This is a genomic window from Planctomycetaceae bacterium (assembly GCA_041398825.1).
In the GTDB taxonomy this organism is placed as follows: Bacteria; Planctomycetota; Planctomycetia; order Planctomycetales; family Planctomycetaceae; genus F1-80-MAGs062.
This window is the reverse complement of the sequence record JAWKTX010000001.1, coordinates 346,028-403,698: the sequence shown is the minus strand read 5'-3', so window position 1 is coordinate 403,698 and position 57,671 is coordinate 346,028. Positions and strand designations below refer to the sequence as shown.

At 54.2% G+C, this 57,671-nt stretch carries 45 protein-coding genes (1 of these 45 cut by a window edge); 29 read left to right on the top strand and 16 right to left on the bottom strand.

Going from position 1 to position 57,671, the window contains the following annotated elements:
- From R3C20_01440 to mscL, 12 genes are all read left to right on the top strand, one after another.
- Window positions 1–286, top strand: partial view of a right-handed parallel beta-helix repeat-containing protein gene (locus R3C20_01440; GenBank protein MEZ6039139.1) — the 3' portion only. Its footprint begins 1,118 nt before the window's first position; the window shows 286 of its 1,404 coding nt (coding positions 1,119–1,404); its start codon lies beyond the left edge, outside the window; its stop codon occupies window positions 284–286.
- 256 nt (window positions 287–542) lie between these two features.
- Window positions 543–1,796 (top strand): PQQ-binding-like beta-propeller repeat protein, encoded by a 1,254-nt coding sequence (locus tag R3C20_01435; GenBank protein MEZ6039138.1) that lies wholly within the window; start codon window positions 543–545, stop codon window positions 1,794–1,796.
- Between the two features lie 153 nt (window positions 1,797–1,949).
- Window positions 1,950–3,083, top strand: coding sequence for an efflux RND transporter periplasmic adaptor subunit (locus tag R3C20_01430; GenBank protein ID MEZ6039137.1), 1,134 nt, complete (start codon window positions 1,950–1,952; stop codon window positions 3,081–3,083).
- Complete coding sequence (locus tag R3C20_01425) at window positions 3,080–5,452, top strand: ABC transporter permease (GenBank protein MEZ6039136.1); 2,373 nt, start codon at window positions 3,080–3,082, stop codon at window positions 5,450–5,452. The genes R3C20_01430 and R3C20_01425 overlap by 4 nt, the downstream gene beginning before the upstream one ends.
- A gap of 90 nt (window positions 5,453–5,542) precedes the next feature.
- The gene (locus R3C20_01420) at window positions 5,543–6,265 is read left to right on the top strand and encodes a hypothetical protein (protein MEZ6039135.1); all 723 of its coding nucleotides are present in this window, start codon (window positions 5,543–5,545) and stop codon (window positions 6,263–6,265) included.
- A 244-nt stretch (window positions 6,266–6,509) separates the two neighbouring features.
- Window positions 6,510–7,598 carry an aminotransferase class I/II-fold pyridoxal phosphate-dependent enzyme gene (locus tag R3C20_01415; GenBank protein ID MEZ6039134.1) on the top strand — a complete coding sequence of 363 codons (1,089 nt, stop codon included), beginning with the start codon at window positions 6,510–6,512 and terminating at the stop codon, window positions 7,596–7,598.
- 240 nt (window positions 7,599–7,838) lie between these two features.
- Window positions 7,839–8,954 carry a DUF1559 domain-containing protein gene (locus R3C20_01410; GenBank protein MEZ6039133.1) on the top strand — a complete coding sequence of 372 codons (1,116 nt, stop codon included), beginning with the start codon at window positions 7,839–7,841 and terminating at the stop codon, window positions 8,952–8,954.
- 126 nt (window positions 8,955–9,080) lie between these two features.
- Window positions 9,081–10,223: a hypothetical protein gene (locus R3C20_01405; GenBank protein MEZ6039132.1), complete on the top strand. Its 1,143-nt coding sequence runs from the start codon at window positions 9,081–9,083 to the stop codon at window positions 10,221–10,223.
- A gap of 17 nt (window positions 10,224–10,240) precedes the next feature.
- The gene (gene hisH / locus R3C20_01400) at window positions 10,241–10,882 is read left to right on the top strand and encodes an imidazole glycerol phosphate synthase subunit HisH (GenBank protein MEZ6039131.1); all 642 of its coding nucleotides are present in this window, start codon (window positions 10,241–10,243) and stop codon (window positions 10,880–10,882) included.
- Between the two features lie 156 nt (window positions 10,883–11,038).
- Entirely contained in the window at window positions 11,039–11,782 is a 744-nt protein-coding gene (gene hisA, locus R3C20_01395) for a 1-(5-phosphoribosyl)-5-[(5-phosphoribosylamino)methylideneamino]imidazole-4-carboxamide isomerase (protein MEZ6039130.1), read from the top strand.
- Between the two features lie 18 nt (window positions 11,783–11,800).
- On the top strand, window positions 11,801–12,865 hold the full coding sequence (gene queG / locus R3C20_01390) for a tRNA epoxyqueuosine(34) reductase QueG (GenBank protein ID MEZ6039129.1): 1,065 nt from the start codon (window positions 11,801–11,803) through the stop codon (window positions 12,863–12,865).
- 355 nt (window positions 12,866–13,220) lie between these two features.
- Entirely contained in the window at window positions 13,221–13,658 is a 438-nt protein-coding gene (mscL, locus tag R3C20_01385) for a large conductance mechanosensitive channel protein MscL (GenBank protein ID MEZ6039128.1), read from the top strand.
- Window positions 13,659–13,732: 74 nt separating this feature from the next.
- Here mscL and R3C20_01380 read toward each other — a convergent pair whose 3' ends face one another.
- The 4 genes from R3C20_01380 to R3C20_01365 form a co-directional block, all read right to left on the bottom strand.
- Window positions 13,733–14,668: a GDSL-type esterase/lipase family protein gene (locus R3C20_01380; protein MEZ6039127.1), complete on the bottom strand. Its 936-nt coding sequence runs from the start codon at window positions 14,666–14,668 to the stop codon at window positions 13,733–13,735.
- Between the two features lie 107 nt (window positions 14,669–14,775).
- Entirely contained in the window at window positions 14,776–15,816 is a 1,041-nt protein-coding gene (locus R3C20_01375) for a hypothetical protein (protein MEZ6039126.1), read from the bottom strand.
- A 144-nt stretch (window positions 15,817–15,960) separates the two neighbouring features.
- Window positions 15,961–16,359, bottom strand: a complete 399-nt coding sequence (locus R3C20_01370) for a PEGA domain-containing protein (GenBank protein ID MEZ6039125.1) — start codon at window positions 16,357–16,359, stop codon at window positions 15,961–15,963.
- 403 nt (window positions 16,360–16,762) lie between these two features.
- The gene (locus tag R3C20_01365; protein MEZ6039124.1) at window positions 16,763–18,232 is read right to left on the bottom strand and encodes a DUF1501 domain-containing protein; all 1,470 of its coding nucleotides are present in this window, start codon (window positions 18,230–18,232) and stop codon (window positions 16,763–16,765) included.
- Window positions 18,233–18,554: 322 nt separating this feature from the next.
- Between R3C20_01365 and R3C20_01360 the strand changes: the two genes are divergently transcribed.
- From R3C20_01360 to R3C20_01345, 4 genes are all read left to right on the top strand, one after another.
- On the top strand, window positions 18,555–19,784 hold the full coding sequence (locus tag R3C20_01360; GenBank protein ID MEZ6039123.1) for a hypothetical protein: 1,230 nt from the start codon (window positions 18,555–18,557) through the stop codon (window positions 19,782–19,784).
- A 356-nt stretch (window positions 19,785–20,140) separates the two neighbouring features.
- Window positions 20,141–21,214 (top strand): sugar kinase, encoded by a 1,074-nt coding sequence (locus R3C20_01355; GenBank protein ID MEZ6039122.1) that lies wholly within the window; start codon window positions 20,141–20,143, stop codon window positions 21,212–21,214.
- Window positions 21,215–21,375: 161 nt separating this feature from the next.
- Complete coding sequence (gnd, locus tag R3C20_01350; protein ID MEZ6039121.1) at window positions 21,376–22,845, top strand: decarboxylating NADP(+)-dependent phosphogluconate dehydrogenase; 1,470 nt, start codon at window positions 21,376–21,378, stop codon at window positions 22,843–22,845.
- Window positions 22,846–22,963: 118 nt separating this feature from the next.
- Window positions 22,964–23,833 (top strand): ADP-ribosylglycohydrolase family protein, encoded by an 870-nt coding sequence (locus R3C20_01345; protein ID MEZ6039120.1) that lies wholly within the window; start codon window positions 22,964–22,966, stop codon window positions 23,831–23,833.
- A gap of 183 nt (window positions 23,834–24,016) precedes the next feature.
- Here the strand turns inward: R3C20_01345 and R3C20_01340 are convergent, their stop codons facing one another.
- The 4 genes from R3C20_01340 to R3C20_01325 form a co-directional block, all read right to left on the bottom strand.
- Window positions 24,017–25,333, bottom strand: coding sequence for a DUF3239 domain-containing protein (locus tag R3C20_01340; protein MEZ6039119.1), 1,317 nt, complete (start codon window positions 25,331–25,333; stop codon window positions 24,017–24,019).
- A gap of 11 nt (window positions 25,334–25,344) precedes the next feature.
- On the bottom strand, window positions 25,345–26,016 hold the full coding sequence (gene pyrE / locus R3C20_01335; protein MEZ6039118.1) for an orotate phosphoribosyltransferase: 672 nt from the start codon (window positions 26,014–26,016) through the stop codon (window positions 25,345–25,347).
- 381 nt (window positions 26,017–26,397) lie between these two features.
- Window positions 26,398–27,432: a non-reducing end alpha-L-arabinofuranosidase family hydrolase gene (locus R3C20_01330; protein MEZ6039117.1), complete on the bottom strand. Its 1,035-nt coding sequence runs from the start codon at window positions 27,430–27,432 to the stop codon at window positions 26,398–26,400.
- A gap of 66 nt (window positions 27,433–27,498) precedes the next feature.
- The gene (locus R3C20_01325) at window positions 27,499–28,416 is read right to left on the bottom strand and encodes a hypothetical protein (protein ID MEZ6039116.1); all 918 of its coding nucleotides are present in this window, start codon (window positions 28,414–28,416) and stop codon (window positions 27,499–27,501) included.
- 275 nt (window positions 28,417–28,691) lie between these two features.
- Here R3C20_01325 and ispF point away from each other — a divergent pair, with 275 nt between their 5' ends.
- The 3 genes from ispF (at window position 28,692) to ruvA (ending at window position 30,796) form a co-directional block, all read left to right on the top strand.
- Window positions 28,692–29,198: a 2-C-methyl-D-erythritol 2,4-cyclodiphosphate synthase gene (gene ispF / locus R3C20_01320; GenBank protein ID MEZ6039115.1), complete on the top strand. Its 507-nt coding sequence runs from the start codon at window positions 28,692–28,694 to the stop codon at window positions 29,196–29,198.
- 122 nt (window positions 29,199–29,320) lie between these two features.
- Complete coding sequence (gene ruvC / locus R3C20_01315; protein ID MEZ6039114.1) at window positions 29,321–29,848, top strand: crossover junction endodeoxyribonuclease RuvC; 528 nt, start codon at window positions 29,321–29,323, stop codon at window positions 29,846–29,848.
- A gap of 324 nt (window positions 29,849–30,172) precedes the next feature.
- Window positions 30,173–30,796, top strand: coding sequence for a Holliday junction branch migration protein RuvA (ruvA, locus tag R3C20_01310; GenBank protein MEZ6039113.1), 624 nt, complete (start codon window positions 30,173–30,175; stop codon window positions 30,794–30,796).
- Window positions 30,797–31,415: 619 nt separating this feature from the next.
- On the opposite strand, the gene R3C20_01305 is transcribed toward ruvA, so the two are convergent.
- Both R3C20_01305 and R3C20_01300 read right to left on the bottom strand, forming a co-directional pair.
- On the bottom strand, window positions 31,416–31,985 hold the full coding sequence (locus R3C20_01305) for a hypothetical protein (GenBank protein ID MEZ6039112.1): 570 nt from the start codon (window positions 31,983–31,985) through the stop codon (window positions 31,416–31,418).
- A gap of 1,283 nt (window positions 31,986–33,268) precedes the next feature.
- Complete coding sequence (locus R3C20_01300; GenBank protein MEZ6039111.1) at window positions 33,269–33,508, bottom strand: hypothetical protein; 240 nt, start codon at window positions 33,506–33,508, stop codon at window positions 33,269–33,271.
- A 2,403-nt stretch (window positions 33,509–35,911) separates the two neighbouring features.
- Between R3C20_01300 and R3C20_01295 the strand changes: the two genes are divergently transcribed.
- From R3C20_01295 to R3C20_01275, 5 genes are all read left to right on the top strand, one after another.
- Window positions 35,912–37,327: a sulfatase gene (locus R3C20_01295; protein MEZ6039110.1), complete on the top strand. Its 1,416-nt coding sequence runs from the start codon at window positions 35,912–35,914 to the stop codon at window positions 37,325–37,327.
- 192 nt (window positions 37,328–37,519) lie between these two features.
- On the top strand, window positions 37,520–39,187 hold the full coding sequence (locus R3C20_01290) for an FAD-dependent oxidoreductase (protein ID MEZ6039109.1): 1,668 nt from the start codon (window positions 37,520–37,522) through the stop codon (window positions 39,185–39,187).
- A gap of 245 nt (window positions 39,188–39,432) precedes the next feature.
- Window positions 39,433–40,263: a LamG domain-containing protein gene (locus tag R3C20_01285; GenBank protein MEZ6039108.1), complete on the top strand. Its 831-nt coding sequence runs from the start codon at window positions 39,433–39,435 to the stop codon at window positions 40,261–40,263.
- A gap of 116 nt (window positions 40,264–40,379) precedes the next feature.
- Window positions 40,380–40,610 carry a winged helix-turn-helix domain-containing protein gene (locus R3C20_01280; protein ID MEZ6039107.1) on the top strand — a complete coding sequence of 77 codons (231 nt, stop codon included), beginning with the start codon at window positions 40,380–40,382 and terminating at the stop codon, window positions 40,608–40,610.
- Window positions 40,611–40,625: 15 nt separating this feature from the next.
- Window positions 40,626–41,678 (top strand): Gfo/Idh/MocA family oxidoreductase, encoded by a 1,053-nt coding sequence (locus R3C20_01275; GenBank protein ID MEZ6039106.1) that lies wholly within the window; start codon window positions 40,626–40,628, stop codon window positions 41,676–41,678.
- Between the two features lie 184 nt (window positions 41,679–41,862).
- On the opposite strand, the gene R3C20_01270 is transcribed toward R3C20_01275, so the two are convergent.
- From R3C20_01270 to R3C20_01255, 4 genes are all read right to left on the bottom strand, one after another.
- Complete coding sequence (locus R3C20_01270) at window positions 41,863–43,200, bottom strand: formylglycine-generating enzyme family protein (GenBank protein MEZ6039105.1); 1,338 nt, start codon at window positions 43,198–43,200, stop codon at window positions 41,863–41,865.
- A gap of 115 nt (window positions 43,201–43,315) precedes the next feature.
- Complete coding sequence (locus R3C20_01265; protein MEZ6039104.1) at window positions 43,316–45,976, bottom strand: VWA domain-containing protein; 2,661 nt, start codon at window positions 45,974–45,976, stop codon at window positions 43,316–43,318.
- 68 nt (window positions 45,977–46,044) lie between these two features.
- Window positions 46,045–48,204, bottom strand: coding sequence for a VWA domain-containing protein (locus R3C20_01260; GenBank protein ID MEZ6039103.1), 2,160 nt, complete (start codon window positions 48,202–48,204; stop codon window positions 46,045–46,047).
- A gap of 68 nt (window positions 48,205–48,272) precedes the next feature.
- Window positions 48,273–49,631, bottom strand: a complete 1,359-nt coding sequence (locus R3C20_01255; GenBank protein MEZ6039102.1) for a hypothetical protein — start codon at window positions 49,629–49,631, stop codon at window positions 48,273–48,275.
- A 526-nt stretch (window positions 49,632–50,157) separates the two neighbouring features.
- Here R3C20_01255 and R3C20_01250 point away from each other — a divergent pair.
- The 3 genes from R3C20_01250 to R3C20_01240 are packed head-to-tail and all read left to right on the top strand — an operon-like array spanning window position 50,158 to window position 54,152.
- Window positions 50,158–51,924, top strand: coding sequence for a DUF1549 domain-containing protein (locus R3C20_01250; GenBank protein ID MEZ6039101.1), 1,767 nt, complete (start codon window positions 50,158–50,160; stop codon window positions 51,922–51,924).
- A complete protein-coding gene (locus R3C20_01245; GenBank protein MEZ6039100.1) occupies window positions 51,912–53,228 on the top strand; it encodes a DUF1501 domain-containing protein in 1,317 nt (438 codons plus the stop codon). Before R3C20_01250 ends, R3C20_01245 begins: the two co-directional genes overlap by 13 nt.
- A 54-nt stretch (window positions 53,229–53,282) precedes the next feature.
- A complete protein-coding gene (locus R3C20_01240; protein ID MEZ6039099.1) occupies window positions 53,283–54,152 on the top strand; it encodes a prephenate dehydrogenase/arogenate dehydrogenase family protein in 870 nt (289 codons plus the stop codon).
- 3 nt (window positions 54,153–54,155) lie between these two features.
- Here R3C20_01240 and R3C20_01235 read toward each other — a convergent pair whose 3' ends face one another.
- Entirely contained in the window at window positions 54,156–54,503 is a 348-nt protein-coding gene (locus R3C20_01235) for a hypothetical protein (GenBank protein MEZ6039098.1), read from the bottom strand.
- Window positions 54,504–54,764: 261 nt separating this feature from the next.
- Between R3C20_01235 and R3C20_01230 the strand changes: the two genes are divergently transcribed.
- On the top strand, window positions 54,765–55,073 hold the full coding sequence (locus tag R3C20_01230; protein ID MEZ6039097.1) for a hypothetical protein: 309 nt from the start codon (window positions 54,765–54,767) through the stop codon (window positions 55,071–55,073).
- Window positions 55,074–55,295: 222 nt separating this feature from the next.
- Window positions 55,296–56,135, top strand: a complete 840-nt coding sequence (locus R3C20_01225; protein ID MEZ6039096.1) for a purine-nucleoside phosphorylase — start codon at window positions 55,296–55,298, stop codon at window positions 56,133–56,135.
- 196 nt (window positions 56,136–56,331) lie between these two features.
- Here R3C20_01225 and R3C20_01220 read toward each other — a convergent pair whose 3' ends face one another.
- Window positions 56,332–57,555: a hypothetical protein gene (locus tag R3C20_01220; protein MEZ6039095.1), complete on the bottom strand. Its 1,224-nt coding sequence runs from the start codon at window positions 57,553–57,555 to the stop codon at window positions 56,332–56,334.
- Between the last annotated feature and the right edge of the window lie 116 nt (window positions 57,556–57,671).

Here is a 57,671-nt window from a genome sequence, read left to right as displayed (position 1 = left end):
GCGCGAAGCGCTTCTGGAAATCATGGGGTGCCGAAACTTTATCATTAGCAACACCCAGGTACTGGATTCCGCACCTTATGGCATCCGGCTCGATAATAGTCAGGACGTCACACTGTCGGCGGTCACAGTCATCGACCGTCGCGCCACAAGGTTGCAAAAGGCGGCCATCCATTGGACCGGCCCTGTGGGCGACAGCATCCTGACCGCCTGCCGCCTTGGCCCCTCGAATGAAACGGCATTCATGACGGAAGAACAGCCAATGCTGAACGCCTGCATTGTGAAGTAACGCTCAACCGAATCAGAACCACGGGTTCGACCGGCGTGAATTCGGATGGCAAAGAGTCAAAGCCGATTCGCCAACATCTCAGACGGATTATCCATCGCCAGACACACCCTCAGCACTGACTTCAATGATACTGCACGCTGGCGTATGCTGAGACGTCACCGGTTCCTGACGGGACTTCACCCGGCGTGAACAGGGCAACTTACTGAAGATTTGAACTTTGCCAGTGTATCTTCAACAACTCAGGGAATGGACCGACATGACAACATCGACCGCGCAATGGATCCTCGCAATTGGCATGATTGCCTCAGGCTGCAACCTGTGCCTTGCTGACGACTGGCCACAGTTTCTGGGAGCCAGCCGGAACGGAACATCTGCTGAGAAGGGATTGATCAGCGTCTGGCCGACAGCCGGTCCTGAGATTTTGTGGAAGACTCCGCTGGGTGTCGGGATGTCAGGCATCTCTGTCGTTGGCGATCATGCTTTCACTATGTATCAGGACGACGAAAACCAGTTTGTTGCCGCGATGAAGGTGTCCGATGGCAGCATCGCGTGGCAGACTCCGGTGGCTCCGGCGTACAGCAACGCAATGGGCCATGGTCCGCGCGCGACGCCCACCATTTCAGGGGATTCTGTGGTCACCTATTCAGGCGAGGGTGTGCTGGCGAGTCTGAACAAGGACAGTGGCAAATTGAACTGGAAGGTTGATGTTCCAAAGGAGCTGGGTGGCAAACCATCAGAATATGGCATGTCCTGCTCTCCGCTGGTCGTTGGCGAATGGATCGTCGTGCATTCAGGAACGCGTCAGGCCGCCGTGGCTGCGTTTCGTTTATCAGACGGAAAACGTGCATGGAAAGCAGGGCAGGGCACCGCCGGTTATTCTTCCCCCGTGCTCATGACGCTGAACAACGCTCCCACCGTAGTTGCGTTTGTTGGCGCCAGCGTTCTGGGGATTGATCCGGCAACCGGAAATACACTCTGGTCTTACGAGTACGTGACCGACTACGACTGCAACACCGCCAGTCCTGTGCAACTGTCGAGCGATACGGTTTTGATTTCTGCCGGCGAAAACCATGGATCCACCGTCCTGAAGATATCAGGAAGTCCAGCATCCGGCCAAAAGGCAGCACCTGTCTGGAAGTCCCCTGGAAAAGACAGTCAGTTGCGAGCCGAATGGCAGACCCCTGTGATTCACAATGGACATCTCTATGCGCTGGATAACATCGGCAGTGCCGGCCCCATTACAAATCTGGTATGCATTCGTCTGTCTGACATGAAGACCACGTGGCAGAAAAATCGATTCGGCAAGAGCAATCTGACACTGGCGGATGGCAAGCTGTTCATGACCGATATGGATGGCGAATTAATGATCGTCGAAGCGACGCCCTCTGCTTTCACTCTGCTCAGCAAGTCAGAGCCGGTTATTGAGACAACTCGACAAGCCCCTGCCATCAGCGATGGTCGATTGTATGTTCGAGATGACAAGACTGTTGTATGCGTGAAGGTCAAATGATCGCACCCCTGCGTGGCTGGCAGGCTATCAACAAACCTGCGCGGGAACTGCAGACTGGCGGCACGATAGACTGAGAGAAACGACACAAAACGCCCGAACGTCACCTGCGACTCTCGGAGTATCGCCGACGAATTGGTTCAGAAGGCCCCAAACATGTCTCGAATTCTTCCCGTTGTGCTGATCTGTGCAGCACTGCTGACGGCATTGGTATTCAGTCAGAGAACGCCGGAAGAATTTCATGTTTCGGGTTTTGTTGAAGCCGATGAAATTCGGGTAGGTTCTCGGATTGGTGGTCGAGTGCAGAGGGTTATGGTTGACGAGGGTGATACCGTCTCAAAGGGCGAAGTCCTGGTTGAGCTTGAACCGTTTGACCTGATGGAAAAAAGAGCGGAGGCGAATCAGCGACTGGCTCAACATGCCGCCGTGCTGAGAAAACTGAAAGCAGGCCTTCGCGCGGAAGAAGTGGCTCAGTCCGCAGCACGACGTGAACAGGCGAAAGCAATCCTGGAAAAGGCAAAAAACGGTCCTCGACCTCTGGACATTGATTCGGCCGCAGCGCGACTTGAACAGGCCGAAGCGGAACTGGAAATGGCACAGATCGCGTACAAACGAGCCGAGACTTCACTCGGTCAGAAGGCCATCAACCAGAGTGACTTCGACGAAGTTGAGAAGCAGCTTCGTGTTGCTCGCGCAAATCGAACTGTCCGAGCGGCAGAGCTGGAGCTCCTGAGAGAGGGAACGCGGAAAGAAGACATCTCCGCTGTTCAGGCTGCATTTGATGAAGCCGATGCCGCGTGGAAGCTGGCGTCGCTCGGCTACCGCGAGGAAGAGATTGCTGAAGCTTCCGCCACAGTCGAAGCGGCCGCCGCGTCACTGGCAGCGATTGATCAGCAACTGAAGGAGCTGCAGATTACGGCTCCGGGTGATGGAACTGTGGAAGCCATTGATCTGCAGCCCGGAGACTTGATCTCACCGGGAGGACCCGCTCTCTCGCTGCTGAATCATCGTCAGCTCTGGATTCGTACCTATGTCCCGGAGAACCGATTGAACATCTCCATCAATCAGAAAGTCGGGATTACGGTGGATAGTCTTCCCGGGCAAAAATTCGAAGGACGGATTTCGTTTATTGCGAGACAGGCAGAATTCACTCCAGGCAACATCCAGACACCGGAGGAACGTTCGAAGCAGGTGTTTCGCATGAAAGTGCTGTTGTCTGATCATAGTGAGGTCCTTCGGCCCGGCATGGCCGCCGATGTCTGGTTCCACACCGGAGATTTATCTCCATGACCAGCGATCCGCTCCGACCTGAGGATCCGCTCATCAACAGCAACGATGACGCAGGTGAGACCTGGCAGCCTGTGCGACAAACTCCTGCAGCAATTCAGTTGCAGAACCTGTGTCGTTCGTTCGGTTCTTTTGTAGCGGTCGACAATGTTTCGTTCGATGTTCCCAGGGGCGCTATTTTTGGTCTGCTTGGCCCGAATGGAAGCGGAAAGTCGACCATTATTCGAATGTTGTGCGGCGTTCTTCCCCCGAGTGGAGGCAGTGCCCGTGTGCTGGGCTACGACGTAACCACCGAATCTGAAATCATCAAACAACGCATCGGCTACATGTCTCAGAAGTTCAGCCTGTATGCCGACCTGAGCGTTGAGGAGAACCTCAGGTTTTATGGCAGCATTTACGGACTGTCTGCGATCCGAACTCAGCAGCGCATGCAGGATGTTCTGCAGCTGACATCATTATCAGACCGATTGCCGCAACTGGCAGGCACACTGTCGGGCGGATGGAAACAGCGACTTGCACTGGCCTGTGCTTTGATTCATGAACCGGACGTTTTGTTTCTGGATGAGCCGACCGCAGGCATTGACCCGGTCGCACGGCGCGATTTGTGGGATCTGCTGTTCGACCTGAGTGCTCGTGGTGTCACGCAGTTCGTCACAACGCACTACATGGACGAGGCCGAACGGTGTTCACACGTTGGATATATCCAGGCGTCTCGTCTGGTGGTCGTTGGACAGCCCGCAGAGCTCAAGCAGCTGCCAGCTGTCACCCCCGCCGGCACACAGCGTTGGGAGATAGAAGTCGATGAGCCAGCCACGCAACTTCAACCGCTGCGAACGATGCCGGGGTGCCGGGATGCGACGCTCTTTGGACAAATGATTCACGCTCTGGTTGACCACAACATTTCTCCTCACGACATCGCAGTAAGACTATCGCGTTCGGACGAAACCGTTCAGTGTCGACAAGTGGCGCCGACTCTCGAGGACGTGTTTGTCGCACTCACTCGTGCGGGTTCAACCGGATCTGATTCCCGGATCCTGTCAACAACTGTGACGACGACGGGGACGGATGCAACGGTAGCGGCAAGGGTCGACAGTGAACCACGTCGTTCAGATGAAATCTCTGACGCAGGCTCGTCGGGTGCCGATCGAGAAGCTGAAAACAGTGCCATACCCGCCGTCACTGGTCAAATCACAGAAGGATTTAAAGACAGACAGCAACCAACCGCACTCTCCGGCGTCGGCGCGATACTCACTAAAGAGTTCACTCAGATCCGGCGTCAGCCTTCAACGTTGTTCTTCATGCTGGTCGTTCCAGTCCTGCAGACATTCATCTTTGGCTACGCAATCCAAACGGAAATCGAAAACATCCCCACAGTTGTCCTGGACATGGACGGACGCAGTCACGCCCGCGAGCTGCGAGATTCATTCTTTAACACTCGCACATTTCAGGATGCTGGTCGAATGACCAGCTGGAACGAGTTTCAGCATGCGCTGACTTCTGGTCGAGCTCAGGTCGGCATCGTGATTCCCGCGGCATATTCGGAGCAATTGCTGCATGGTCGACAGGCAGAGGTACAGGTGCTGATCGATGGAAGCGACTCTCAGGTCGCAACCACAGCGCTTCAAACAGCCAATCTGCTTGCGGTCAGTCATTCCATTCGCATAGGACGTTCCGTTGCCGATCAGAATCGTGTCGTTCCGGCGCGCGACCCGACGGGACACGCTGCCATGCCGATCGATCTGCGTCCACGTCTCCTGTTCAATCCTGCGCTGGAAAGTTCCAACTTCTTTGTCCCCGGACTGGTCGGCATTATTCTGCAGCTGGTCACGCTGTTCCTCACGTCATTCGCGGTGGTGGGAGAGCGTGAACTGGGGACGCTTGAGCAGCTTTTCGTCACGCCTGTTGGCCGTGCCGGACTGCTGCTGGGGAAGTTGATTCCCTATGCCGTGGTTGGCGCATTCGAAACCCTGATCGTGCTCACGGTCATGGTCTTTGTCTTTGGCGTCCCCATCAACGGAAGTTTATGGCTGCTGCTTGGCCTGTCGCTGCTGTTTCTCGTCTGTGCGCTGGGATTGGGGATTCTGGTATCGACACTTGCAAAAACTCAGCTCCAGGCGATGCAGTTTGCATTCATCATCATGCTTCCCAGCGTGCTGTTATCGGGTTTCATGTTCCCTCGCGAACAGATGCCGCTGCCAATCTTTGCCGCCACCCACATCATTCCCGTAACGTATTACATCGAAATTCTGCGTGGCGTTGTCCTTCGGGGGGCGGATGCCGTGGATCTGATTCCCCAGATCGCAGGATTAACCGTTTGCACAGTTGTCATCTTCGGGGCCAGTGTCTTTCGATTCCGAAAGCAATTGAGCTGATGAATTGCGGTTTCTGCAACGTCATCGGAGCACTAGACTGCGGGCCTTGCGGAATACATCGGATCAATCGCGTCACGGAAGATGGCGAACATGGCAACATCACTCCATCAGCAACTCAAATCTCACTACACACAGGACGTCCGGCAGCACGAAGTTAGTCTGGATGACTTTCGGATTGATGCCATAGACGAATCAGGCCGCCTGATCGAAATCCAGTGCGCATCACTCGGAGCGATTCGGACCAAGATACGCAGGCTGCTGAAGGATCACGATGTTGTTGTCGTGAAACCACTGGCCAGCCGCAAGCAGATAGTGCGACGGGAGTCACCAGACGGCGATGCGATCAGCTGCCGTTACAGCCCGACTCGCCAGACTCTGGCGAATATCTTCCTGGACCTCGTTCACTTCTCGAGGGTCTTTCCTCACCCCAGATTACGGCTCGATATTCTGTTGACCCAACAGCGTGAAATCCGGTTACCACCCACAGAGAAAAGCTCCTGGCGTCGTAAGTACAGTGTTCACGATCGAGAACTGATTACTGTCGACCAACATTTTCAGTTCTCCACACCGCGTGATATCTGGGACGCGCTGAACCCAGAGCTTCCGGATGCGTTTACAACGGCGGATCTCGCAGAAGCCATTGCGACACCACGCTGGCTGGCACAGAAAGCGGCCTATTGTTTTCGCGAGATGGGCTTACTGCAGTTGCATTCCAAAGATGGAAACTCGCTGGTTTACCGCCTGGCAACGCCAGCAGTGGTCGCTGCCAGAAAGCGAAAGAGTTCTGTCTCCAAAAGCCGACGTCCTGCTTGACGCCATTCGGGCCGGAATTAGAGCCCGGAAATGAACTCATTGCCATGATCCTGCCTTCGGCATCTCATTACCGGGAGGATGAGTCTCACTGAGAATCCTTCCCGGAGGCTTTGCCGTGTTGGAGGGACTCGGCTAAAAACACACACGATTCAGGAAGACCAACAGGAAGAGTTCCGGACGTGTCAGAAGCGTCAGAAAAGAAAAACAGGGGGCGGCTGTGAGCAAATCGTGGATTGCAGACCGGATGCACAAGATTGATGCGTCGGGTATCCGTAAAGTTTTCGACCTTGCAGCTTCGATGGAGCGTCCGGTTAATCTGAGTATCGGGCAGCCTCACTTCGATACGCCTCAGCCCATCAAGGACGCGCTTTGCAAAGCAGTCCAGGATGGAAAGAACGCCTACAGCCAGACACAGGGCATCGCACCGCTGCTTCGGTTGCTGCAGGAGGATGTCGATCAGCGATTAGGACACTCCGATCGCAAGGTGTTTGTGACTTCCGGAACCAGCGGCGGCCTGATGCTTGCGCTGTGCACACTGATCAACCCGGGTGACGAGGTCATCGTTTTTGACCCCTGGTTCGTGATGTACAAACATTTGACAACATTGGCAGGCGGGACAGTTGTTCAGGTTTCGACCTATCCGGATTTCAGAATCCGGGAAGCGGCATTGCGTGAGGCGATCACAGATCAGACGAAAGTCATTCTGTTCAACAGCCCGGCAAACCCAACGGGTGCGGTTGCTTCACTGGAAGAAGTCAAAATGCTGGCCCGTGTCGCCGAGGAGCACAACATCGCCCTGATCAGTGACGAAATCTATCGGGCATTTTGTTACGACGAACCGTTTCATAGTCCGGCAGAGTTCAATGATCGCACGATTGTGATTGACGGATTCAGTAAATCACATTCCATGACAGGGCTTCGCCTTGGATTCATGCATGGACCGGAGTATTTGATTCAGCAAATGATGAAACTCCAGCAGTTCACTTTTGTCTGCGCGCCGCATCCGGTTCAGTGGGCAGGAGTTACGGCCTGGGAACAGGACTTGTCAGGTTATTCAGACGACTACCGGCACAAACGCGACCTGATGGTTGATTTGTTGAAGGACGATTTCAAAATTGCCGGCGGTCAAGGCGCATTCTATTTGTTTCTGGAAACTCCCTGGGGAACTGGTACGGAATTCGTAACCGAAGCGATTCGCAACAATCTGCTGATCATTCCCGGCAACGTGTTCAGTCCGTCAGACACGCATTTTCGGCTTTCATTTGCGGCAAATGACGATGTCCTCCGCGAGGGAGCCGCCATTCTGTGCCGATTGGCTCGCAATAAGAGTTGAATTCAAAATCCGGCGTTCACCCTATAATTTTGTTGAATGATCTGGGATTCGGCCTGGAAAAGATGAACAATAGTGGCGACTTCAGGGATTATGTCAGAATGTGAACCTCGGCCGAGGTTTACGAAATACGCGCGACCGTAGTGCTGCGGCTCGTCTGAACGTCGTTTTTTCGTGGGCAGCTGGCGTCAACTGGTGTTTGGCTGAGCTCCATTAGTTTTAAAGTCCTGTAAGGGGAAAGTCATGCGGAGTGTTAGAAAACGTTCGGAGGGCTTTACGCTGATCGAACTCCTTGTGGTGATCGCGATCATCGCAATCCTTGTCGCCCTCCTGCTGCCCGCCATCCAACGGGCCCGCGAATCAGCGCGACGATCACAATGCCAGAACAACCTCAAGCAGATTGCACTGGCGTTGCACAACTATCACGACTCACACCTTGTCTTTCCTCCGGGTCAGATCGTCACACGCTGGGCAGGAAACCTGAATGCCACCACGCTTCCTCCGCGAGTTGTCGATCCGGTTGAAGCGTACGACCCACGACTTGCGCTGGGGCTGCATGGAACAAGCTGGATGTATCACATTCTGCCTTTCATTGAGCAGAAGGCCGTCTACGAAATCTGGCGGAATGACTACAACGTCTTCAACAATGCGGAAATCGCACGAGAGGCCAATGTGAATGGTCAGGGTCCATGGCACCTGAATGGAGGAGCTCCCGCACTGACAGACATCCCCGCATTTTATTGTCCTTCACGACGGACAAAGATTGATCGCCAGAAATACAGTTCCAACTACGTTCTGGATTCGGCGGCAACGACGAAGCTCTCGACCGGCGTGACCGGGGGCGGCAATGACTACGTCGGATGTGCAGGATCCGGCATTTTGTTCGACAAGACTCCAGCAGTTCGATCGTTGTTCGACCCGACGCCCGCCCAACTACAGTACCTCACAGAACAAGTGCCGACTGCAGCCAACAACCTGAACTCGCTGAACGGCAACATCGGCATGTTCTACGCGAACAGCTCTGTGCGAATTGATGACGTTCAGGACGGTACTTCACACACAATCCTGATCGGTGAAGCCGAACGATTTGACACGTTGAAGATTGCGGCAGCGCTGAAGACTGACGAACAGCGTGCGAGCGATGGCTGGGCCTGGGGCGGACCTGCAACATTGTTTTCCACTTTGGAAGGCCCCAACAAGCGAAAGAGTTACGAATACGCCGGTAGCAGCCACGACACAATCGTTCAGGTTGCCCTCTGTGATGGCTCAGCTCGATCCATTAGTGAAAACATCGGCATCCAGGTTTGGCAGCGTCTCGGGAACCGAGGTCAGGGCGTCGCGCCCGGAGCCGGTTTCTGATCCGGTCAGTCATCCTGACAGGAAATCTGCTTCTGATCCTGTAAACTATCGCAAGCCAGGTCAGCGACATCATGCTGATCTGGCTTCGACTTCTTTCGGGTCTTCATTTTTCGTTGAGCAACAGACATGACCATCAAGTACACCTGTACCGGCTGTGGTTCAGTCATGAAAATCAAGGATGAAAAGGCTGGAACCAACGCCAAGTGTCCCAAATGCCAGGCTCGCTTTGTGGTTCCTCTCATTTTTGAATCGGCCTCGGAATCTGAAGAAGAGGAACTCGAAACGGTCAGACCCAAATCGAAGAAGCCCGCCCGGAAGCCAATGCCGGTCAAGCTCCCTGCACCTCCGGACGACGATGACGACGACAGTCCCTCCGCAGGGATCCCTGAAGACGATGATGATGATGACATGGAGGCAATGCTGACGTCTACGGTCACGAAAACTTCAGCACGTCCGAACCCGGCGCAACTTCCCGCCGGTATGGACGATGACGATGACGATCTGGACCTTCCACTGGATGTCACTCCCGACCTCCCCAAGACAACTTCGAAGCGATTCGATCCCCTCGATGCCTTGTCGGATGGAAAGCCCGCGGCCTCTCGGCCTTCCGGTGGGGGAGCGCGCAAGGCGTCTGTTGCTGATATGATGCGAGGCTTTGATGCAGGACCATCCGCAGGGGCGTCGGCTGCAACTCAACCACCGGTTCGAGAATCATCAACGGTTTCAGAAACCACGGGAACGGCGGCCGAAGCCCTGGCTCGAGCTTATCAGCAAAAGCGAGACAATGCTTCGACCCCCAAACCGAAGAAAGCCGAACTGTCAGAAGAACAGCAGCTATTCATCGCCTGGCTGAAATCGAACACTCCCATGGTGGCCGGTGTCCTTCTTGCAATTGTTGCTTTGTTCTGGTGGATGGGCACAAAATCCTACAGCGGTCCCCCATTGGCCACAGTAACAGGCACGCTGACAATGGGAGGTGTGCCCGTACAGGGTTACACCGTTCGATTTGTTCCGAAATTGTCGGAGGCGGAACTCACATCCTCAGGGGGCTCCGATGCCCCCATTCCTCGTTCCACATCCGACGGCGTGTCGGACGACAAGGGTAAATTTGATTTGATGTTCACGGCAGAGTACCGTGGCTCGTGTCTTGGGGAACATACACTGGAAATTCTGGATCCATCAGGATTGCCGATCAATGTTCCGGAGAGTTATCTGCTTCAGGATGTCCCTGAAGATGGCCTGTACGACTTAGTATTCGATATCAATTAGTAAACACAGAATTCGTCATGTCCTCCACAATTATCGTTGACTACGGAATGGGCAACCTTCGCAGCGTGCAAAAAGCCTTCGAAAAGGCTGGCGAAGCGGCCGTGATCTCGTCAAACCCTTCGGAAATCTCAGCCGCCCAGCGTGTTGTTCTTCCTGGCGTGGGAGCTTTTCGTGATGCGGCAGCGGCTCTTCGCAATCATGATCTGGTGAATGTCATCAAAGACCATATCGCAGCAGATCGCCCATTTCTGGGTATTTGCCTGGGGCTTCAATTGCTGCTTGATGTTTCGTACGAAGATGGTGAATACGAAGGTCTGGGCATTATTCCGGGGTCGGTCACCCGATTTGTACTGCCCGATGAGTTCAAGATACCGCACATGGGCTGGAACCAACTGATGCCCGGCGCGCAGGTGAAATCATGTCCGTTGTTTGAGCACCTGCCTTCTACGTCGTGGTTCTATTTTGTACACAGTTACCACGTTGTTCCGAATGACGAGAGCTGGGTTGCTGCGAGAACAGATTACGGTGCACCGTTTGTTTCTGCTGTGTGCAAAGGCAGAGTGATGGCCACACAGTTTCACCCCGAAAAAAGCCAGTCGGCTGGTCTGCAGCTGCTGAAGAATTTCCTTTTGGTGCCTGTTGCAGCAACAGTTTCCTGATCTCCGTTTTCACAGGCGTGACCAGCCTTAAGAGAGCGGCATGCCTACCGTCGGCAGCACAGTCCTGTATGTTTCCGAATCTTCGCGCGATCGGCCTCTGATCTTCAGGCGCCCTGACTTTCACATTATTCTGTCCTAGCAGGAATTCAACGTTTCATGATTCAGCTGCTGCCTGCCATCGATTTACTCGAAGGACGCTGCGTGCGTCTTCGTCAGGGCAACTACGACGACAAGACCATTTTTGCCGACGACCCTGTCGAGATGGCGATGCGATGGAAGGATGCAGGAGCCGAGCGTTTGCATCTTGTAGATCTGGATGGAGCAAAGGTCGGTCGGTCGGTGAACGCCCCTGTGGTTCAGCGAATTACTCAAGCCACCGGATTACCCTGTCAGCTGGGCGGAGGCATTCGAAATGAGGAGACCATTCGTCAGGTCGTTGAAGACGCGGGCGTTGATCGTGTCATCATAGGCACACGTGCACTCAGGGAACCGGATTGGTTTCGATCGATGTGCGAACTCATGCCTGATCGCCTTGCTCTCGGCCTGGATGCAAAAGATTCCATGGTTGCGACCGACGGCTGGCTCGAGGTTTCTCAGGTTTCTGCCATTGAACTGGCAGGTTCACTGGTCGGTGTGCCTCTGGCTGCTGTCATCTACACCAACATTGCCAACGATGGCATGATGCAGGGCATCGACCAGGCCACGCTCGATGACTTTCGTACACTGGCTTCTATGGGACTGCCTGTCATAGCATCCGGTGGCGTCACGACGATGGACGATCTGGCGGCATTGAAAAAGATTGCACAGGAAGAACCAGGACTGATTGGTGCAATCACTGGTCGCGCCATCTACGAAGGAACAATCGATGTTGCTCATGCGATTGCGTTCCTGAAGAGCTAATCCAGTCCGGACACCGCTGTGGAATCGCCAGCCAGCCAACTTTCCAGACAAATTCGATCGGCGTTAACGGATGCGGGGTTCTCGAAGATCGGCATCGCGCCTGCGGTCTCTCCGACAGGTTTTCATAAGCTCGTTGAATGGCTGGCGGCGGGATATGCCGCGGACATGAACTGGATGGAACACCGTCTGGAGGCTTATCGGCACCCTGATGGTGTGATGCAGGGCGTGGGAAGCGTGATTATGGCCGCGATGAATTATCATCGTCCCGAAAACTCGGAAGAAGCATCGGCCGACACATCGCCTCGTATTGCTTCCTATACTTTCGGAGCCACGGACTATCACGATTTCCTGAAGAAGCGCATGCGACCGACGGCGAATCTGATTCGGTCTGTGAATCCTCACGAGAAATCCCGCATTGTTGTCGACACAGCGCCTTTGCTGGAACGCGACTTTGCGCGACTTGCCGGCATTGGCTGGTTCGGCAAGAACACCATGTTAATCAATCGCCAGGTGGGCAGTTGGTTCCTGCTGGGAGCGATTCTGACGACCGCCGTACTCGAATACGACGCCCCCTTCGAAAGCGATCATTGCGGAACCTGTACGAGATGCCTGGACGCCTGCCCGACCGACGCTTTTCCTTCTGCCGGGGTGCTTGATGCAGGAAAATGCATCAGCTACCAAACCATCGAAAACCGTACTTCTGACATTCCGGAGCACTTGCGAACATCGTTAGGGCCATGGCTGTTCGGGTGCGATATTTGTCAGGACGTCTGTCCCTGGAATCGATTTGCCCCCGAATGCGACGACCCCGAACTCTACACGAACCGGCACCTGCAGGAGCTGTCCTGCCTGGATGTCCTGATGCTGGACGAGGATGGATTTCGCACGGCATTCCTTGGCACAGCTATGTTTCGAACCGGTCGACCTGCCGTCGTCAGAAATGCCGCCATTGTGGCTGCGAATCTCAACCTGATGCACTGTGTCGATCAACTGAAAGCTCTACTGGCAGATCCCGAACTAATGGTTCGGGAGGCAGCCTCGTGGGCACTCAACAAACTTCAGCCGTCGGCAAAATCCAGCTGACTGCAATTCTGAAGCAGATTTCACCTGCGAGTTGGCGCAGAACCGCACGCGCCGGATGTTGCAACTCAATACAGGCCTTTTCACATCCGGAGGCGGCTGACATACTCCCCCCGAGAATTGCGGCACTCAGCATTTGCCGAATCGATCTTCGGACGACGTCCCGGGCCAGCGCCGATCCGACGGTTTCGCATTCAGAATAATGCCAGACGTGACGGGTCATTTACTGATCATCCAAATCGGTGCGAAATTGTGCCGGAATTGGCACGGGGTTCGCTTCTTGACAGGGCTGCAGATTCTGTCACCTGAATCTGCGGACAATGCATTTCCATGACTCATACAGGAAGGTAGAAAACGAATGGGCCTCATCAAGGAATTCAAAGACTTTGCCATGAAGGGCAATGTCGTTGATATGGCCGTGGGAATTATTATTGGGGGCGGCTTTGGCAAAATCGTCAACTCGATGGTCAGCGATATCATCATGCCTGTCGTTGGAGCTCTTGCCGGCAAAGGAAGCTTTGGCAGCCAGTTCCTTTGGCTTGGAGACGGGGAAAAGCCGGGCAGCATTGCCGACGCTGTGAAAACAGGCGAGCCCTATATCGCCTGGGGCCCCTTCGTTCAGACAACCATTGATTTTATCATCCTGGCCTTTGCCATCTTCATGATGATCAAACTGATGAACAAGGCCCGCGAATTGACTGAAAAGAAGGCTGAAGAAGCGGCCGCTGCTCCTTCCGCCCCACCGGAAGACATCGTGCTGCTGCGAGAAATCCGCGATGCACTCAAAACCAGATAATTGATTTTCGGGATCGAATGCCCGGCATCTCCAGTGCCGGGCATTTGCATGCAATCTTCCAGCACCGATGGCGATTACCTGAGTTGAAGCAGCTTTGCCATGATGGTCGCCATTCTGTTGTGGCCATCCTGAGTTAAATGAATGCTGTCGAACGTGCCTGCATCTGCTGTAAAGACACTTAGCAGTTTCCTCTTGGGAATCAGCACCACACCATGGCGAAGAGCGAGTGATCGCTGAACGTCGCCCCAGGCGTTGTGAAACGGTGGCAAAGGCAGCTCGAACATAAGAATGGCACGCTCCGGATCATCACGTCGAATCGCGTGGAGCAGGTCATCCAGATCCTTTCGGAATTGCGATACCGTCGTTGAACCAAGGAGATCGTTTCCTCCGAGTTCAATAATGAACGCCGCATCTTTCGGAACAGAGTGTTTTCGGAATCGATCGGCGGCCGTGATGACAGTCTCGCCAACATGAGACAGATCTATAATTTCACTCGGCCACTGTTCCTGCAGCAGGACGGGCCACGTTGTGGCCTCTCCTTCACCAAGGCCGGCTGTGACGGAATCAGCAAGAACAACAAGAGCACGCCCTCGGATCGCTTCGATGTCGACACTCGGCTCCCATTGCCAGTAAAGCTCATGGACGATCGCAGTCGTCCAGCACAGGAACGTGATAAGAACCAGATTCCTGCGTTGACCAGCGTCTCTGGTTCGCCAGGCAAATGAAGTTGATAAGGCAAGCGGGATCAGTATCCAAATGGGGAACGGCGTTGATGATGCTGCCACAAACAGCAACCCTGCGATCAGCAGAAGCCAGCGATAGCGAAAACAGACCTGAGCCAGGACCTGCCCAAACCCTGCCGTGGGTTCCCGGGGTGTTGCATCGTTTCCGGATTCTTCAGAAGGCTTCTGCCGCCGCGAAAATCCGAGTCCCGTTAACGCGAACATCACCAGCAGCGCGCCTGTGAAGAATGCCTGTCCGTTTGCGAAATGTGAAACAAGAGGATTCATTAGTGGCTTGGTGCTTAAACAAAAAAGGGCCCGGCATCAAACAGATGCCGGGCCAGTACTCACGGACTCTCAACGGTTTTCATGAGCTCGTTAAGACGAGCTTCCTGTTACTTCTGCAGTTCTTCCGCCTTCGTCTTCAGGTCCGCGGCTTTCTTCACAGCCTCGTCTGACTTCTTTTTCATATCTTCCAGAGTCTTGGCGGCTTCATCCGACTTTTTCTTTGCTTCATCGGCCGCTTTTTTCGTGTCTTCAACTGGCTTCTTTGCGCTCTCTGCTTTGGCCTTTGCTTTTTCGACATCCGCATTGGACTCTGCGACCGCCTTTTCAGCAGCGTCAATCGATTCCTTGCTTGCGCCTGGAGTGGCTTTCGTGTCAGCCAGAACCTTGTTCAGCGTTTCAAGATTCGCAGTTTGCGCGGCAAGCAATTTAGCCGCTGCATCTGCCGCGGTGTTGGCCAGCTCATGCTGTTTGGCTGCTGCTTCTGCGGCAACGCGTGCTTCGTCTGCGGCCTTCGTCGCATCTGTAATCTTCGCTGCAAGCTCTTCGACTTCTTTTGCAGCATCCTCAGCCGCGCGCATCGCTTCTACTTTCGCTCGCTCGCGTTCCTTGCGAAAGTCCGGAACGATTTCAATGTCAGCGATCACGCCTTTCAGTTTTTCTTCGCCCGCTTCTGTAACACCTGTCTGCCAAACGAACAGCTTTTTCAGGTTCTTCAATCCACTAAGCTGCTCCAGGCCGGCGTCGGTAATCTTCGTTTCGTAAAGATTCAGGTACTGAAGATTTTCAAGGGATGCAAGATGAGCCAGACCGGCATCGGTGATCGCGGTGCGTTCCAGGTGAAGGCGTTCCAGTCCTTTCAGTCCAGCCAGATGGGCTAATCCCGCGTCCGTAACTTTTGTGCCTCGCAAATTGACGGACTGAACAGTTGGCTTGTCTTTCAGCACCGCCAGAACGTCGTCCCCAATTTCCTTGTCGGACAGGTGGAAAGCCACCTGAATGCGAGAATCATTCTTCGCCAGCGGCATCGCCTGACCACCGGCGGCTCGAACGGCATCAATCAACTGCTGGTCAACTTCAGAGCCTTCCTGTTGGGCGACCACAGATTTGCACAACATCAACGCGCAGAGAAGTGTTCCAACTAACTTCATCACACTTACCTCGATGAATAAACGTCGAACGAGACACCACCGCTTTCGCAGTGCGTTGCAGCACCGTGGCTGCATTTCCAGTCTGCAGAGTAGGCAGAAGTCTGGCGACGTGCAAGGGGTGGGGCAGATGGCAGTCGATGGAAGCTAAGGACCGTGCAACGCTTCGCTTCGCAACGATTCGGCTCGTGTGCGTACGTCGTTCATGTTATCCATACGCTTCGGCTGCAGGTCGAATTGAAATTGCCGATGATCTGTGATGTGCCTTCCGGCGAAATTATCACTCAGAAAATCCAGCGGAAACTTCTGGTACCACGGGGATGGGATGCTGACCATCTGCGTCTGCGTTTCGTAACCATCTTTCAGCAACTGAATTTCACGGGTTCCGTACCACGTGAAATCCACAGATGCAGGAGTGTAACCAACGTCTTTTCCGTCCACGCGCACCAATGCTCCCGGCGGATTGGAGTACACCGTGAATCGACGATGCACACAACCCGTCTGCAGCAGGATGATGACAATCAGGATGGAATACCAAGAACGCATGGGGTGGTGGCTGACCGGGGTTCAAAGGACTTGATAATCGGCATTCGACGTTTCGCCCAACCAGCTGCGTAGTCTACTTTCAGAGCCAAAAACAGGCCAAGACCAAATCGAACCCACGTTTTTCGGGCCTTTCACGGAAAACACGTGTTGCCAATCTCGCACTGTGACAGGAGTTTCCGGAACCAGCCCGGCGTGCAATGAGGCGAGCAAGGCCGGATTCTCTCCGAATTTCCTCGCGGGTGCTCTGACCAGGCAACGATCGGGCTCAGCAGAAGCCATGCCATTTCAAGACCATTGCCGACAGCGTCCGTTAGTAAGAAACGAAACAATTCCTCCACATTGCTGACATCTCGCAACTTCTATTGCCTGTTCCTGACGGAACTGGCCTGGAGGTACTAACGATTCAGACAATCGTTTCGATGACGGATCCTCGCGTTAGCGGAAATGGTCGACCAGTCTGATCCTGCAGCATCGTGTCGGGCGAATGCCCCAGACAGTGAAACATGGTCGCGGTGACGTCGGCTGGCGTCACAATGTCCGCGACTGGATAAGCGGCATGTGGATCGGATTGTCCGTGGGTCATACCCCCCTGGATGCCGCCGCCTGCCATCGCGATTGAGAAGCAATTTCCCCAGTGATCGCGGCCGGCGTTGCCATTGATCCTGGGAGTATGCCCAAATTCACTGATCCACACCACAAGTGTCTCTTCCAGCATGCCTTGCTGATGGAGGTCTTCGATGAGCGCGGAATAGGTCTGATCCATCATGGGCATCAGAAACGATTTCAGGCTCGCGCAATGATCTCGATGGGTATCCCAGGTTCCGTTGTTAGCTTTGCCATCAACTCGCGTCCAGTTTACCTGAACCAGCGAGACACCCGCCTGAACCAGACGCCGGGCAAGCAGGCACGATTGTCCAAACCGATAGCGACCGTAGCGATCGCGAACGGGATCACTTTCTTCATGAAGGCGAAAAGCCTTTCTGGCCGAGTTACCCGCCAGCAATTCGAAAGCCTGCTGCGACTTCTTTTCGAATTCGTTCTCCGGGTTGATTTGAGCCACCAGGTTGGCTGCCAGGCCATTCCCGTGAGCTCCTGAAACGGCAATCGCCTGCTGACGATATCGATTCAGTTGCTCCAGTAATTGACGTCGGGAATCAAAGCGTCCCGCAGCAATGTCCTGAGGAAAGGACAAATCGGGAACGCTGAAGTCCGACTCCGAAGGATCACAATACAACTGCCAGGGATCGTATTGCCTGCCAAGAATTCCGGCCTTTTGCCCCGGCCAGATAATCTCACCATCATTGGCAATGTGATACGGCAACGCGATGGACGATGGAAGACCATCGGAATCCGGCCGCAGCACCCGCATCATGGCCGCGTGGGAGGGCGAGAGATTCGGAGCCTTTGATGTCACATTCTCCTGACTCAACGGAATATGAGGAACTCCCGTGAGCATCTGATACCCGCTGGAAGAATGGGCCTGATCCTTTGTGACAACTGCCCGCAGTATCGCGAGCTTATCAACATGGCTGGCTGTGCGCGGCATCAGTTCGCCGATGTTGATGCCAGGAACCACTGTTGGAATCGATCCGAATTCGCCACGTATTTGTGAGGGAGCCTGTGGCTTTGGATCCCAGGATTCGTGTTGAGGCGCTCCTCCCAGTAACCAGAACAGAATCACAGACTTGGCTTTGCCAAATCCCGGAGATGCTGCCGAATGGTTCGGCGATGATTCCTGAGGATTTGCGTTCGCTTTCAGGCTCAACAGATGGGGCAGCGTCAGACCAACCGCGGACAATCCACCAATTCGAATAGCCTCACGGCGGGGAATACCATCACACATTTTCAGCGAATGATCATTCAGACTCAGCATCACGCAGGATCTCCGGCGGGCATGGTCAATGCGTTAACAGGGCGGTGGATCGGAAATGGCAGGTATTCAGGTGAGTGGACGGATCATACACTGGCAGGACGGATTTTGTTGAGTCAAATCGGATTCTTTGACTCTCACCCCCTGGCTTGGCTGTTGAAAAACAGACAGGCATGCAGGACGACTGGAAACCATCATGTTTTAAAGTTTCCTGCTCGATCCAGTCCCGTTTTCAACAGACATTCCAGCGGGATTCAGAACGCACTCCTGCTATGCTGCCGACTTCAGACAGCTTCCTGATTTCCCCAAGTTGCACGGGTCTCTCATGTTGATCCTTCGAAGTCGCACTTTCACGGTCTTTCTTCTGCTGATGATTTCTCTCATCAGCAATTGTTCCGTACAGACTTGTGCAAGTGAAGCGGGCAACCTGGTCCGGTCTCCAGCGACTTCGCAGGTCGAGTTCCTGCGGGGACGCGAAGTGATGCAGGCCCTGCAGGAAGTGACAGCATGGTCTGCAGAGGGAGTGTCTCTTGCGCAGCATTTGAACGACTGGCAATCCAGTACCCGCGTCCAGATTATCCGCGACCGAAGAATCGACCCCCATCAAATCATCAAGGTCTCCGCCTTTACCGGAACGCGAGCCGGAATATTGACCCAGATTACGGATGCGATCCCCGGCGTTGCCTGGTGCCTGGCCGAGGATTTTATTTATCTGGGACCAGCGGAATCTGCATGGCGTCTGCCTTCGCTGCTTTCATATCAGAAAAAAAATGCTCAGGATCTCCGTCGTACACTGAAGGGCACTCAAATTCGCATCAGTGCGTCGTCTGTGACCACGTGGCCCCGCGCTTCAGCCCCTCGAGACCTGCTCAATCAGCGATTCAGCGATTCCGGAGTTGCACTCATCGGAACAGAGTCTGTTCCACATGATCTTTGGTCGGCAGGCGAATGGCCCTCGATGAACAGCCTGGAGTTCGGGACCGTCTTGTTAAATCAATTCGACTTGATGCTCACAGCAGGCAAATCAGGCACCGAGCTGCAAATTGCCTCCATCGACCCATCGCTGACGATTGAAGCTGTGTATGCCTTTAACAAAGAGCACAGAGAAAGCCTTGCACAATCCGCGGCTGAAAGTGTCCCGGGCGCCGGAATTCGCTGGGCTGGGGGAACAGTACGTGTTACCGGGACCATTGCCGATCACACATGGTTTCAGAGAGAAGTTCATCGCAGCCGCTGGGCATCGATTTCGAACGGCCAATTGACGGATTCGCTTCGAACTCGCCGATTTTCACTGACAGTCGAGAACGCAACCCTCCGGGCTCTGGTCGACAGCCTTGGACAGAACGGGATTACAATCGAGTTGCCCGAAACCGATCCAGCCTCAGACGAGGGCCGAAGGTTCGAAAAGCTGATGGCATCTCCCGTGGATGTGAAAGCGGTGGGTCAACCGGGAATCGAGTTCTTTCCCGGGGTGTTTGGACGGTTCTTCGGCAAAGTAATCGTCGAAGAGGACAGGGTACGGCTCGAAGGTGTTTCCGGGGGCACCGGAAAGTAGACTCGGTCAAGTGGCAGGTAGAATTCTGCGGCGTTTTCGGAGTCGCGTTTGATTCAACACAGTCGACGAATCAGGCAGTCGGTTCAGTTGGCCGAAGTCAGCGTAAACGTGGCTACCACTGGGAATGAATTGAGCAAACGCTGGATTCTTTTGAATTCCAGCCCTGCAACTTCTACGATACCGGCCGAATTGGAGTGTACGAAGAGCCTACGGATGCCGATTTCAGTTCGAACTGGAGTTCGGCAGCAGACGTAAGTCCAGTCCTGCATTCGCCTTCAAGCTCGGCGAACTGTCTCGTTTTTGGCCCGCGATGAGCTTGTCCGCGGGAATCTCTGCAAATCGCCAGGAAAGAATTCATGTTGAACGTTCCTTCGTCCGGTGCTCTGGACTTTGTTTCTCTGGGTGCAATGGTCCACCGTCTGGATCCAGGCATCATTCCATTTCGCAAAGCAAATAACTTTGCCGTTCACGTGAGCGGTGGCGAATTCAACTGTGCAGCCAACCTGGCAGACTGCTTTCAGTTGAAGACCGGAATCGCAACGGCCATGGTGGACAACCCGATCGGCGACCTGATCAGCGAACGCGTTCGAGCCATGGGTGTTAAGCCGTTCTACAAAATGTTCAAACACGATGGCGTACGCGGACCAAACATGGCAACCGTGTACAGCGATCAGGGACACGGCATTCGTGGCCCGATCGTGTTTTACAACCGAAGTAACGAAGCGGCCGGATTGCTGAAGGCCGGCGACTTCAACTGGGATGAGATCTTTGCTGGTGGGGTGCGATGGTTTCACAGCGGAGGCATTTTTGCCGCACTGTCTCCCACGACTCCGGAAGTTATCATCGAAGGAATGAAGGCCGCCAAGAAAGCAGGGGCCGTGACCTCGTTCGACCTGAACTACCGCGCGAAGCTGTGGCAAATCAGCGGTGGTCTGGATAAAGCCCAGGAGACCCTGAACCGAATCGTCGAAAATGTCGACGTCCTTGTCGGGAACGAAGAAGATCTGCAGAAAGGTCTTGGCCTGAAGGGACAGGATGTCGAAGCTCACGGCAAGCTCGATCCTGCCGCCTTCTTTGGAATGATGGAAGAAGTGGCCAGTAAACTGCCAAATGTGAAGGCCGTTGCGACGACTCTTCGAGAAGTTCATTCGACAAATCGTCACTCCTGGAGTGCCGTTCTGTGGATGGATGGCAAAACGTACCAAGCCAAACAGGCTGAACTGGATGTGATCGACCGAATTGGCGGTGGTGATGGATTTGCATCCGGGCTGTTCTACGGACTGTTGAGCGGCAAGGATCCGCAAACGGCACTGGATCTCGGATGGGCTCACGGTGCCTTGCTGACGACATTCCCGGGTGACACAACGATGGCAACCCTCAACCAGGTAGAAGCCGTTGCTGCAGGTAGCTCCGCTCGAGTGCAGCGATAGCTGGTGCCGGTCATTTATGCCGAGCAGGCAGTTTCAGCAGTGCTGAATCATCTGCTCGGCCCTGACCAGTTTTCAAACGTCCTCAAGGCTTGTAATTCGGCAGGAGTCCTTTCGATCAAAAGGGAGCTGCCTCATCCTTCTTTCAAACGAATACAACCACAATGTCAAAGCATGATATCGGCCTGATCGGCCTGGCAGTTATGGGGCAGAACCTGGTCATGAACATGGCCAACAAGGGATTTTCTGTCGGCGTCTACAACCGAACTACAGAAACAACTCACGAATTCATCAACGGACTGGGAAGTCGCCCTGAAGGCGTTGTTGAAGCAGGGACTCCGGATCGAATTGCCGGCTACGACAAGCTTGAGGACTTCGTCAACAGCCTCCAGTCACCACGACGTGTCATGATCATGGTGAAGGCGGGCAGCCCGGTGGATGCTGTAATCGATCAGCTCAAACCACTACTCGACAAGGGTGACATCATCATCGATGGCGGCAACGCCGATTACGTCGACACAAATCGCCGCCACAAGCAATTGGCTGAAGAAGGATTTCGATTCATTGGAACCGGTGTTTCCGGCGGCGAAGAAGGCGCGTTGAAGGGGCCAAGCATCATGCCCGGCGGCCATCCGGAAGCCTGGCCATTTGTGAAAGATGTCTTCCAGAAGATCAGTGCGAAGGTCGGCCCCAATAACGACATCCCCTGCTGCGACTGGGTTGGTGAAGCCGGGGCAGGGCACTACGTCAAGATGGTGCACAACGGCATCGAATACGGCGACATGCAGTTGATCTGCGAAGCCTACTACATCCTGAAATACGGAGTCGGGCTCACCAATGAAGAACTCTACGAGGTCTTCCGTGAATGGAACCAAAGCGAACTTGAAAGCTACCTGATCGAAATCACCCGCGACATTTTCACGGTGAAAGATCCGGAAACCGGCGAATACCTGGTCGACAAAATTCTGGACACGGCGGGCCAGAAGGGGACCGGCAAGTGGATGAGCCAGCATGCCCTGGATCTGGGCGTTCCCACAACCCTGATTACAGAAGCCGTTTTCGCTCGGTGCCTGTCCGCACAGAAAGACGCACGCGTTCGGGCAGAAGCCGTACTTGCAGGGCCTGACACGAAGTTTGAAGGCGACCGCAAACAGTTTATCGAAGATGTGAAGCAGGCACTCTACGCTTCAAAACTCTGCAGCTACGCTCAGGGTTATGTGCAACTGGATGCAGCCGCGGCAGAGTTCGGATGGAAACTGAACAACGGACCGATTGCTTACCTGTGGCGAGGCGGCTGTATCATTCGTTCGGTCTTTCTGGAAGACATCAAGAAGGCTTTCGATAAGAACCCGAATCTTGAAAACCTCCTGCTGGACGATTTCTTTAAGGCAGCCATCGAAAAAGCCCAACCATCATGGCGCCGCGTCGTTGCGACAGCCATTCAGCTGGGACTTCCTGTTCCAGCGTTCAGCGCGGCATTGACCTACTACGACGGCTACCGCCGAGGCCGACTGCCCGCGAACCTGCTGCAGGCTCAGCGCGACTACTTTGGTGCTCATACCTATGAACGCACCGACAAGCCTCGCGGTGAAAAGTTCCACACGGACTGGATCCGCGAACGAAAAATCTCGTAGAGCCGGATACAAAACGAACTCCCGATCGACGACAATCTCAGCGGTCGAAATAGTCTCTGCACTATTTCGGCCGTTTTTTCGTAATCCCGGGCAGTATGCAGATTCAGAGGCTGGAACAGTGGACATCAGCGATCGCACTAAGCTTGCTCGGCTGAGCCTGAAAGGGCTTTCGATCGGAGACGCTTTTGGACAGCAGTTTTTCGCGACGCCCGAATTGCTCATGTCGCGACAGTTGCCAACCTACCCCTGGACCATCACGGATGACACAGTTATGGCGGTCAGCGTGGTGGAGACACTCGAGGAGGAAGGCCATATCGCCCCCGATCTGCTGGCGCAGAAGTTTGCCGAACGGTATTCGGCCGATCCATGGCGCGGCTACGGTGGCACGGCCCATGGGATTCTGCAACGGATAGGAAAAGGCGTGGCATGGCAGGTCGCAGCCGGTGAAGTCTTCGATGGTGCAGGTTCGATGGGAAACGGTGGCGCGATGAGGGCCGGACCAATTGGTGGCTTCTTCGCGGACGACATAGAGGCATGCATTAGGAATGCCCGTTTATCAGCAATCGTTACACATGCACATCCTGATGGTCAGGCCGGAGCGATCGCCGTGGCAGTTGCAGCCGCAACCGCACACGACCTCCATTCCACCGCTGATCCACGACAGCTGCTCGAGGCAGTGATTCAATATACACCGGAAGGCCCAACACATTCTGGACTCAAAGAAGCTCTGGAAACCCCACTGGACTATGACGTCCGAACAGCGGCTGCCAAGCTTGGCAGTGGAGGAAAAGTGATCTCTTCTGACACCGTTCCGTTCAGCCTGTGGTGTGCAGCAAAGTGCCTGAGAAATTACGAAGAGGCCATGTGGACGACCGTCGCGGACTGGGTGATCGAGACACCACCTGCGCGATTGCAGGTTCTGTGGTCGCTCTGGCCGTTGGCAGCAACGGAATACCGCAGCTCTGGCTGGATCACCGTGAGCCATTAAATTGTTAGCAGACTGCTGCAGAAAGTGCCCGGGCCCATGAAGAAGGTGACTCACCGGAACAGCGTCTCCGAAACGCTGGCGGCGATACAGAAATACTGACAACAGGACACACCGGAAAGTGCCAGTGGCTTTCTCTAATACGCGGCTGGGCTGAGGGCCGACTCTGACGTTTTGCCTCAGCAATCAATGTCCGAGTATTTGGTTGATGGCGGACTCCAGTTTGACCGCCGATTTGTAGCGAAAATGCTTTCCCGGTATTCGAACTCGATGACCATCGACTGCGATCAACTCGAAGATACCCTCTGCCACAAAAACACCCTGCAGGTCGTCCCAGCAGATCGCCCCGGCCCCACATTCGGGATAGCTATAATGAAGACCCTGAATGCTGATCAGCAAACCAACACGGCCGTTTTCAGACTTTGACCACGAAGGCGCAAGCGCCATGATTTCACGAGCGTCAATGCCTCGCGCGTAGGTCTTGACTGCATTTGCCCGCAGCTCCGATGGAATTTTCTGTGGGACGTTCGTATAGACGCCGTAATCCTCCAGTCCGGCCAGTTCGTCCTGAACGATCATGAATTGCTCTTCTTCATCCTCAATCTCCGTTTGAAAGTCCGGTGCGAAGATTCGATAGAGCCCGGGGTCTCGCCAGTCTCCAATCTGCTGCAACCCGGTCTCCAGCAGATCCCAGTCTTCGTCCTCGATTGAATTCAAGATGCGATCGATATGCCGATTGTCCGTTGTGACGATGTCCACAACCACTGGATTAAAGTTGCTCCAGTGAGCCTGACTTTCTTCCAGATCCTCGTACAGCGAGACAGTTGCGACCTGCTCACCAACCTCCGGTAACCCAGTCGACATCTTCGCCAGCGGCTGCGGGAGAATACGGATTACATCGTAGTCACCCGAACCTTTGGTCAAATCCGTAGTCACAGCGACCAGCGGAGGATCGAGACTGAATATCATTGCGGGGTTCACGCAGCCAGCTATGAAATGCGTCTTTACTTTCTGCCAGTACAACCCGACCGCTGCCAGCATCATGCAGGCCGGTATGAATGCACTCCAGGTCAGTGGCACCATCGCGAAACAGGCCAGACAGCAACCATGCCAGATGAAGACCCACTTCGGAAACGCTTTCACCCATCGCGGATAACTGATCCGCAGCAATCCGGGGTTCGACGCTGAAGAACTGGACTTGCGACGCATTTCGTCGAGTTCACGTTTCATTGCCGGATCAACGTCCGACAAGTCCCGCGGTTTTCGACGCTTAGGGGTGGGGCGAGAAGGCCGCGATTCCTGTCGATGCGACCGGCCTCGTCCAGAAGGCTGAACGGGAGAACTGGATTCCGTTACCTCAGTGATCGTCTCGGGATCAACATCAATAATCTGGACATCAGGAACCAGAACGGCAGCCTGACAGCTTTTGCATCGAATGCGTTTACCGGCCAGTTCATCCGGAACGCGATACCGTTTTCCGCATTCACACTGCAGTTCGATCATTGATGATTTGCCTATTCTGTCCCACCGAATTGCTCACGATAGGCCTGGATTCGGTCGTACAGTTCGTCAGTTACGACAATCCTGCCTTCAATCTCCCGACCACGGAGATAGTCCGAGATTTCGCAGATATCCACAATCGCAAATGTATCCATATGGAATTCATGACGGAGCTCCGTCAGAGCGTTGAGCTCGCCAGTACCGCGTTCCATGCGATTGACGGAAACCACCAGGCCGGCAAGCTGCACATTGGCAGCAGCCATCAGTTGCGGAACGGTTTCACGAATCGACGTGCCCGCCGTGGTGACGTCTTCAACAATCAGAACGCGCTGACCGGACTCTGGCTGATGCCCCACAAGAGTGCCACCTTCCCCGTGATCCTTGGCTTCCTTTCGATTGAAACAAAACGGCACATCAATACCCCGGCGGCTGAATTCCATCACAATGGCCACTACCAATGGAATACCTTTGTATGCAGGGCCAAACAGGAAATCGAACTCAATTCCTTTTTCCTGAATCGCGTCCGCATAGAAACCCGCCAACTGATTCATCTGATGGCCAGTTCGATAACGACCCGTGTTGATGAAGAACGGTGTCCTGCGACCACTCTTGGTCGTAAAATCTCCGAACGTCAGCACATTCGAACGAACCATGAAGTGAATGAAGTCTTGCTTATAGGTTTCCATGAACAATCTGTTTCAGCTGAGAAAAGGTCGCCAGTTTTCGCGTCAGTCCACAATCATTTGGACGTCGAATTTTAGCGAGTGATGTCCTTCTGCCGAAACGAGCCCGCAATTTCTCAGGACAACCTTCACGAAAGAAATCCGACCACAGCACCCGGCGAAAGTACCCGACAACAATGGAAGTCCATTCCTGGACATGGTGACGCAGAATTCTGCGCTGTTGTCCGCGCCGGGGAGGTTTGCTGACAAGAACGGTCGCAGTTGAATTTGTGTTTGCGAATCGATGTTCAAAGCCATCGATGCCCGTCTGACTCATCGGTCCCCGCCGCATTCCTGCTCGTAACACCACACTTTCAGAAGAAGAAGCCAACCCGGCATCCAGCATCAATTCGCTCGCAGTAAACCCAGTTGCCACGGGATCTCGCCATATTTCTTCCCCTGTTTTTCCTCATTTGTGGCGCCCTGAAACAGGAATTGCAACTTCGCCGGATCAACCTCCAGCCTTTGATTCGTACCGCTGCGAATCAGTTCTCCATGGCTGATGGCGTCCGTCCAGCGAGGCTGAGGTTGAAGTACATTCTTCAGCGACGCAAACGCCTCATCTTTGCTGGCAGCCAGAGGCTTCCAGGGGCCCTCCGGTTTTTCGGACACGTAGGATTTATAGTATCGAAAACCATATCCGTTCTGTTCTTCAATGATGGTTAGATACTGATCCTTACCGAGGATGCGATAGGTGTGGCTGGCTTCGAAGACGGAATCTTCTAAAGCCAGCACAGGGCGCGACCAGTGGTTGGGAAAGTCAGTCAGTGAGGTCTCGCACCTCCACATTTGCCCATTGTTGGCAGTGAAGAACAGGTGAGCCTTTTGTTCATTACAAATGACCCAGAAGTCGATCCAGCCAGGAATATTATCTGGTCGCTTTTTGAACATCGGAGTAAGCGGCGTCCAGGAATCCGGTTGACTGATGTCGTCGGTTGTTGAAAAAGCCGGACGAAAGGGCTTCTCTCCCCATGATTCATCACTGGCCTGACAAATCAAATACCACTTGTTGTGCGGTTCGAAGAAGAAGACCTGCGGCGCGCAGAAGTAAGTCTTATGCATTGGCAGGATTCGGCGAGGGGCCTCGTTCGCATCGGGCCAGTCAGCAAACGATGTGTACATGATCGCATGGCTGCGTTCTGTACCCCGAACGGTTGCGAACAAGTGCCATTTGCCCCCATGCCTGACAATGGAAGGGTCCTTCACCGAATGCCAGGGCCAACCATCCACGGCCCTCGCTGTCAGAAGTGGTGCGGAGGACGTCCACTGCAGGCTGTCGGAAACGCTTGGTTCGTCTGCGACCAGACGATCATCGTAAATTCCAGACAGAATAATGCCCACGTACATGCTGCAGCTGAACAAAGAGCGGGAAGCATTCATCGATTGATCCTGATCAGAGACGCAACGAAGTCGCGGTCCGGAAATCACAACTGACAGCAGAGGCTGCTACCAGTGATATTTCTTACCCACGGACACCGAAGTCTCGCTTCGCCCGGTCACCTGATCAACGCCCAGCAGGCGGATCATCAGCAAAGATTCTGAGGCCGAGCTCCCCCGCGTCGGCTGAAAAAACAATCGACCTGCATTCCATTCCTCAGAACCAAACCGACCAATGACGGCAACTTCACCACGATGCAGTTTCACCTGAAACTGCTGTTCATAAAGTGGATAAACGCTTTGCCTGACCGGCAATTGATCACTGTTGCCGACCACGCTAAGCCGCAATGCCCGCGTTCCGGAATGAATTTGTGGTAACACAGTCAACAGAACCCAGTCTTCACTGGCCTCTTTTACTGTCACCTGAACGGTACACCGCAGGTTGTCGGTCTGGCGCATACCGTCCAGCCCTTCGATCGACTGCAGCGGTATTAATGACGAATCCAGCTCCTGCTGAACTTCCAGTCGTGTGGAGCCGCCTTCGAAAACCGGAAACGACGGACCAAGTGGGATCTGCGTCGTCGCGTCCGGCATATCAGAAGCCCCGCTGGAAACAGGAACTTTTCGGGCATCCTGAGCCAGACTTTGCAGCGCCCAGGGAGTCGAACCGCTGGCAACGCCGATTCGAAAACCGCTGGCGTTCAATTGTTGTCGCTGATCCGGCGACATCACACCACTTTCATCCAGTTCTTCCCAGACGAGCGTTCGGATTCGGGCATCATTGGCCGGGCGATGCACGATATTCGCTTCGAGCTGCGCGACATTCAGTCTGGGAGCTCCCTCGTCTGCCTCAGCCGCTGCGTTCTCCGTTCCCCGCAGCTCGCGCCACGTAATCCCAAGCCCGTTCCCGGATTCACCCGATCGAAACAGCGCGCAACCACACACAAACAACATCAGCGTTGCTGTCGTGAGCACGCGCACAGACATTCGCGGCGACACCTGGTGAGGAGGAGGGAACTAACGAAAAACGAAGAGAACAGACAGCATCCTGTACAATGTTCAGGACGAGAAGTGGGAGATCGATGGAAGAACTTGAAGTTCATCTTGAGAGAGGACCCGCAAACTAAGAGAATTCCACGTTCGATGTCAACAGGTGTTCCAGCACGGATGCAGTTCCCCCGGGAATTACCTACAGAAGCCTCCACTCACATCATTAACGCCAGGTCCCCAGCACTCAGGTCCCCACACAGAAATCAGGTTCAATGCCTCCTACGTTTCGTATTGGTGAAGGCCACGACATCCACCGCACCATCGCCGGACGCCCATTGATGCTTGGAGGCCTGTGTATTTCCGATGCGGAATTCGGTCTGGATGGCCACAGCGACGCCGATGTCCTGCTGCATGCCGTCACCGATAGCCTGCTGGGAGCCACTGGTCTGGGCGATATTGGGCAATGGTTTCCCAATACAGATGATCGCTGGAAAGGCGCAGATTCTGCCGAACTTCTCACAACTGTGCTCGCCGCCATTCACGAACGAGGATGGCAGATTGGCAATCTGGACTGTACGATCCATGCCGAACGACCTCGCCTGACCGATTGGAAGCCAAAAATCCGAAAGCGACTGGCTCAGTTACTGAAGGTGGCCGAAGATCAGGTCAACGTGAAAGCCAAGTCGGGTGAAAAAGTGGGTCCTGTCGGTCGACAGGAAGCCATCTCAGCCGATGCGGTCGTGTTGCTCGTTCAGGTTGCGGCTATCGATCTATCGTAAGCTGCCTTCGTGAGTCGCTCGCACCTTCCGATTCCACACATCTGATGGATGACCGATTTCTGCGGACCTCACACCGAAATTAATACCGTCGATGGATTCGCCGGTCTGACCGCAGGGAAGCCATGATGTCATTTGCCCTCAGGCCTCACCATTTCATGCCTCGTCAGGTTCGCTATCTGGGAATCGATCCCGGCCTTAATCGCACAGGTTACGCGCTAATTGAACGCACAGCCGCAGGCCCATTTCTCCGCGAAGGCGGCATCATTCAGTCCACACCGAAAACGCCACTCCATAAACGGGTCCACGAAATTGGCACAGGACTGCAGGAAGTGATTGACGAATTCCAACCGGAAATCGTCGCCATCGAACAAGTCTTCTCCCTGGCAAAAAATGTCAAGTCGTCCATTCTGCTGGCCCACGCACGCGGGGCCATTCTGATGACCGTCGCAGGCGCCAATATCCCCATCGTCCATTACACGGCAACACAAATTAAACGGTTGCTGACCGGCAGTGGAAAGGCCGGAAAAGAACAGGTTCAGCATGCCATCAAAGCCGAATTGAAGCTATCAAGCCTGCCTGAACCCAACGATGTTGCCGACGCTTCGGCTGTCGCATTATGCCTTTACCATTCTGTGAAGGTCGCCGCCTGATTTCCGTGACGGATACTGATCTGACCTGACAGCCTGTTGAAAACAGGACTGGCGTGAGCAGGAAACCTTAAAACACGATGGATTCCGGTCGTCCTGCGCGCCTGTCCCGGTTTTTCAACGGACAGCAAACGCAGCCGTCATCCGCCACAACGGCGGCCTCGCTTGCCCGGCTGCGCAACGGAAATCTCACTGACATCGGTCTGCCAAAAGCGGTTTTGAGCGAATCGTGATGATCCGCTATGCTCCGGACTAACATAAAGCAGCTTTGCTATTTTCCCGAGGCCCCCCGGCAGGGATTCTTTCACGTGTTTCGTGAGGTGTTCTTTGATCACGCGAATTACAGGCACTCTGGTCGATCTGAATGATGTCCGAGCTACGATTCGGATCGGCGGCTTCGAGTATGAAGTCCTGATTCCGGACCTTGTCCGCCGCCAGTTGCAGTCAAAATTCAACGAAGACGTGAGCCTCCGTACCATTGAATATCTGGATGGTAATCCCCAACAGGGGCGACTCACTCCTCGCATCATCGGTTTCACGAGCGACGCCGAAAAAGAATTCTTCGAGCTGTTTTGTTCTGTCGATGGAGTCGGCGTCAAGAAAGCACTGCGTGCCATGGTGCGACCGGTTCGAGAAGTTGCGGAAGCCATTGAAGAACAGGACGTGAAAACACTCAGTACACTTCCTGGCATAGGGCCGGCTGTCGCAGAACGTATCATTGCCAAACTGCGACGAAAAATGACCAAGTTTGCCCTGATGATCGCAGCAAAACTACCCGCCGAAGAAGCTTCCTCATCCGACCTGTTCTCCGAGGCATACGAAGCGTTGATCAGCGTGGGCCACAGCCCACAGGATGCCCGAACACGCATTGAAACCGTGATGGAAACGAAGAAGAAATTCAAATCTGTGGAAGACATCCTGGCAGAAATCTATCAACGACAACGAAGCTAAATGCCAAATCACCGGCATCTTGCGGTGCGTTCCGAGACCAGCAGGTCAGCGAGTTCTTTCGTCGCCTGGGTTGTCGGGAGGGCGGAGCCCGGCAGAATCGCTGCCGGTGGCGTGAGCCACCGTTCTCAAGTCCTGGGGAACAACGGCCGGAGGCCGACACATCATGTTGTTAATGAGCCAGGGTGAATCACGGTGCGGGTGAATCAATTTCTGGATTTGGTTCCTGAAACCTTTTCTCGCTCGCCCGCGGCATAGGGTTCGCCGGAATTCACTGCCAGCCAGAGTCCGTTACTCAGACAACTCACGATCTCGCCGTTTGCAACATCGATGTGTAAATACCTCAGCGGCCCAATTCAGGGGGCTGGCGATCATATACTTCAGGACAAATTGAATCAGATGGCCTGCGGGAGCCGGAAGACCAAAGTCTGTCACGATTGATGGTGTTTTGGCGAGCGGGATGCGTCAGCGTCCCGGTATGGGATTCGGTGCTGAAGCTATCGTGTGTTGGTGTTGACGTAGATGTACCGGCCGGATAACACCGGACCGCTCGCCGGGTTGCGTGTTGGTGTTGACCTGGATCTACCGGCCGGCTGACGCCAGGCCGGTCGCCGCGGGGGATCTACCTGGGCACGATCATTCCGTCTTCGTATGTCCACACCAGCAACGGGGTTTGCTGGTTGATGATGTAACGAATGGCGGCGATGACGGAGTTGTCGGAATCGAGTTTGCGTTTTGATCCGGATTCAGTCCATCGTGAATCCGATGGCGGCTTTCCCCATTGAAGATTCAGGGCTCGGCTTCCGTAGCTTTTGAAGTCGCGAAGAATGGTCTCCGAATCCGGGTCGCTATGCACGTTGACGCCAACACGAAGATGATTATCCATAATGGCCACTCCCAGCAGTCGCCAGCGTCGGAATGAAGCCGTGCAGTGAAACTGAGTCAGCAGGACTCGGGCTTGTTCCCGAGTTAACCGAATCGCATCACCCTTCATTTGCAGTTTCGACCAGCGGGCCAATGCATCCGAATGAGGTATATGCTCTTGTCCGAGTTTGTTATGTTCGATCATAACTCCGGATTGATCATGGAGGATTCCCGTGGCTCCTCGCTTGTCACCGGGAAGAAACGTGCCATAGGTTGTCCATGTCAGGAACCAGAACCAGTCGTAGTTAAGATCGTTGATGTGAGTCATGGTGCAGCACCCATCCACCCGGCGAGGCCGGTAGGTGTTTCAGTAATTACTTGACACCGCATTGTGTATGGGTTCAACCGGTGTTCCGCAAGTGTTTTTGGCGAGCGGGATGCGTCAGCGTCCCGGTACGGGATTCGGTGTTGAAGCCATCGCGTGTTGGTGTTGACGTCGATGTACCGGCCGGCTGACGCCAGGCCGCTCGCCGGGATGATTTTGGTTTACAACGGCGATTGGCTTGTGTTTATTGGCGAACGGGATGCGTCAGCTTCCTGGTATGGGATTGGTGTTGAAGGCGTCCAGTGGTGGAAAGCACTAAAGGGTAAGCGCTCGAGGGGACATTCTGAATGGACCTTTGTTCTTCGCAAACCAAGGATCTCGCTGGTTACAACATCGATGTCCTGAATACGTCAGCGGCACCGATCCCAAGCCCAGTGGCCGTAGCAAACCTTCCTCACAAGAACATTCAAGCGTTTGCGAAGCCACGACAATGTACGAAACTGAGACGAGCTTCGCCGTAGTTCGCAGTATTGGAGTGCAGTCCAGACATGAACAACAATCAGAACCAACACGGGGCTCGAATGGCAGGAGGCTTATCAGCACAGTCGACTGGCTGACAGCGGTGGATCATGCAGACTGCGGTCACGGCCAGTTATAAGCAAATGTCCCCGCAGCATGTCATTTCGTGGGCAAATCGCGAATTGCACCCAGTGTCTAAACCAACCGGTACCTCACCCGGAGTTTTCCGGTGATGAGGATTCACTCCGGTGTTGGTTCTCCGTTCTCATGAGTGCGCTGGCTGTTACAACATGGCAATCCCAGAGCCTTTAATCGTAGCAGCAGGATTAGGATTGACTGGGGTCGCTTGTCTGGAATGGCATCACCTGACTGCGGCACGCAACTGGAAGAAATACCTCGCGTACATGTGTCATATCCCTTTGGTACAGAAGTTCTGGATAGTATGTGATTGTCTTATCGGAGCGTTGCTGCTATTACCTGGTCACCGGACGTCTTTGAACTTGGTCTTATGATGGGCCTGGCACCCGACTGAGAAATCTGCAAGTGGGTCTGCAGATTCATTTATTCAGCTTGATCTTCGATAACTTGTCCTTGGCACTAATGGGGACATTCACAATGTCCCCATATTGCTCTCCCCCGGTGATCAACACCAAACGGCAGGCCGCGTTTCGGAAAAGGGAACTGTTGCGCCCCTTCTCGTGCTGCGTGACGAGATCAGTTGCCTGAAAAATCGAGCGCGCGCTTCCTCGAATATCGCTTACGAGCACTCAACAATCCAAACAGTTCTCTGCGCGTATATCAGTTAATTCGCACACTCGCAGGACCTGACATTTCAACATCCAGCGTTCGCGGTCAATCGCCGCCTCCTGAGGCAACTGGTAAGGACGTTTGATTCGGAACGGAATGCCGGCCTGGCGACGCTCATCAAAAACACCGTTTTCGTCGATAGTCGCCCAATCGTGATAAACGCGTTCCAGTAACTGCAGCAGACTTTGCATTCTTCGCATTGAGCGGGATCCTCGATTGACGAGCTGAACAAATCGACCTTAAGCGACCGCTCAGCAAGTCACAGTGACTAAAGTTCACTGTGTGCAACGTCGTTGCTTTCGTCTCGACCGACTTATCAACCACACGGCTCTTGTCATCATAACGCAGGCTGCCATCATCTTCTTCGCCCAAAGATCTGACTGATTGAATCAATGTTGACATCTTCAGCAAAGGTAAGCTGCTAGAAATTTTTAAGGCCTTGCTGTCGTCACACCATTGCGAGGCTCGCACATGGGTCAGACAAGCTGGTCCAAGACCATCTCGACATAGTTCAGATTGCGTTTTAGATCAACGCAAGTAGATGCTCACGGAACCAGGACTGGAGCAAGTTGGCGACACCAACGATGATGGTACATGTTGCAGTACAAGCTTCTGGACGGACGCAATCCGCAAGGGACTCCGCCGCACGCACCGACCCTTCTTTGAATCGAACATCCATTCAAAGGCGTACAGACACGCCGTGGAAAACGCATCCAACATTTCGAGTGACTCAGGTCCTGAACAAGCCACGTCAAACCGATGCAAGGCGTCGGTATATCTTGCTTCATGAACTGCCAAGCATTCGTCACCTTCGCAGCATTATTGCGAACCAAGGTCGACTATATCGCTCAATAACGTTTTCTGCTGATAGCGGAGCGTTTTCGCCAAACTCGCAGGCACCAGCTTGCCATTCCCCGCTTCGAAGCATTTTGTGAGAATCCAGATCTATCTCGAGCCGTTTGCGAACTCAGTCACAACTATCCCCTCATCGTGGCATCAGCACATCATCCCACTTTAGATGCGGCTCGCCAGGCTTTGATGGTCTGAGATGGGGTCGTCACAAAAGCGGTTGTTCGTTCCCTGAATGTTTGCTGATGGTCTTCGACCAAGCTCAATCCGCATGATTCGATCTGCATTCCCGTGTAATCGAGCTGCCGCCGACCAACCTGTGACTCCTGAAAGTGAATAATGTGCCCGACATGTCGTGAATTCAAATCCGATTCCGGCATGCTTTCCCAAAGGTTACGAAGTCCACCAGGCACAGGAAACCAGCGATGGAGTGATCCGTCCTCATCTTCAAATGCGAATTTCTGCTCCAGTCGAAATCTGTCCCTCGACCTTAATCTCTGGATGGAGGCGAAGTTGTCGAAGACTTGTCCGGCCGATCTGTGCTAACTCTTCAGCACAGGAGCGTCGAGAAAGCACCCTTGCCATTTTCAAACGCAACGATGCAGCCCGAAATCACTTCAGCCGCTCATGAGTTACAGACGTTTGCTCGTGACAACGCTTCTTTCAATCAGCAAACGCAATACGCCCTACATCCTCAGGACGTCACCCAGTCACCCGAGATAACTGCTCCTCATCTTCCTGCAACTTCAGTTTGCATACGAAACATAACCGTACCCGGGCTCAACGTTCGTCGATTGTTTCACCGAATTGCGCGAAATTATCGTTTGCCGTGGCATCACGCAACCATTCTGGACGATCACTTGGGTCCATGAGTTGGTCTCGCTAGATGGAACGTACCGAAATGCCCCGGTGGCTGTAACAGAGCATTGCCCCCACCGACCAACGGAGCCTCAATGCACTGTGATCGTTATCATCGTGAAACCGTCTCACTGTTGCAGCTCCAAGAACGATCCCGGCACTTCTTGAGGCTATAGATTTCGACGAAGAACTACTGCAAATGCGAAAGAGCACATACCACACGCAAGAACGATGCTGACCTCATCTTTCCCAGAGACGTACTATGGAACTGCCAAAGATCGGATGATAACACTGGGGGGGGGCAGTCAACGTACTGACACATGTGAATCAATTTAATGAGTAAATAGAAGTATTGGTGACAATTTACGCAGAAGCCAAGTGTCGGGAAGACAAAAGGCGGGAAGGTGGGCGCAGTCGGGATTTCGGTTGGCGAATCTGAAGTGCAAAGGAGATGCAGCAAAAGGGATCCGGTGGTCCGGTTTCTTTGACTGTGTTGCGTCTGCTATCCGGCAAGATCTTGTCGATAGCACGCACGAAACGCATTTGTCCGGGTGGTGAAGTCGCGTCATTTTGATCGCGACGTTGCCGTTGGTCTGGCGTTTCCTGTCTCATGCCACGACAGAATTCTCCCCGGTTGTGTACGGTTGCCGCCGAACAATAGAATGAATTAGGGCTCTGCTGCTGGTAAGTGGCTCAGGACCAACATCGCTTGCCGCCCGCAGCCTCTGGTTCTCATCTTGCTCACAACTGTTCGGGTTCGTGTTGCAGATTTACCTGAGGGCATTACGAGTCCAGGTATCGTTGATTCTGACTTCAGTCGCGTGAATGGCCTCCACCGTCCTTCATAAGCTGGGTCTCCATCCCTCTCATCTTTTAACACATCCGAGTCCAACTCCATGTTGCCACATTTCGCCAGCTTAGTGCAGTCCCTGAGTGCAGTGGCCTCCTGCCTCCTCTTCCTGCCACTCACCGTCAACGCCAGCATTGAAACAACTTCCAATACGCCCAGCAGTCGCCCGAATATCATTGTCATTCTGGCGGATGACATGGGGTATTCTGACCTGAGCTGCTACGGAAACGATCGCTACACAACGCCGCATCTGGATCGGCTGGCGGCTGAAGGAATGAAGTTTACCGACTTTCATTCCAATGGAGCTGTTTGTTCGCCGACCCGCGCGGCGTTTATGACAGGGCGGTACCAGCAACGATGTGGTATTGATGAAGTCATCACTGCGGACCCCGCCGCAGGGAAGCGGGATCGTCTGGGCTTGCCGGACCATGAAATCACACTCCCTGAAGCATTGCGAGAATCAGGTTACCGGACCGGCATGTGCGGTAAATGGCATCTGGGATACACTGCTCAGTTCAACCCGACGAAACACGGTTTCAATACATTCAATGGATATGTGAGTGGGAATGTCGATTTCCACACCCACATTGATCAGGCGGGATTCGAAGACTGGTGGCATAACACAGAACTGCACCCGGAAGCCGGATACTCAACACACCTGATTACAAATCATGCGATCGAATTCATCGAAGAAAACGCCGGCGGCGAGAAACCCTTTTTTCTGTACGTCGCCCACGAAGCACCGCACTACCCGTATCAGGGACCATCTGACCCACCTGTCCGCGGCCCCGGGGCTCAGGAACCTCTGAAAGAAAAGGCTGAAATCCAACGGGCCTATCGAGAAATGGTTCAGGAAATGGACAAGGGTGTCGGACAGATCCTGACTGCACTGGAAGCAAAGAAGATCACCCAGAATACGATTGTCTTTTTCTTTTCAGACAATGGCGGTACGCGTGAAGCGAACAATGGACTGTTGCGAGGATTCAAAGGATCACTTTGGGAAGGCGGCCATCGGGTCCCGGCGATTGCTCGATGGCCCGGCACTATCAAAGCCGGAGCCACGACGTCACAGACAGCCATCGGCATGGACCTCATGCCAACATTTCTGGAGCTGGCCGGCGCCAAGACGAATGAAGAACGCAAACTGGATGGCTCCAGCCTTGCCAGCCTGCTCACACGGCAGACACCACTTGCTGAACGAACTCTCTTCTGGCAATTCAACCAGTCGATGGCCGTTCGTCGAGGTTCATGGAAGCTGATTAAGAATGCGCCGTTTCTCTCCAGGATACGCCAAGAGAAGGCTGCGAACGAACCCACCGTCGCGCTCTTCAACCTGGAGGATTCGATCGGCGAATCCGTCGATCTGGCAACCACCATGCCCGACATAGTTGAAGACCTCCAGACTCAACTGGAAGCCTGGCAACAAGACGTACGGGCCTCTCACACGACGTCTGCGGAATGACGTCTGCGGAGTTACGCCTGAACCAGGTGGCTTCGACCGGACCGCTTCAACTGAGGCGGCGGCGTGAATCGTCCATACAAATTCTCACCCCCAACAGCGGGATGGACACGGGCTGCCATAGCGAATCAGAATACCGGACCAAAATCGCTTATTCTCAACCGCTGCAGAATCATCAAGGGAAAGAACGGAATCATGTCGAATCCACGTCGTATTGTCATCGTTGGCGGCGTTGCAGGTGGAGCATCGGCTGCAACACGAGCTCGCCGATGTAATGAACACGCAGAAATCATTCTGCTCGAAAAGGACGACTACGTTTCGTTTGCCAACTGTGGGCTTCCGTATCACATCGGTGGAGAAATTGCTGAGCGGGGCAAGCTGCTGGTTGCAACGAAGGAACTGCTGGAAAATCGATTTCGACTCGACGTGCGCATCCGACAGGAGGCGATGCGAATCCATCGAGAGTCAAAAACGGTTACGATCCGCAACCACGTCGACGGCAGTGAATACGAACAGCCTTACGACAAGCTGATTCTGACTCCGGGAGCCTCTCCGTTTGTGCCACCGATTGAGGGAGCCAGCTCCAGCGGCGTATTTACGCTTCGAAACGTAGCGGATATGGACCACATCTGCGCGGCGGCAGAGACATCGAAGGATAAGAAGGCTGTCGTCATCGGGGCTGGTTTCATTGGCCTGGAAATGGTGGAACAACTGGCCCATCGGGGGTTTCGTGTTTCCCTGGCCGAACTGTTGCCGCAGGTTCTTCCCCCACTGGACCCGGAAATGGTGGAACCGATCCATCAGGACTTGCGAGCTCGAGGAATTGGATTGCACCTTGGTGATGGAATCAAGCAGATCCTTCACAATGATGAAGGACAGGCGCAAGGTGTTGAACTCACAAGCGGCACTGTGCTGGAGGGCGACCTGATCATCCTTGGGCTGGGGGTTCGAGCCAACACAAAGCTGGCTGTAGATGCAGGGCTGGACATTGGTAAGACCGGCGGCATCAGCGTCAACGAGTATCTGCAAACATCTGACCCGAATATTTACGCCGCAGGCGACGCCTGTGAATACATCTACGGCCCGACCGGCGAATCCATGCGTGTTCCACTGGCCGGTCCTGCAAACAGAGCAGGGCGGCTGGCAGGCCAGCATGCTGCCACCGACCACTGCGAACCAACAGCGCCTGTCTGGGGGACTGCAATCGTTCGTGTGTTTGATCTGACCGCGGCAATTACCGGCTTATCCGTGAAAGCAGCCAGACGTTCCGGCATTGAGGCTCAAAGTGTCACGGTCGTTGCCGGACAGCACGCGGGCTACTTCCCGGGAGCCACTCCGATCACGTTGAAATTGATTTACTGCCAGCAGTCCGGCAAGGTTCTGGGAGCTCAGGCGATTGGCAAAGACGGCGTTGACAAACGCATCGATGTCATCGCCACGGCACTCTCATTCGGAGCCACGGTCCGGGATCTCGCCGGCCTTGACCTTTGCTACGCCCCCCCGTTTGGTTCAGCAAAAGACCCGATCCATCAGGCAGCGTTTGCCGCCTGCAATCAGCTGGATGGCCTTGCGCAGTTTCTTGATGCGGATCATGACCTGACGGGTCTGCAGGTGGTCGATGTACGGACGACCGGTGAAGTCAGCAGAGTCCCACTGTCGTGTTGTGGCGACGCAATCAACATACCGGTGGACGAACTTCGCTCCAGACTGAAGGAGCTGGATCCTGCACGGGAAACAGTTGTGAGCTGCGGTGTTGGTGTTCGAGGACACGTTGCACAGCGAATTCTACGACAGAATGGATTTGAACGTGTTGCCAATCTTTCGGGCGGTGCAACGGTTCGCAATCGAGCGGTCACAGAATAACCTCACCCTTTCGCAGACTCACCTGTAGAATTCAGGGTTGTCGTTCCGCCCAGATGTGAACGCGAAACCTGCCCTGTATGCTCTGCCCGGTAAAATCGTCGTTCTGAATGATCCCATTCCGCTTTTCGCTTCGGTACGAAACAATGCAAAACGCGCGTCCGCAAAGAAACGGCCACTGTTCACTTTCGACCGGGATGGCTCGATTACTGTTAGGTTTGGTTTTCAGCTGCCTGTCGGGAACCGAGTTGCCCACATCGAATGCCGACGAGAAGGCGCACATCACGGACGATTTGATTTTCTACGCTGGATTCGAAGGAACTCTCGAAGCACAAGTCTATGTGAAGGATGGTGACGGGCGAGTCTACACCGCCGATACGCCGGCCCGAAAAAAACTGGAACCGGGGATGCATATCCCGGAAGTCTCCATCGCGTCCAAAGCGGGCAGGCACGGTGATGCCCTCCGGTTTGCTGCAAAATCCGACACTGTGCTTTGCTACAAAGCTTCGGTCAATGGAATGCAACCCACGGATCACTGGAGCGGAACCGTTTCTTTATGGCTTCGATTGTCACCAGATCCGGACCTTCCGGCTGGCTATTGCGATCCGTTGCAAATCACATCAAAGAAGTGGAATGACGCGGCATTCTTTGTCGATTTCGATCAGACCCTGCCCAGAGATTTCCGGTTGGGCGCGTTTTCAGATCACGATTTCTGGAACCCGTCTCAGATCAAATGGGATGACATCCCTGCGCAGGATCGCCCCATGATCGTGGTGAAACCGCCTTCATTTTCCAGGGAAAAGTGGACGCACGTGGCATTCACGTTTGAGAATCTGAATTCCACTCGCGGCGACGCTGCCTCCACCCATTTGTATATCGATGGAAAATTGCAGGGATCACTGCACAAGCCCATGCAGTTTACCTGGTCCGGCACAGAGAGCAGGGAAGCGATTATGATGCTGGGAATCAATTACGTGGGGGACATGGACGAACTTGCCATTTACAAACGGGCTCTTTCTGCCGAACAGATTCAGCAGCTTTTCATGCATCCCGAAGAATACGCAGGTCGCCCCCGCTGACTGGTGACATTGCCGGCAGTGCAAAGCTAAACTTCCGACCGGCGAGAGTTTTGACTGCCGGTCGCGGAACGGCGACCCGGAGATTCACTCGGTTCGAGATGCGAAAGGTTGCTCGAATGTCTGAAACCAGCATCGACACCATTGCGGAAATCGGAAGCGCTGCCGGAAAGATCTGGGCTTTTCTGAATGAAAACGGAGCCTGTTCACTATCGCGACTGATCAAAGAAACGGACGTGTCACGTGACTTGGTGCTTCAGGGCATCGGCTGGCTGGCACGGGAAGACAAACTGGTCTTCAATAAAGTTGGGCGAGGTCGAACCATCGCACTCAAACAACAAGAGAATTAGAAGGAATTGAGAGCCATGACAGTTGGATTTGGAATCGTTGGCACAGGGATGATTTCGCACTTTCATGCGAAAGCCATTCAACAAATTGAGGGAGCGTCCGTCGTTGGTTGCTTCAATCAGAGTCAGGAAAAGGCAGATGCGTTCGCCGCAGAGTACAATTGCCGGGCTTACACGACCCTAGAGGCAATGCTGGCAGATCCTGAGATCCGGATCATCAATATCTGCACACCAAGCGGTGCTCACCTGGGCCCTGCGATAGCGTCGGCAAACGCAGGTAAACATGTGGTTGTTGAAAAGCCTCTTGAAATCACGCTCAGTCGCTGCGATCAGATCATCGATGCATGCCGAGCGAACAACGTGAAGTTGTGCACCATCTTTCCATCCCGATTCAGCCCCGCGAATATCGCTTTGAAAGAAGCGATTGAAGCAGGGCGTTTTGGTCGGCTGACCATAGGAGATACTTACGTCAAATGGTGGCGCACTCAGGAGTACTACGACGGCGGCGGGTGGCGAGGCACCTGGGCACTTGATGGAGGCGGGGCGTACATGAATCAGGCGATTCATAATGTCGATCTCCTGTACTGGCTGATGGGCGATGTCGCAGAAGTCTGCGGTTTCACCGGTACGCTCGCCCACGAAAGAATCGAAGTGGAAGACGCCGGCGTTGCCTGCATGAAGTTTGTGAACGGAGCAATCGGCGTGATGGAGGCCAGCACCGCTGCCTGGCCGGGCCTGTTGAAGAAGACGGAAATCCACGGAAATCAGGGCACTGTCATTGTGGAACAGGATTCCATCTTGAAATGGGAATTTGCCACGGAACTCCCATCGGACGCCGCACTGCGGGAACAGCTGGGAGCCAATTCGGCAACCTCCGGTGGAGCATCCGATCCGAAGGCGATTTCGTTTGTGGGCCATCAACTGCAACTTCAGGACTTCATCGAAGCCATCAATGAAGGTCGAGCACCACGAGTTGACGGCGCGGAAGGTCGCAAGAGTGTGGAAATCATCCTTGCCATTTATGAGGCCGCCAAAACAGGACAAACAGTCAAACTGCCGCTGGATGCATGATTGAGACGCTGCAGTACTAATCCGCTGAAGGCCGCAGTCACTCCACGGTTGCATGGCCAGCAGGCCGCGAGGCGAGGCCGATAATCTGCCCCCGTCGCAGCACGTTGTCATTCGATCGAACAGCAGGCGATCAACAGGCCGTTGATTGTTGCTGTTTCACATCGTTGAATTCGCAACCGAATTCTCATTCGATGGCCTTCAGGTACTCGATCATTGGCTCATCGAACAATTCGACGATGTACCATTGGCCATCCAGCCGAATCGCAGAATCGATGATCTGCATGACCTGAACATTGTTGGCTTTGGACGCTAGCAGGGCCGCCAGTTCAACTCTTTGGCCCTTCACAATCCGCTCTTCTTTTGACTTGACCGATAGCCGGGTCTTTTCCAGCGGCAGCAGGCCTTCTTCAGCGAGCAGCTTGCGGAAAGTCGCCAGTCGCCCAAACGACTGCGCCTGCAAACGCGACATCTCGGCCGCTTCAGCCGCTGTCATCAGACCAAGTTTGACCGCTGGTTGATCGGGGAAAAACAAATCCTGAATGCTGTCGAATTGTTCCGAATCAATTGCCTTTGCAAGCTGCCGGAACAGTTCTTCAGTCGTAGCGATCCTGACGGACTTCTGAACCTGGGGAGCCACAGGGGCCCCATTGGGATCCAGGCCCCGTGCGACACGAAATCCGATCCATGCCTGTTCCCCGCGTGGCCGGCCTGTTCCGTTATCAAAATGCAGCGACGACTCACAGCCAACGGGTATCGAATGATAAGAGCCTCCTTTGACGACGTGCAAATGCAGATCACGCACATAACTACCCGAACGATAAATCGGGTCTGTCCCGTAGGCGCTCCAGGGCAGGAAGGCATCCAGGCAAAGCTCTGCTATGTTGCCGTGCATGTCATACAGCCCCCAGCGATTCGGCAGCTTCAGGCCCACTTCGTGCATTTGTCCAATCAGGCCGCGTGGTGATGGTGAGAACCAGGCGTATTTTCGCAACTCCTCAACCGAATCGCCGCAGCAGTAAAGCCCTTTGCTCGATCCCGCTCGACACGCCCACTCCCATTCCGCTTCCGTCGGAAGCCGATACACTTCGTCTGCTGGCAAACGCCCGGCTTCCTTCTCCGTCTGCGTCAGGCGTTGACAGAATTCGGTTGCCTCTTCCCACGACATCAGCGATGCCGGAAAACGTGATCCGTCCGGAACGTCGTCCCGCTCACGGTCCGACTTCTTCGCGTTCTTAATCTCCCAGATTCGATTTCCCATGACTGCCTGCCACTCGGCCTGCGTCACTTCGTACTGCCCAATCCAGAACCCGGTTGTCAGGGTTACCTTCTCACGGAATGGCCCGAGACCGGGCTTCTCTGGATGCTTTCCCGCCCACTCCCGGAAAAAACTGCTAGATTCGCAATAGACGAGGGGCATCCTGAGGGCATTGTCACGACGGGCCGTTCCGGACTCCGGCACTACCTGCGCGACAATGCACGGACAACAAATACACATAATGAGGAACAAACCAATCAATCGCATGGCTGACTCCCGATTGAAGAAACCCCGGAATTGCAAGGTTCGGCTCCGATAAGCCACCTCCGCAACCTCTGTAATTGCCCTTCCTGTAGTCCGGGTTCCATCTCCTGAGGAACGTTCAACGTTCCTTCATGTAGACGGAGAAGTCGATACGGCGGAGAGCGACGTCGACAAGCAGCAGCCAGGCCGCGGCTGTCAGAAGCCAGGGCCAGAGTGGCGTCGGACGCGTCGCTGTGGTGGTTGCGGGCTGATAGATGTCGGCGGCAGAGGGATTGAACCTGCCGCCTGAAACGTCCGCTATTTCACGAAGAAGCTGTTCGTCAGGCGGTCGAATCCGAAGTTCATCGCTGTACCCCCGTATCAGGCCCCGTGACTGACGATAGACCACCTGCCCATTTTGCTTCACGGCAACCTCCATATGATATGACCCGGACCGGGGCAGGGGGATATCGCTGGAATAGCGGCCCGGGGCCGTTTGCCGAAGTTGCGAAACGTGGCGCTGGAGACGAGGATCAATCACCGTCATTTCCACTTCAGCATTGTTCAGAAACTGCCCAACGTCATTGACCGCATCAACAGAAATGCCAGCCTGCTCACCGATTCGTTCTGTGTTGATCTGTATGCCCCGTGCGTCACTCTTCCGCATAACCTGGCGAATAACCTGAGTCCAGAATTTGCCATAGCCGGGCCACGTCATCCATTCGGCTGCCCAGCGAGATTTTGCATCGGATGTGAATGCTGCCGTCATACCAAGTCCATACCGCCACCACGCCAGCAACGGATCTCCCTTTTCGGTCGCAAGAATGACTTCGCTGGTAGGCTTGGGACGAGTCATGACATAGCCGAGCAGAAACGGTGCCGATTCCATATCGAGGTCTGCCAGGGCATGCGTCGCTCGAACAACGATGGGAATGAACGGCTGTTCGTCGATGGCCGATTTGCTCGCGGTGACCGTTTCTTTCGCGAAGATTTGCGGCACCTGAGCCGGGTCATCCGTAAAGTAATATCGCCCTTTGCCAATCCGGGCGATCTCTTCCAGCAGTGCCGCATCGGCACCTCCACCGGCAGCAACAGCAGACACTGTAATTTTGGCTGAGGCCATTTGCTGGGCCATGCCCTGAAAATCGCCCGGTGTGGACACTCCGTCTGTCAGAAGGATGACGTGCTTCAGTTTGGCTGAGGCGGTCATCAGCATTTCGAACGACATTTCCATGGCTGGATACATATTTGTGCCGCCACCTGCTTCGATTCGAGCGATTTCGTCGCTGATTTTTGCGGCATTGCTGGCTGGCTGCATCTCACTGCTGACATAGGTGTCGCCATCGAACGCCAGCACTGCGACCTGATCACGTCGCCCGAGCAGCTCAACAGCAGATCTGGCAGCAGACTTGGCCATTTCTATCGGATCACCGTCCATCGAACCGGACTTATCGATGACAAGCACCATGGCCAGGGAAGGCTTTTCTTTCTCCTTTTCAAAATCACTGCGAACCGGAAGGATCTCTTCCAGCGTGCTCTTGTAGTAGCCCCCCAGCCCGAACGACTGCTCTCCGCCCAGCATGATGAACCCACCCCCCAGGTCCTGAACCCAGGTTCGAGCGACCTGCATCTGTTGCTGCGACAAGTCCGTCGCCGGGACGTTGGAAAGCATCAAACATTCGTAATTCTGAAGGTCGGCCAGTGAATCCGGCATGCCCTGCGGCGGCCGAACATCCACCTGAATTCCTTCATCCTCCAAAGCATAAGCGAGCTCGCGAATCAAATTCGGATCGCTCTCGATGATCAGCACGCGAGGTTTCCCGGCGGCATAAACAAGACCAGCGTCACTGTTGTTGTCGAGCAGCGTATCGTTCTTCACGCCGGAGATTCGAACGGTAAATGCCGCAAGGCGATCTCGTTCGATGGACTGCTGAAAACGGAATGCGTTCGATCCACTGCTGAGCTGCTTCTTCTCACTGATCACTTTGTGGTCGCCGCGAAACACTTCCACAAGACATTCATCATCGTGATTCGACTGGACCACCACGTCGACAAAGAACGGCTCTCCTTCACGGACCTCCGCAGGAACATTAACTTCGGCCACCTGGACCTCAGGCTCAGCCATGCCGACAAGTGGAACCACACTCACCGGAATCCGGCTCTGCGCGGCGGCAGCTACGGCATCATTCACTGTCTGATTACCGTCGCTCAATAAGACAATCTGTGGCACATAACCCGGAGGCATATATCCGGCAGCAGCTTCAACGGCTCCTGCCAGATCTGTTCCGTTGAGTTGTTTGTCCAGAGCCTCAAAACGGCTGATCGCTGCCGCCTCACTTGCATCTGGTTCAATCTTTACCGGGACGGTACCCGCAGGAACAGAATCCGGCGTGTCCGGCAATCCACTGCCTGCAGGCTGCGGCTGATGTTCGACCCAATCTTCCAGTGATTGCACCTTCTCGGGCTTTGAGGCAAACGGGAGAACAACGGAGCGGTGGTCACGATGAACCTCAGCGGCTTCCTTCAGAAATTGTTGTGCCTGTGAATTTGCATCTTTACCAATGCTCAGACTGTTATCCTTCAGCAACACGATAAATTGCTGGTCGGTTTCCTGCAGCCATGTCAGGCCGGAAAGAGAAAGTACCAACAGCACCAGAATCCCATGTCGCGTAAGCATCGACACGACGCGCTGAGTTGCCGGGAAATCGCTGAGGCTTCTGCGAAAGAACCAAATGACAGCGGCGGACAACGGTATTGTCGACAGCAGGAGCCAGGGGCGAGTGAATTCGAAAGGCATCATTGGACAGCTCGGCTGCGACCGTGGGTGATGGAATCAGATGTTGGCCATAATCTCTTAACGGAAGCGGATCAGGTAATGAACCTGCGTTGATAAAGGAACCATTCGAGCACACAGAATACGCAGGCACAGACTGCCAGGTAGAACCACACAGGCCGTGTCAGCCACGATGAATTGAGAGGCGAAGATCCATCGTTTCCGCTTGTCACGGGACGAAGGTCCGATTCAGAACTGCTGGCCAGATTAACAGCAAACTGCTGCACCGGAATTATTCCTTCACCTCCGCGAATGATCCCTGTTTCGCCAGAATCCGTCCCGGATGGTGGACTCGAAGGCGGAATCGACACAGACCAGATACCCACCTCGTCCAACGGTCCGACCTGCTGGCTCGCCACGCGAAACTTCCGATCGGACGGAGAGATCAGGACAAGATCCGACGATGCCCCTGACTTTGTGACCAGGCTGTCAACATTATTTGTTTCCGGGCCTTCAGCAGGATTGTCCCTTCGCAGTCGAGCGCTTTGCCCGGCGGTGATCGCTGGTTGTAGTTCGCCGGTTTGCCCGGCAAACCAGCTTAATGCATTTGTGATCAAAATGGGAAAAGCCGTACGAAATGCCAGGTCGCTGCTTTCCAGATTTACATTCAGAACAAGCCCTTTCCTGCCGCCGGGTCGATTCAGTGCTGCATAGACAGGTTCGCCCGAAATGGTGGAAGCCAGCGCCTGCACCGGAAGTTTAAACTTCAGCTTCTTCGCGCTGGGCATCAGCACATTGTCCATTCGAATGTGCGTCATCAGCGGAGATTCGTCGTCCTGTTCGGTGACGACCGGGTTTTCAATCTCAGCCTCCAACTCCCACAAATTGCAACTGGCATCGGGATCAATCACCATGACTGGACTGTTCGGCAATGTCGATGGCAAGAGTCGGTGAAAAACTAATATCGCATCATTTGGCCAGCTTTCGGGAAGCTCATCAACCACGGAAACATTGACCAGCGGGTTTGCCCGGAACACTCGTTCCAGAAAAAAACTTCCCGGAGAGACAATGACGACGTCCTGCACAATGCGCGGCGGAATCAGTGCCCAGGCGACGTCATCGGTCAACAGCGAGTTGACTGATGCGACCCGCTCGACTTTTTTCCGTTCATTGTTGTCGGATCCGGCCCCGTCTCCGACTGCAGTTAAGTTCCGTGCATCGGTGGCACTCTCTGACTGAACTCGGGTGAGTGCAGCCCTGAGTACTCCACCTTCCAGAGAGGTCTTCTCGATGGATTTCGACCAGCTCTCCTCCGCCGCCAGATTTAAGGGAATCACATCGACCGTAATCCCGTCCAGTTCCAGTTCAACCCGCGCCTCCACTGGAGCATCCGCGGCATTCGTGACAGTCACCAATACTTCGTATCCAATGGGATCCACCATACTGCGCCGTGCCTGAAACTGAGTGATTCCAATGTTGGCAGCTGGCGTCGCAAACGTGTGATAGACGACGACGGGGGGCATTCCCGGCTCTGTTTCGGATGATTTCTCCGGCTCTTCAGAGCTACCAACGTCCTGATTTTGGGCATCCACCGAAGTCGATGACACCGAAGAATCGTTGGCAAGAAGATTTGTTAAGTCCGAAGACTGTACAGAGTTGTCGGGGCGCTGTGCGCAGGAATCGGTGAAGACAAGGATCTGCCCATTGGCGTGATCTCCGATCAGTTGCTTTGCCAGTTCAATTGCCTGATCGAGCGCAGCGACAGAATCAGACGGTTGCACAGAATCGATCGCGCGGCGAAGTGTGGGGACATGCCCCGCCATTCCCAGGATAACTTCGGGACGGCTGCCCGCCACGACCACGGCAGCTTCATCACGAAATCGCAATCCATCCAGCACATCCATGGCTGCAGATCGTGCTGCGTCGAATCGCGTTGGGCTGACATCGGTCGCTTTCATACTGGCTGATGCATCCAGCACAAACACAAGGCGACGCGCATGCAGGGCCTGCCCGGATAAGTACGGATCAGCCACGGCAAGTACTAACAGCCCCAGCAGAAACAACTGACAAAACAGCGACAGGAGATGGCGAAGGTTCTGCCATAAGGATCGGGGGGGCTTGTCTTCGTAGACCTGTTTCCAGAACAAATTGGTCGAAACAGGGATTCTTCGCAGACGAACCTTCAGCACGTAGAACGCAATGATGGGAAGGGCAAGAGCAGTGAGAGCCAAAGCAGCCGGTGCAGCAAATGACATCTTCGCCAAACATTCTAGCCCGACAGCATCCGGCGGACTGCCGACCTGTCATTGCGTTGATTACGACATCATTTCCCCCATTGTCCGTAAGGAACGGGGCTCATGAATGCGTGATTTTCCAGCGGTGCGGCCCGACCCAATTCGCTGATCGTTGGAGTCAGGAATAAGAATAATACGTACAGAGCAAGAAGGGGAAAGGCTAACAGTCGTGCGATCCATCGAAAACCAAACCCGGCAGATTGTTCGCGTGATTGACTTCGATGAAAAGCCTTTGCAATGAGAATTCGTGACGGATAAATCGCAACAATAAAGACCGGAGTCAGCACAAGGAAGGCATCGGAGGGTAAGAGTCGAATCTTGGCAAGGTACAAAGGCAACGTCATTGCGTATAACACAACCGACGCAAATAACCATGCCACCGGAGAATTCCTGATCATGCTGCGTGCAATTCGCAGGCGGAAAATATCCATGAATCGGCCGCTGACGGCCTGCTGTACCTGCAGGGCCGGCAGCCACCCGGCAACCAGGACCAATAGTAACCCACCAAGGAATGAAAGCACGGCGAACCCGGGAGCAACTCGCCCTGGTGCCGAGTAGGCGACTAAAAGCGATGTCGGAATTGCCAGCCAGAGGAAAGCCCCCAACACGGCTTTCAGTCCCAGCATAAAGTGGTACGCCGGACGCAGAATTCCCCAAACCTCAACAATCCAGTGCTGTCGTTCACTGGCGAATGTGCGATCGACCAGTGCCTTTCCAATTCGCCGCACATTTCGAATCGGGCGAAGAAAGCATCCAACGGTTCCTCCGTTCATGATTGCAAGAATCAGATGCATCGCAGTCACCGTCTTCAGGATGGTCAGACCCAGAAGCAATCCATCACTCGAAACATCCGTGCCACCACGAACAATTAACGCAGCGTTGCACATCGTCGACAGTAACCGTACAGGAATCAGAAACAACAGTGTAAAGATCGCGACAACGCCAAGGCGGGGTGCCAGCTTCATCAAAGGGAAGCCATCTCGTAATCTTCCGGACAGTGCAACTCGTCGCTGCCCATCAAGCATGTAACCAAGCGTCAGAAGATTCAGCCCCGGGATGGCGGCGAACACGGCAAGAATAAGAATCAGACATATCGCGCCGAAGCTGATGTGGACAAGCCACCACAGACTTCTGAAAGGCTTTCGAATACCGGGGAATGGACCGGGACCAGGCTCGGAAGTTCTCACCTGATCAGACACAGGCCGTGTTACCGGCAATTTCAGGAGATCAGGACCAGGCGGCTCAAGAATGCTCACTGTTGCAATCCGATCCCGATTTTCTCCCCCCGAATTCGCAGGCGTATTCGAGAAGATTTCGGCAGATGTTTGAAAGACGGAGTGGAGAACCGCATTTATGCCAGTCATCCGCACATGGAATCTGGTTGTCATCGTATCAGGTCCATCCGTAAGCAGCCCGTTTAAAAGAAACCCGACGCGTCAGCGAGGGAATGCCGACCCTGAAAGGCCTGTGAAAATCGTCCTCGTCAACGCATTGGGTTGCACTTTGTTTCGTTTTCAACGGCCAATAAGCCTGCTTAACTGTCCGTTGAAAAACCGGGAAAGGCACGCAGGACGACTGGAAACCGTCGTGTTTTAAGGTCTTCTGCGCGAGCCAGTCCCGTTTTTCAACACAACGGCCAGTAAGCTTTCTGAACATCCTGCACGTGGTCGTAATGCAAAGACGGTCATGAGTCGGCATCCATCGTTTTCCTGAGAGTGTAATACGTCGAATGCACAAAATTATTCGGCAGGAAGATTTTTCAGGATCGCACGCCAATCATTCTGAACGAAATACGAACAGCCATAACGCCAAAAGTTATACTCTGTTGTCATTCTGAGAAACGCACGTTCATGACTCGAAGTTGGTAGTGGCATCACCCGGTGTGGCCTGTGGATCGGGAACTGGAGAAAACGGATGAGGGGTCTTGTCGCTGTCGTTTCTGTCGGTATCTGCTCGGCCGTCATCTGGCTCGTGAATTCCGCCGGGCGTATTGAACTGCACACGAATCAGATCCCTGTGCAGATCAATCAGCATTCGCAGGAATTATCATCCTCCGCAGATCGGGTGAATGCATGGCTCAGGCGGCGCTGGCAGGCTGAACAACTGGCGTTGCCTCAGCCAGCCAGTGATCTCACCATTCTTCGGCGATTGTCCCTGGCCCTGCACGGCACCATTCCTTCGCTGGAAGAGATCCGCGCTTTCGAAAGCGACGATCAACCTCAGCGGATGGAACGCTGGGTCGACAAACTGCTGCGAGACAATCGATACGCAAACTACTTCAGCGAAAGACTGGCCAGAAGTCTGGTGGGAGTCGAGGGTGGGCCATTCATAGTCTTTCGCCGCGATCAGCTGACCGACTGGCTGGGCAGGCATCTTCAGGCCGACACACCATGGCCCGATTTATCCCGACAGATGATTGCTGCCGAAGGACTATGGACTGATCGCCCGCAGACAAACTTTATCACGGTTGCCCGAATTGAAGACGAAGGCCTGGATGTCAACAAGCTCGCAGGACGAACCGTACGTACGTTCCTTGGACAGCGAATCGACTGCGCCCAGTGTCACGACCATCCATTCGACGAACGCTGGTCACAAAGTGACTTTGAAGGGTTGGCGGCATGGTTCGCCAGCGCGCGATTGACGCTGGGTGGAGTGACGGATTCGCCACCGGCAGACAGTGAACCGCTGGTCTATCGAATTCCTGAACCCGGACAGCCAGAAGAAGAAGGCCGAATTGTTGAGCCCGTGGTGCCGTTTCACGAGGAATGGCTTCCGGATGAAGGATCGCCAAGAGAACGGCTTGCCGCGTGGGTTACAGATCCCGGAAACCGGCGATTCGAACGTGCCATTGCGAATCGGATCTGGGGATTGATGTTTGGAAAGCCCTGGCATGATCCCGTAGATGACTTGCCACATCCGTCAGATGAACATGCAGACGGCTCGGCCATTGATGCGGATCTTCTGGATGTCCTGGGGCAGGAGTTCCGAAAGAATGGAGGTACAATCGGGAACCTCATCCGTATCATCGCGTTGTCGGATGCATTTCGCGCCTCATCGGCAAGCAATTCAGATTCGCCAGCGGCTTACGACCACGAAGTCGAACAATGGGCCGTCTTCCCACTGATCCGACTACGGCCAGAACAGGTCATTGGCTCACTGTTTCAGGCAAATAGCGTGAGTACAGTGGACCAGAATTCGCACGTCTTCATTCGACTGATCCGTTTCGCCAATGAGAACGACTTTATCAAGGAATATGGCGACCTGGGAGATGACGAACTGCTCCAGCAGGTCGGGACAATTCCGCAGTCTCTGCTCAGAATGAATGGGCGATTCACGCGTGAATTTACAAAGGCTGACGGATTCAGCTCCGCTGCACAGGTCATTCGATTTTCGAAGGATGACCAGGCGATCATTGAGAACTGTTTTCTGACTTGCCTGACACGACGTCCCACGGAAGAGGAAGCAGCCTACTTCGTCGAAAAATCCGGACTGAATCTTGCGGAGTTACCTGAATCCGGGTCCCGGGATTCAAATGACAAGGATAATCGGCAGGACGAGCCAGCCGACCGAGAGTCAATCGACAGGCAGGATGAAAGCCAACGGACGCAGCAACGCCACGAAACCATTGGTGATCTGTTCTGGATACTGTTCAACAGCCCTGAGTTTTCATGGAATCACTAATCCGCTTCCTGCGGATCACTGCAACATATCTCCAGATGAAAGCGCCGAAAATGATTACCCGTCGCAACCTGCTTTCGATGCTCGCCGGCATGGGTCTCAGCCTCAGACTGCCAGCGATGTCCGCGCGTGCTGCGGCCGCTCGCCGCACGGAGCGACCTAAATCCATCATTACACTCTGGATGGGCGGCGGCATGAGCCAGCTGGAAACATGGGATCCGCACCCTGGCACAAAAAGCGGGGGCGAGGTAACTGCAATCAGCACAACAGCGAAGGACATTCTGATTAGCAACCTCCTTCCCCGGGTGGCCGAACAGATGCACCTTGCGACGCTGATTCGATCCCTGACCAGCAAAGAAGGAGACCACGAACGAGGTACGAAGTTCGTCAAGACGGGTTACCGCCCGGAACCAACGCTCAAGTATCCCTCACTTGGTGCAATCGCTGCCCTCGAACTGCAGGACCCCTCCATTGAAATCCCGCAGCACATCGCCCTTTGTGCCGATCAGCCGTTTTCTCACGGGGGCTATCTGGGGAATCAATGGGATGCTTTTCGAGTTTTCAATCCGGGGCAGGGGATCAACAACCTGGAGAACCTGGTGTCGAACGAACGGAGTGCCAAAAGGATGAAAGGGCTGGAGGTCGTCAGTCAATCCTTCGGAAACAAACATCGGTTTGGCCTGCCCGGCACGCTACACCAGGAGACCATGGAAAAGGCCCTGACCATGATGTCTTCGGAACAATTAAAGGCATTCCGACTGGATGAAGAATCGGAAAGCGTCAAGGCTTCATACGGCGACACACGATTTGGTCGAGGGTGCCTTGTCGCACGCAGACTGGTGGAAGTAGGGGTCCGTGCCGTCGAAGTCACTCTTTCGGGATTCGATACTCATGCATCGAATCACGAAGGTCATGTCACGCAATGTGAAATACTCGACCCGGCACTAGCCACTCTTTTAAGAGAACTCTCGGATCGAGATTTACTGGAGTCAACAATCGTCCTCTGCATCAGTGAATTCGGCCGGACGCCTTCGATCAATCCGGCAGGCGGACGAGATCACTGGCCAAACTGGTTTTCGTGTCTGGTCGCCGGTGGTGGATTTCGTCAGGGCACACTGGTTGGTTCAACCCCGGCAGAGATTCCGACCTCAAAAGACGCATCTCCGACAGAAGCGATCACGATTCCCACTCTCTATGCGACGATCATGCGCGTCATGGGCATCGATTTTTCAAAAGAAGTTCTGACTCCCATAGGCCGGCCCATCAGATTCTCAGATGCTGAACCGGCCGACTGGTTGTTGTCATGAATTGCTCACAGAATCGATTTGCCGGGCCGCCACAAGCCCTCTATGATCCGCCGCATGATTACAGCAAAGCGACTCGAATTTGAATCCAGCGTCGTCGTCATAGGTGTTGGCCTGATTGGCGGTTCAATTGCCGCCGCTATTCGGCAGCGATTCCCGACTTGCAGGATCATGGGTATTGGACGAAGTCGTGATCGATTAGTCGCAGCTCAGGCGGCTGGGCTGATTGATCATTTTGATGTCCGTATCGCCGCCGAATCATTTCCGTCCGGCAGCCTGTCAGTGGTTTGTTTACCGGTAGACCGTATCGCTGCTTCGGTACGAGAGATTCTGTGTCTTGCTGACGACCAGTCAGTGGTCACCGATGCCGGGAGTGTCAAACAGCTGATCTATGATCAGTTGCATGAAGTCCCCGCAGCATTCGACAGATTCGTGGGATCGCATCCAATTGCCGGCGCAGAACAATCGGGTTTTGAGCATGCCCAGCCCAACTTATTCGACGATCGCATGTGCGTTGTGACTCCGGAATCAGGCCCCGATAAGGTCGTCGAACGAGTCTGTCGGTTCTGGAGAATGCTCGGTTGTAACGTGGCGAAAATGTCCGCAACCGTACACGATCAGATACTGGCACACACCAGTCATCTGCCGCATTTGCTGGCGGCAGTCAGCGCTTCGGCGGTGACAGCCGAAGAACTGAAATACACGGGGACTGGCTTCAGGGACACGACAAGAGTTGCTGCAGGATCATCTGAACTCTGGACAACCATACTTCTCGGAAATCGCGGCAGCGTTCTGGACTCGATCAGAACAGCATCGAAAATCCTGATTGAATTTGAAAATGCCATCGAAAAGAACGATTCGGATGCGCTGCGCACGTTGCTGTCAGACGCAGCAAAGCTCCGTCAGATGCTGCATGAGACAAAATAATGATCAGAGTTCGCGGATTTCGAATCGATCAAGTCCGAAGGAATGAAGCAACTCAATCAGCCGCGAAACACGCTGGTCGACGCAACGGCCTTTCTGGACAGCTTCAGCAATAATGCCGGCAGTCAACGTCGCGACTTGACAAACACTCATTGGCAGTTCGTAGGGCTGCAGATCCGCAAAGAACTCGTCTTCGCTGCAGACTTCACCAAATTTATCGCCGCGGTAGAGGAATTCCACCCCATAGAGGTCGTTACTCCACTGATATGCAAAGGGTCCGAACTGGCGTCCCCGGAATGTGACCCAGAACTGATCGTCATTCAGCAAAATCTGATTGTCAGGTGAAACAGCCACAAGAACGCATCTCGTGTTAACGATTGAGAGAAAAGCACCAGCACAAAAATCTGAAAGTGCCATCGGGACACTTCAGTAGGATGACTTCAAATCCGAAAACAGGACAGACTATTTCTCGAAGTCGCAATGGCAGGTTTTCTGCCGCTCGATCTAAACCGCGGGGTTGACAAGAGATTCATTGTCTGATTATCAAACGCGTCGCTAGACGTTCCAGGTTACCCAAACCATTAAAGATGCAGGACTTACGCGAGGTTGCACGTCATGGTAATGACACTTGAAACTGCCGAAACGCTGTCTGACGAGGCATTCGCGTCGGCCGACATGATGATTTCGACTCTGGAAAAAGTAATCAGTCCCGTCATGAAAGACGACGACGATGACTTCGATGCCGACTTCGAAGAAGACGAAGTGGATGACGAGGAGGAAGATGAAGACTTCGACGACGATGTCGACGACGATTTTGATGACTTCGAAGACGATGATGAAGATGATTTCGACGACGATGACGACGATGATTTCGACGACGATGACGACATCGACGGCTTCGAAGATGATGATGACGATTTCTAAAACTTCGCCGCGAAGACTCAGGGGTACTGCGGCGTGACCACGCGCAGTGTCCCGGGTATCGCAGTGGTCCTGCAGCGCTCACGCGACAGCTTTCAGGTGCCGTTGGGTGTCAGGTTTGCCCCGTTGCTGAAGAATCGATGACAGACGGACAAGGCGTGCTTCGCCATGCGGGGCACGCCTTTTTCATGCTCGATCGCTAACGCTTGCCTACGGAACAATGAAATGCTCGAACTGTTTGAACAGATTGAATCATCCCGGAAATGGATTCAGGAACGCTGGCCGCATAGTGCAAAGGCCGGACTAATACTCGGAACCGGCCTTGGCGATCTGGCCCGAAAAATCGAGGTCGAGGCCACGCTTCCCTACGAGGACATTCCACACTTTCCAAAATCAACCGCTCCAACTCACGCCGGACAGCTTATCTGTGGCAGGTTGGAAGGAATTCCTTTAGTCGTCATGGAAGGAAGAATTCACTACTACGAGGGCTACTCACTGCAACAGGTGACATTTCCTGTTCGCGTCATGAAGGCAATGGGGGCAGATACGCTCGTTGTCACGAATGCTGTTGGAGGCATGAACCCGCAGTATGAACTGGCTGACATCGTAATTCTGGAAGACCACATCAATCTGATCCCGGATAATCCACTGCGTGGAATTAACGATGATCGACTTGGTTGTCGCTTTCCGGACATGAGCCAGCCATATCACAAAGGAATTGTTCAGGCCGCAAAACGAATCGCCCTTCAACTCGCAATCCCGGCCCACTCAGGCGTTCTGGTCGCCGTGCCGGGGCCCAATCTTGAAACCAGGGCCGAATACCGCATGCTCAGAGCAATCGGGGCTGATGTGGTCGGTATGTCGACAGTGCCCGAAGTTATCGTTGCAGCCCATGCTTCAATGCGAGCCGTCGCTTTTTCGATCGTAACAGATATGTGCCTTCCGGACGCTCTGGAACCAGCCGACATCAGCAAGATTATTGCCGTTGCAGGTGAAGGAGGAGAGCGACTCGAGAAACTGCTTCTTCAGCTGTTCCGGTCAGATGAGTTCAAAGCTTCAACTTAAAACTGGCACTTTCGCCAGATGACGCTCAGAGTTGACTGACCAGCGATGGACCAGATCACAGCATCGCCGAAGTTCTGAAAAGTCTCCACAGCAGCTGAATTTGATCAACCTCGGGCCATAACGCGAAGCGAAAAAAGGGTGACTGCTCGCCTCGAACAGTCACCCCTTTGCGTGGTATCAGATTCGTCAATTGCCCTTAGTTTGAAGGGCTTGCATCATTGTTACCGTTGTTGTCAGCAATCGCATAACCAACACCGCCAGCAATTGCCGCTCCCAACAGCGTGCCGAGGCCACCGCCTCCTCCAAGCCCGCCGCCAGCGCCACCGCCCAGTCCGCCCCCACCCAGGCCCCCCGGCGCTGCTCCACCCGGAAAAGCTCCTGGTGTCATAGCCGTTGGGTCACCCGTTGGTGATTCCGGATTGGTCGGTGCATCAATAATGAAATTCAGTGGGTCCACTGCGGCACCTGCCAGGTCGAGCGTTTGCGAAACAAAAGCGGGTTTGTATTCCGAATCATTCGCAGCTGGTCCAAGTACATCTACACCAACGGCCAGCACGCCATCGTCCCCAACACCAACAACGGAGTAGAATCCTGGTGTGAGGCCGACCAGCCGAAAGCTGCCGTCCGCGTTGACAGCAGTCGAGCCAATGATGGTGTTGTCCATCACGAAGTAGACCGTGATATCGCGAACTGGCCTCAGATAGCCATCTGTCGTTTCCAGGAGGTTAACTTCGCCCACCAGATCGCCGTTGCTGCGGAGCTGGACCTGATGCCCATTCAGCGGGGTCGATTCCGGGCCGGAGCCGAATGAGTGATCTGCCCCGGGAACTGTCGGCACTCGAGAGGCGATGACCGATTCTCGGGCGGCGGTGTTCGCGTATCGCCGTTCGATGAGATCACGGACAGTCGGGAAATCCCTCGGGAGAACCGAAACCGTATTGATTTGAAGGTCAAGTGACACAGGCGAGGCTGCATTATCTGCAACGGCATCCCCCGGTTCCGGACCTGCAACCGCTCGGAAAGAGTACAGTGCGTAACCAGTTGTGCCAGTGGCAATCAGCCCATAAACGCCGGGCTCCAGCCCCTGAACAGAAAATACGCCTGCATCATCACTGAGTGCAGAGGTGACCCTGCGGCCATCTTTTACGAGGGTAACGGTACACCCTTGTGCAGCAATCAACTGTCCATCCACTGGCGAGAACCGACTGAGCCTGCCAACAACCCGGCCCTCTGAATGCAGGACAACATCATGCGATCGATCATGCAGGACCTCCTGGGGCGCAGGCGATGCACTTTCCGCCAGCACAGGGACCGCATCCTGACTTGCTGCTGACTGCACGGTGGCAAACATGGATCCGGCTGTAAGTGTTGACGCCACTGACAATGTGATGGCCGATTTCGCCGCTCGAACGAATTTCATGACATCCCTACCTGTAAACGATATCTTGGAGAATATTGAGGGAAACATCCTTCATCAGCCAGCCTGGCCCCACGCGGCTGGAAATGATTCAAACTTCCGTACCGCCGTGTACGGAC

Coding starts and splice junctions, on each gene's coding strand:
- R3C20_01435 (MEZ6039138.1), top strand. CDS start 543: ATGACAACATCGACCGCGCAATGGATCCTCGCAATTGGCATGATTGCC.
- R3C20_01430 (MEZ6039137.1), top strand. CDS start 1,950: ATGTCTCGAATTCTTCCCGTTGTGCTGATCTGTGCAGCACTGCTGACG.
- R3C20_01425 (MEZ6039136.1), top strand. CDS start 3,080: ATGACCAGCGATCCGCTCCGACCTGAGGATCCGCTCATCAACAGCAAC.
- R3C20_01420 (MEZ6039135.1), top strand. CDS start 5,543: ATGGCAACATCACTCCATCAGCAACTCAAATCTCACTACACACAGGAC.
- R3C20_01415 (MEZ6039134.1), top strand. CDS start 6,510: ATGCACAAGATTGATGCGTCGGGTATCCGTAAAGTTTTCGACCTTGCA.
- R3C20_01410 (MEZ6039133.1), top strand. CDS start 7,839: ATGCGGAGTGTTAGAAAACGTTCGGAGGGCTTTACGCTGATCGAACTC.
- R3C20_01405 (MEZ6039132.1), top strand. CDS start 9,081: ATGACCATCAAGTACACCTGTACCGGCTGTGGTTCAGTCATGAAAATC.
- hisH (MEZ6039131.1), top strand. CDS start 10,241: ATGTCCTCCACAATTATCGTTGACTACGGAATGGGCAACCTTCGCAGC.
- hisA (MEZ6039130.1), top strand. CDS start 11,039: ATGATTCAGCTGCTGCCTGCCATCGATTTACTCGAAGGACGCTGCGTG.
- mscL (MEZ6039128.1), top strand. CDS start 13,221: ATGGGCCTCATCAAGGAATTCAAAGACTTTGCCATGAAGGGCAATGTC.
- R3C20_01380 (MEZ6039127.1), bottom strand. CDS start 14,668: ATGAATCCTCTTGTTTCACATTTCGCAAACGGACAGGCATTCTTCACA.
- R3C20_01375 (MEZ6039126.1), bottom strand. CDS start 15,816: ATGAAGTTAGTTGGAACACTTCTCTGCGCGTTGATGTTGTGCAAATCT.
- R3C20_01370 (MEZ6039125.1), bottom strand. CDS start 16,359: ATGCGTTCTTGGTATTCCATCCTGATTGTCATCATCCTGCTGCAGACG.
- R3C20_01365 (MEZ6039124.1), bottom strand. CDS start 18,232: ATGCTGAGTCTGAATGATCATTCGCTGAAAATGTGTGATGGTATTCCC.
- R3C20_01360 (MEZ6039123.1), top strand. CDS start 18,555: ATGTTGATCCTTCGAAGTCGCACTTTCACGGTCTTTCTTCTGCTGATG.
- R3C20_01355 (MEZ6039122.1), top strand. CDS start 20,141: ATGTTGAACGTTCCTTCGTCCGGTGCTCTGGACTTTGTTTCTCTGGGT.
- gnd (MEZ6039121.1), top strand. CDS start 21,376: ATGTCAAAGCATGATATCGGCCTGATCGGCCTGGCAGTTATGGGGCAG.
- R3C20_01340 (MEZ6039119.1), bottom strand. CDS start 25,333: ATGATCGAACTGCAGTGTGAATGCGGAAAACGGTATCGCGTTCCGGAT.
- pyrE (MEZ6039118.1), bottom strand. CDS start 26,016: ATGGAAACCTATAAGCAAGACTTCATTCACTTCATGGTTCGTTCGAAT.
- R3C20_01330 (MEZ6039117.1), bottom strand. CDS start 27,432: ATGAATGCTTCCCGCTCTTTGTTCAGCTGCAGCATGTACGTGGGCATT.
- R3C20_01325 (MEZ6039116.1), bottom strand. CDS start 28,416: ATGTCTGTGCGCGTGCTCACGACAGCAACGCTGATGTTGTTTGTGTGT.
- ispF (MEZ6039115.1), top strand. CDS start 28,692: ATGCCTCCTACGTTTCGTATTGGTGAAGGCCACGACATCCACCGCACC.
- ruvC (MEZ6039114.1), top strand. CDS start 29,321: ATGATGTCATTTGCCCTCAGGCCTCACCATTTCATGCCTCGTCAGGTT.
- R3C20_01305 (MEZ6039112.1), bottom strand. CDS start 31,985: ATGACTCACATCAACGATCTTAACTACGACTGGTTCTGGTTCCTGACA.
- R3C20_01300 (MEZ6039111.1), bottom strand. CDS start 33,508: ATGCGAAGAATGCAAAGTCTGCTGCAGTTACTGGAACGCGTTTATCAC.
- R3C20_01295 (MEZ6039110.1), top strand. CDS start 35,912: ATGTTGCCACATTTCGCCAGCTTAGTGCAGTCCCTGAGTGCAGTGGCC.
- R3C20_01290 (MEZ6039109.1), top strand. CDS start 37,520: ATGTCGAATCCACGTCGTATTGTCATCGTTGGCGGCGTTGCAGGTGGA.
- R3C20_01280 (MEZ6039107.1), top strand. CDS start 40,380: ATGTCTGAAACCAGCATCGACACCATTGCGGAAATCGGAAGCGCTGCC.
- R3C20_01275 (MEZ6039106.1), top strand. CDS start 40,626: ATGACAGTTGGATTTGGAATCGTTGGCACAGGGATGATTTCGCACTTT.
- R3C20_01270 (MEZ6039105.1), bottom strand. CDS start 43,200: ATGCGATTGATTGGTTTGTTCCTCATTATGTGTATTTGTTGTCCGTGC.
- R3C20_01265 (MEZ6039104.1), bottom strand. CDS start 45,976: ATGATGCCTTTCGAATTCACTCGCCCCTGGCTCCTGCTGTCGACAATA.
- R3C20_01260 (MEZ6039103.1), bottom strand. CDS start 48,204: ATGTCATTTGCTGCACCGGCTGCTTTGGCTCTCACTGCTCTTGCCCTT.
- R3C20_01255 (MEZ6039102.1), bottom strand. CDS start 49,631: ATGACAACCAGATTCCATGTGCGGATGACTGGCATAAATGCGGTTCTC.
- R3C20_01250 (MEZ6039101.1), top strand. CDS start 50,158: ATGAGGGGTCTTGTCGCTGTCGTTTCTGTCGGTATCTGCTCGGCCGTC.
- R3C20_01245 (MEZ6039100.1), top strand. CDS start 51,912: ATGGAATCACTAATCCGCTTCCTGCGGATCACTGCAACATATCTCCAG.
- R3C20_01240 (MEZ6039099.1), top strand. CDS start 53,283: ATGATTACAGCAAAGCGACTCGAATTTGAATCCAGCGTCGTCGTCATA.
- R3C20_01230 (MEZ6039097.1), top strand. CDS start 54,765: ATGGTAATGACACTTGAAACTGCCGAAACGCTGTCTGACGAGGCATTC.
- R3C20_01225 (MEZ6039096.1), top strand. CDS start 55,296: ATGCTCGAACTGTTTGAACAGATTGAATCATCCCGGAAATGGATTCAG.
- R3C20_01220 (MEZ6039095.1), bottom strand. CDS start 57,555: ATGAAATTCGTTCGAGCGGCGAAATCGGCCATCACATTGTCAGTGGCG.